Source organism: Phenylobacterium sp., assembly GCF_004799395.1.
Lineage (GTDB): Bacteria > Pseudomonadota > Alphaproteobacteria > Caulobacterales > Caulobacteraceae > Phenylobacterium.
Map to the genome: position 1 here is coordinate 1 of NZ_SSMZ01000316.1, position 43,124 is coordinate 43,124.

Below are 43,124 nucleotides of genomic sequence, written 5' to 3' on the forward strand. Positions count from 1 at the left end.
CGACGACGTCATAGAGCGTCTTCAACGACCAGTCGGACTTGACCGCCAGGTGGGCCTTGCCCGCCGTCTCGCCGCCACCGACGTGGTAGGTGATCGGGAGCGAACCGCGGAAATTCGCCGGAGCCACCGGACCGTCCAGCGACTGCAGCAGCACCTGGGCGTCGCCGTAGGAGATCGGCAGGCAGGGAATCTTCAGGATGACGGGGGCGTCCTTGCGGTCGAGCCGCTTGGCGTCCTTGGTCGCGCCGACGCCCGGCGTCAGTGGGTCTCCGGGGTAGATCGGCATATCTGCCACCGAGCCGCGCTGGAAGCCGTGGGGCGGCCGCGCCGCGCCCTTCGGATAGACGTCGTCGGTGGCGTAGCCGTCGTCCTTCGGATCGGAATAGATCAGCGCGCCGGCTGCGCCGTGCATCTGGGCCAGCAGGGGCTTCAGCCCGCGCCAGCCGCCGCCATAGCGGGTGATGACGATCTTGCCCTTCACCGAGATGCCCATGCGCTCCAGCGCCAGGTAGTCTTCGGGCATGCCGTAGTTGACGTAGACCAGTGGCGCAGTGACGTCGCCGTCGCCCTGGAAGGCGACGTAGGCCGGCAACGCGTCCTTGGTGTAGGTCGGTTGATCGCCGGGGATCGGCGGCTCGGTCAGGGTGGCCTTGAAGCCCGCGCCGGGGCCGGCGACCAGTTCCAGGGCTTCGCTGATCGGCGTCGGATAGAGCACGTCGAAGGTCTCGATCTTGGCGTCCCAGCCCCAGGACTTGAGCTGGGCGGCGATCCATTCGGCGTTGGTCTTGTCGTGGGCTGATCCCACATGGTTGGGCTCGGAGGCGAGTCGCTTAAGCCAGGTCCCCATCTCGGCGGGGTCGATCTGGGCGTCGAACTTGGCCTCAAGCGCCTTGGAGTCCATCGGCGGCGCGGGCGCGGCCCAGGCGGTGGTCACCGCGCCGACGGCGCAGGCGGACAGAAGGGCGGCTAGGCCGTGACGACGTTTCATGAAAATGCACTCCCCGGGAAGGCCGGGAAACTAATGCGGCGATTCAGAAATTCGCAAGCGTTTGCGGCCGGCTCGGAACAAATTTCTGAATCATTGGACGCATGGGGAAGTTTTGGTTTTCTGGCATGCTTCTTGGACCCGAAGTTCGCTCAGCGGCAGACCATCCGACGGCGAACTTCAGGTCCAGCACGCCAGCCGCTTCTCGCCCCCGGCGCCAAGGCTTGGTAAGTCAGCCACGAAGATTGCTGACTCGGCCCGGAGACCCTGCCCGATGACCGCACGCGCCGCCGTAATCCTTGCCGCCGGACAAGGCACACGGATGAAGTCCGCCCTGCCGAAGGTGCTGCACAAGGTAGGCGGCCGCGGCCTCTTGGAGCGGGTGATCGACACCGTCGAAGCGACCGGCTGCGAGAAGATCGTCGTGGTGGTGGGGCCCGGGCCTTCGGCGGTGCGTGACCTGGTGGTTCGCCGGCTGGGCGAGGGCGCGGTGGCGGTTCAGGACCCGCCGCGTGGCACGGGGCACGCTGTGCTGGCCGCGCGCGAGGCCCTCGCCGGCTTCGCTGGCGACGTGCTGGTGACCAACGGCGACTGCCCGCTGCTGACGCCGCCGGACCTCGAGCCGCTGTTCGAACTGCGCGGGCAGGGCGCGGACCTCGCCCTGCTGGGGTTCGAGCCGGCCGACGCGCTGCTCTACGGGCGGATGATGATGAACACCTCGGGCGAGGTCGGCCGCATCGTCGAACCAAAGGACGCGAGTCCCGCCGAGCTGGCGGTCCGGACCTGTTACGCCGGCATGCTCTGCGCGGCCAAGGACAGGCTGTTCGGCTGGCTCGACCGCACCACCAGCGACAACGCCAAGGGCGAGTACTACCTCACCCAGATCGTCGAGCTCGCCGCCGCCGACAAGGCCGCGACCCGCGCCGCCGTCGTCCCGGAGGGCGCGGTCATGGGCTGCGACACGCCCATGCAGCTCGCCCAGGCCGAGCGGATTTTCCAGGACCGCCGCCGCGCCCAGGCGCTTGCGGACGGCGTGGCCATGCTGGCGCCGGAAACCGTACACTTCTCCTACGATACCGAGATCGCCGCCGGCGTGACCGTCGAGCAGTTCGTGGTCTTCGCCCCCGGCGTGACCGTGGAGAGCGGCGCGGTCATCCGGGCCTTCAGCCATCTGGAAGGCGCCTATGTCCACGCGGGCGCCCTGATCGGCCCCTACGCCCGCCTGCGCCCCGGCGCGGACATCGGAGAGGACGCTCACATCGGCAACTTCGTCGAGGTGAAGAAAGTCGCCGTCGGCAAGGGCGCCAAGGCCAACCACCTGACCTACCTGGGCGACGGCACGGTGGGCGCGGGCGCGAACATCGGCGCCGGGACCATCTTCTGCAACTACGATGGCTTCGACAAACACGAGACCCACGTGGGCGAGGGGGCCTTCATCGGCTCCAACACCGCGCTGGTGGCGCCGGTCACCGTGGGCGCGGGCGCCTACACCGGGTCCGGGTCGGTGATCACCAAGGACGTCGCGGCCGACGCATTGGCCGTGGAGCGCTCGCAGCAGGTCGATCGCGAAGGCTGGGCCGCCAAGTTCCGCGCCCGCAAGCTGGCCGCGCGCGCCGCCAAGCAGGCGCAATCCGCCAAGAGGGTTGGGTCTTGAGCTCTGCGGACGACCAGAAGCGCGCGGCGGGCGCGGCCGCGGCCGAACTGGTGGCCGACGGCATGGTCGTGGGTCTTGGCACCGGCTCGACCGCGGTCTGGTTCGTGAAGGCCCTGGCCGCGCGAGGCCTCAACCTGACCTGCGTGGCGACCTCCCAGGCGACTGCCGATCTGGCCTCAAGCCTCGGTCTGAAGATCGCCGAGCTGGGCGAGACCAAGGCCATCGATCTCACCGTCGACGGCGCCGACGAGATCGGCCCGGGCCTGTCGCTGATCAAGGGCGCAGGCGCGGCCCTGCTGCGCGAAAAGCTGGTCTGGGAGGCCTCTGGCCGCTGCGTGGTCATCGCCGACGCCGCCAAGCAAGTGGCGGTGCTGGGCAGCAAGTTTCCCCTGCCGATTGAGGTGGTCGCCTTCGGGCACAAGACCACGGCGCTTCGGATCTGCGACGTGCTGAGCGAATTCGACATCGCCATGATGCCCCGACTGCGGACCAGGGACGGCGCCCCCGTGCGAACCGACGGCGGCAACCTCATCTATGACGCAGCTTGCGGTCGGATCGAGGAGCCGGCGGCCCTGGCGGCGGCGCTGAAGAGCGTCACCGGAGTGGTCGACCACGGCCTGTTCCTCGACCTCGCCGACCTGGCGTTGATCGGCGCGGACGGCGGCGTCATGACACTCGAGCCCTGAGCGATCCGGGCGAAGGAAGGAGGCCCTCGTTGGCCAAGTACGACTACGACCTCTTCGTGATCGGCGCGGGCTCCGGCGGGGTGCGCGCGGCGCGCCTGGCGGCCATGTCCGGCGCCAGGGTGGCGGTCGCCGAGGAGCACCGCGTTGGCGGCACCTGCGTGATCCGTGGCTGCGTGCCTAAGAAATTCATGGTCTACGCCTCGGAATTCTCACATCATTTCAAGACAGCCAAGAGCTACGGCTGGTCGATCGAGGGCGCCAAGTTCGACTGGGCCTACTTCCTGGAAGAGAAGGACAAGGAGATCGCCCGGCTTTCCGGCATCTACGTTCGGAACCTGCAGAACGCCGGCGCTGAACTGGCTCACGGCAAGGCCCGCCTGACCGACGCCCACACGATCGAGATCGACAAGGCCGGAACCAAGACCGCCGACAAGATCCTGATCGCCACCGGCGGGCGGCCCTGGATGCCGAAGAATCTGCCCGGCGCGGAGTTCGCGATTTCGTCCAATGAAGCCTTCCACTTGACCGAACTGCCCAAGCGGATCGTCATCGCCGGCGGCGGCTATATCGCCGTGGAGTTCGCCGGCATCTTCAACGGCCTGGGCGTCGACGTGACCCTGGTCCACCGCGGCCCCAACGTCCTGCGCGGCTTCGACGACGACGTGCGCAGCCACCTCACCGAGGAGATGGAGAAGCGCGGCGTCAAGGTGATGCTGGGCGCCCAGCATGCCGCGATCGATAAGACCGCCGGCGGCCTGACCAGCCGGTTCTCCGACGGCCACGAGGTCGAGAGCGACGTAGTGATGTTCTGCTTGGGCCGCGAACCCTACGTCGAAGGCCTGGGACTGGAGGCCGCCGGCGTGAAGCTGACCGATAAGGGCGCAGTGGCCGTCGACGAGTACTCGAAGACCAATGTCGCGAACATCTGGGCCGTCGGCGATGTCACCGACCGCATCAACCTCACCCCAGTGGCGATCCGTGAGGGCCAGGCCTTCGCCGAGACGGTCTTCTACGACCGGCCCATGGCCTTCGACCATGAGACGGTGGCCTCGGCCGTGTTTTCCCAGCCGCCGATCGGTTCGGTGGGCCTGAGCGAAGCCGATGCGCGCAAACAATGCGGCAAGGTCGACATCTATCTGGCCCGGTTGAAGCCCATGAAATATGCCTTCGGCGGCGACGAGCGTTCGCTGCTGAAGCTGGTGGTGGATTGCGCGACCGAGAAGGTCGTCGGCTGCCATGTGGTCGGGCCCGATGCGCCGGAGATGATCCAGATGGCTGCGATCGCCATCAAGATGGGCGTCACCAAGACCCAGTGGGACGCCACCTGCGCGGTCCACCCGACGCTGGCCGAGGAACTTGTGACCATGCGCGAGAAGTACGTGCCGCTCGGCCTGGGACAGGTGGCTTGAGCTCGCTTCACCAGAGCTCCGGAGGGTCAGTCCCGCGCGACGCGCGGTCCGGCGAAAGCGGCTGGCTGGGGGTCTGGTGCGGCTGGGTCTTTGTCGGTGTGGCGGCGATCACCCCGTTGCTGGCCTGGTTGTGGCCGCGGGAGTTCTGGCTGGCGCCGGCGCTGGCCGGCCTGCTCTGCCTGCCCGCCGCGCGGCTGCGCGACGAGGACCGGCCGGTGGCCGTGATCCTGTTCGCCGGCCTGCTCTGGGCGGCGGTCTCGACGCTGTGGAGCCCGTTCCACGCCACCCGGCTCGACAATTCCACGGTCCTGAAGCTGACGTTCCAGCTGCCGCTCTATGGCAGCGCGATCCTGGCGGCCCGCCGGCTGGACCCGGTGCTGAAGCGTCGCGCGCTGAACGTGCTGGCCTGGGGCTGTGCGCTGTTCGGCCTGATCCTGCTCGCCGAGGGCGCGACCCACGGCGCAGTCTACAAAGCGCTCCGCCAGGTCTACGGGCCGCTGCGCTACGACTTGGCCGAGGCCCGGATCGGCCACTCCACCTACCTGATCGGGGTGATCTGGCCGCTGGCGGCCTATGGCGCGGCGCGGCGTTTTCGGCCTTGGCTGGCGCTGGCCATGTTCGCCGGCACCGGCGCGGCGGCCGTGACCTTCGGCTCGGACGCCCCGGTCCTGGGCCTTATCCTGGCGCCGGTGACGGCGCTGATCGTTTGGCGCCTGCCGAACCTGGGGCCGAAGCTCCTGGCCGCGGTCGCCGTGCTGCTGTTCCTCTCCATGCCGGGCCTGGTCTGGGCGGTTCGCCACTTCGCCGACTATGGCGCGCTCCAGGCCGCGTTGCCCAAGACCGACTCCATGCGCCTTGGCTACTGGAGCCACGCCATCGACTGGATCGGCGCCCAGCCGCTACGCGGCTGGGGCCTCGACGCCAGCCGCATGTTCGGCCCCGGCATCAATCTGCACCCGCACAACAATCCGCTGCAGGTCTGGATTGAGCTGGGCGCGATCGGCGCGGTGCTGGCCGCGGCATTCTGGGGCGTAGCTCTCACCCGCCTGTCGCGGCCCGCGCCCAGCCTTGCGGCGGCGGCGGCGGCGGCCTGCGCAGCGGTCTACCTGCTGTTCGGCGTCAACTTCGGTGTCTGGCAGGAGTGGTGGCTGGGCCTTGGCGCGATGGTCGCCATGCTGGCCGTGATGAACGTGCCGGTGCGCGAGGCGGATAGCTCAGCCCTGTAAGCATCGACCTTCACCCCTATCTTGGAGTAGAACGCCCGGCTTCCCCGCTGGCGTCGGGGCGCGGAGTTGGAGCTATGACGGAACACTGGACACCGGCCTCCTGGAGATCGAAGTCCGCCAAGCACATGCCGCAGGACTATCCGGACCTCGCCGCGCTCGCGAAGGCCGAGCAGGCGCTGCGCGCCATGCCGCCCCTGGTGTTCGCCGGCGAGGCGCGGCGCCTGAAGAGTTTGCTGGCGGACGTGTCCGAGGGGCGCGCGTTCCTGTTGCAGGGCGGCGATTGCGCCGAGAGCTTCAAGGAATTCCACGCCGACAACATCCGCGACACCTTCCGCCTGATCCTGCAGATGGCTGTCGTGCTGACCTTCGCCGGCGGAAAGCCCGTCGTGAAGGTGGGCCGGATGGCCGGCCAGTTCGCCAAGCCGCGCTCGGCGCCGACCGAGACCATCGGCGGGGTCACCCTGCCGTCCTACCGCGGCGACATCATCAACGGCATGGAGTTCACGCCCGAGGCCCGTACCCCCGACCCGCAGCGAATGATCCAGGCCTACAGCCAGTCGGCCGCGACGCTGAACCTGCTGCGCGCCTTCGCGACCGGCGGCTACGCCGACCTGCACAACATCCACCGTTGGACGCTCGGCTTCGTCGCCGACAGCCCGCAGGGCGCGCGCTACCGCGAGTTCGCCGACAAGATCAGCGAGACGCTGACCTTCATGGAGGCGGTTGGCGTGACGCCGGAGAGCCACCCGAGCCTGCACCAGGTGGAGTTCTTCACCAGCCACGAGGCGCTGCTGCTCAACCTTGAAGAGGCGATGACCCGCGTCGATAGCACCACTGGCCAGTGGTACGACACCTCCGCCCACCTGGTCTGGATCGGCGAGCGCACCCGCGACCTGGACGGCGCCCACGTGGAGTTCTTCAAGGGAATCAAGAACCCCATCGGCGTGAAGTGCGGCCCGACGATGGAGGCCGACGACCTCCTGCGCCTGGCCGACGCGCTTTCGCCCGCCAACGAGCCTGGCCGCCTGACGCTCTACGGCCGCTTCGGCGCAGGCACGATCGACAAACGCCTGCCGGCCCTGCTGCGCGCCACCAAGGCCGCCGGCAAGTCCGTGGTCTGGGCCATCGACCCGATGCATGGCAACACGCTGACCGCCAACAATGGCTACAAGACCCGGCCGTTCGAGCGCATCCTGTCGGAGGTGAAGTCCTTCGTGGAGATCTGCAAGGCCGAGGGCGTCCACCCGGGCGGCGTCCACCTGGAGATGACCGGCCAGAACGTCACCGAATGCACCGGCGGCGCCCGCGAGGTCACCGAGGGCGACCTGGCCGACCGCTACCACACCCACTGCGACCCGCGCCTCAACGGCGAACAGGCCCTGGAACTGGCCTTCCTGGTGGCGGAGAAGCTGAAGGACGAGCGGCTGGACACGGCGCGGCGCGCGGCGGCGGGCGGGGCGAACTGACACCGCTCATCCCCAGATAGGCGGGGACCCAGGATTTCACCGTTTTCGAAGGCGGTTTGAGGGGACGAGATGACCGGCTATCCGCGCCGATCCCTGCTGCTGACCCTCGTGGCCGCCGTGGCCACGGGCCCGGCCGCAGCGGCTGAGCCCGCGCCCGTCATCACCCTCTTCGGGGATTCCATCGCCGCGGGCTACGGCCTTGCCCCGTCCGACGGGCTCGCCAGCCAGCTCCAGGCGGCGCTCTCCAGCCTCGGAATCCAGGCGCTCGTGCGCAACGCCGGCCTTCCGGGCGACTCTTCCCCGCACGGCCTGGCGCGCCTGAACGGATCGGTGCGCAAGGACACCACCCTGTGCATCGTCGAGTTCGGCGGCAACGATCGCCGCCTGGGCTATCCCGAAGCCCTGACCCGCGACAGCCTGGAGGTCATCGTCAAACAGCTGAAGGACCGTGGCGTCACCGTCGTCCTGGCGGGGATAGGCGCGGGCGAGCGCGGCGAGCTCTACCGCCAGCTCGCCGAGGCTGAGCACGTCGCGCTCTACCCCGACCTCTTCGCCGGCGTCGGCCCGGACCTGCGCCAGCCGGACGGCGCGCACCCGAACGCCGCCGGCGCGAAGATCATCGCCAGCGGATTGGCGGCTGTGGTCGCAGACGCGTTGCGCGCGCGGCAGGGCGGGTAGGCGGCGACATCCCGGCCCATCCCCCGTGCAGGCGGGCTCCCACGAGATCGCACCGTCGGAAGGGGCGCAGTTCACCGTCTCCTGGTAAATTGACAGCAAGACTTGCAAGTTTTCCTGTTTATATCAGAATGGAGTCCATGAGCGCCTCGCCGGGCACGTCCATATCCGTGGAAGTGGCCGTCACCGAACTCTCCCTGGCGATCGGACAGCTCCTGCGGCGGCTGCGCGCGGAATCGAACCCGGACGAGCTGACCTGGTCGCAGACCGTGGCGTTGTCGCAGCTGGAGAGGGCGGGTTCGATGACGACGGCGGATCTCGCACGCGCGGAATCGGTGAAGCCGCAGTCCATGGGCGCCACGCTGGCTGAACTGGAGCGGGAGGGCCTGGTCGAGCGTCGGCCTCATCCGACGGACGGTCGCCAGGTTCTGTTCGCCCTGACGGACGATGGGCTTGGGGCGCGGCGAAAACGCAGCGCCGCGAAACAGACATGGCTGCTCGCCGCCATGGCCAAGCTCGATCCCGGCGAACAGCAGACGCTCATCTCCGCGGCGGCCCTGATCAAGCGCCTGGGCGAAGGCGACTCCTAGGCGGGCCCCAGGACCGGGGCCGGCTCGACGCACAAGACCGCAACGCGCGGCTTGGCCGCCATCCAGATCACCAAGAGGAAAACGCCGTGACCGTGACCACCCTCGACCCGAAGACCGCGCTCATCGTCGTCGATCTCCAGAAGGGCATTGTTTCGCTCGCCGCAGGACCTTCGATGGACGGTGTGGTGAAGCATGTCGCAGCGCTGGCGGAGGCCTTCCGCGGACATGGCCTGCCGGTCGTGCTGGTCAATGTCGCCGGCCTTGCGCCCGGCCGGACGGAGCAGCCGAGGGTCCATCGGGAATTTCCCGCCGGCTGGACCGATCTGATCCACGAGCTGAACCGGCAGCCGCAGGACCACGTCGTGACGAAACACACGCCGGGCGCCTTCACGAACACGGGTCTTGAAGCCCATCTGAAGGGGTTGGGGGTCACCCAGGTCGTGATCGTCGGCGTCGCCACCAGCAATGGCGTCGAGGTCACCGCACGCCAGGCCTATGAGCTCGGCTTCAATGTCACCCTCGCGACCGACGCCATGACCGACTTGCACGCCGACGCCCACGCCCACAGCATCGCGCGGGTTTTCCCGAGGATCGGCGAGACCGGCGCGACGCAGGAGATCATCGATCTTCTGGAAAGGAGGGCCTGATCATGAATTGGCTTCACGACCTATCCTACCTCTTCGGCGGGGCTTTCCTGGCGAACGCCGTTCCGCATTTCGTCAGCGGCGTGATGGGGCAGCCCTTTCAGAGCCCGTTCGCCAAGCCGCCGGGTGAAGGTCTTTCATCCTCGACGGTGAACGTGCTCTGGGGGTTTGCGAACTTCGTCATCGCCTACCTGCTCATCGCCCGTGTGGGTAATTTCGATCCGTACGCCGCGGATCAGGTCATCGCCCTTGGCGCGGGCGTCCTGCTGATGGGCGTGCTGTCCGCACGTCTGTTTGGGCGGTTCCACGGCGGCAATGACCCGCGGGCCTGACGACCAAGCCAGTTCGACCGGCCATCAAGCCACGTCACATGCGGCGTCGGCTGATCTTACAGGTATCCACCGGTCGTTGTGCCTTCCGCGTCACCCCGCGCGGCGCTGGGCCGAGCGGGATCAACCTCGGCTTGCTATTTTTGACTCAGGCGCCAGTCTCCGCCCCTCTTTGAAAATCAGGTTTCACGCCCATGGACCGTCCCCCGGCCCAGGCGTCCTCCGTGTCGGGAGGGCGCGTCCTTCCTGTCCGGACCGAACTGGCCGAGCTCCTGAAGCTCTCCGGGCCGGTGGTGATCTCGCGCCTGGGCATCATGGCGATGGGGCTCTGCGACGCCATCGTCGTGGGCCGCTATTCGGCGACCCAGCTCGGCTATCACGCCCTGGGCTGGGCGCCGTCCAGCGTGGTCGTGACCATGGCCATCGGCCTGCTCTCCGGCGTGCAGGTGATGACCGCGCGCGCCATCGGCGAGGGGCGGCGGAATGAGACAGGCGCGGTGCTGCGCCGCGGCGTCGCCTACAGCCTGTGGATCGGCCTGATCTCCATGGCGGTCCTGGCGCTGACCGGGCCACTGTTCCTGCACGCGATCGGTCTTGAAAAGAGCCTTGCCGACGGGGCGAGCCGGGTGCTGCTGGTCTTTTGCCTGTCGCTGCCGGGTTACGCCCTGAGCGTCAGCGCCAGCTTCTGGTTGGAGGGCTTGTCGCGGCCCGGCCCGGGGGCCTGGGCCATGTGGATCGCCAACCTGGTCAACCTGGCGCTGGACCTGATCCTGGTGCCGGGCCACTTCGGACTGCCGGCGCAGGGAGCCATGGGCGGCGCCTGGGCGACCACGGGCGCCAGGACCTTCCTGGCGGTCTTCATGCTGGGCTACATCGCGCTGATGCCGGAGGCGCGCGCGCTGGGCGTGTTCGACAAGGCGCCCCGCGACCGCGCCGCCGAGGCCGAGCAGCGGCGGATCGGCTTCGGGGCGGGCGCCTCCAATTTCTTCGAGGTCGCGGCCTTCTCGAGCATGAACATCATCGCCGGCTGGATCGGCGGCCTGGCGGTGGCGGCCTGGGCGATCGCGCTGAACGTGGCGGCGATCGTCTTCATGGTCCCGCTTGGGCTGTCGACCGGCGCCGCGGTGCGGGTCGGACGCGCCTATGGCGCGCGCGAGCCCCGGGGCGTGATCCGCGCGGGCCTGGTGGCTTTCGGCGTGACCGGGGTGTTCGGCGCACTGGTCGGCCTGGTGGTCTGGCCCAACGCCGCCCTGATCTCCAGCGCCTATACGGAGAACCCGGCGACGCTCGCCATGGCGATCCCGGCGCTGGTCCTGTCCTGCTTCATGTATTTCCCGGATTCGCTGCAGGTGGTCGCGGCCCAGGCGCTCAGGGCGCGCGGCGACGTCTGGCTGCCCACCGGCACGCACTTGACCAGCTACATCGTGATCATGGCGCCGCTCGCCTGGTGGTTGGCGATCCCGCGGCACATGGGCCTGATCGGGATCGTCTGGGCCGTGGTGATCGCCAGTGTGATCTCGGCCGTGCTGCTGCTGGGCCGGTTCTGGATGCTGAGCCGGCGGGGTTAGGCGCCGGCGCCGAGGATCCAGCCCTCTTCGCGCTCGGCGTCGAGCACGGCGTCGGCAGGGGTCGCCTTGGGCGGGCCGAACAGATCGCCGAGCTTGCTGGCCGCATCGAGGCGCGCGAAATGCTCGGCGAGCGTTCGGACCTGCATCAGGTCCTTGACCTCGCCCGCCGCGCCCTGCGGCGCGATCAGCGAGGGATAGACCTCGGCGAACACCACATCGACACCGGCCAGGTCGGCCTCGGTCATGGACTTGAATCCGGTCTCGAAGGGCCAGACCCTGGCGGCGTCGCCCCGGGCGTCCTTCAGGCGCCGCACCAGGGGGATGCCCATGATCGCCTGGCCGCCCACAGAGCCGTTGTAGTAGGTCTTCCAGATCGACGCCGCGCCCTTCGCCACGAGTTCGGCATGCCGGAATTCCGGCAGGTCGTCGGGGCCGTGCGGCCGCAGCTTCGTGGCGGTCAGCGTGGTCTGCACATCCTTCGCCGGCGCGCCCCAGAAGGGGAACGCCTCGCCGGTCAGCAACCGGTTCAGCTGCGCCGCCACATTGAAGCGGTTGTTGACGTTGGTGGGCTTGTCGACGACCCGCTTGCCAAGTTCGTCCCAGGCCGCGCGCCAGGGCTCGCCCTTCAGCTTCATCGCGCCCGCGAACCCGCGCGGGAAGCCCAGCGGGAAGTCGAAGCCGACAAGCACCCGCTCGGAGCGCTTCTTCAGATCGGCGAGGACGGCGTTCAGGCGGGTCTCGGCCTCGGCGCGGGTCGCGGCGTTGAACCCCTCGAAGGCCAGGCGGAAGCGCACGTCGGGCTTCAGGACCCCGATCCAGACGGAGTCCGCCCCGGTCGTCGGCTTCGACGCCGCGCTCCAGTCGACGATCACATAGGCGCTGAAAAGGCGCGGCACAGGGGCGGGCTCCGGACTCGGTGGACGAGGGGTTCTAGCCCTTCACCTGTGACGGGCCAATGGCGCTAGGCGAGCTTGACCAGCATCTTGCCGAGGTTCTCGCCGTTGAAGAGGCCGATGAAGGCGTCGGGCGCCTTTTCGATCCCTTCGAAGACCGTCTCTTTCCAGCTCACCTTGCCCTCGGCGACCCATTGCGAGAGGTCGGCGATGTAGGCCGGCATCATCCCGAAGTGGTGGGAGACGATGAAGCCTTCCATGCGGATGTTGCGGCCGATCAACTGGGCCAGGTTCGAGGGGCCGGGCTCGGGCTTAGTGGCGTTGTAGATCGAGATCATCCCGCAGATGGCGAAGCGGGCGAACAGCTTGGCGTTGTTCAGCGCGGCTTCCAGATGGGCGCCGCCGACGTTGTCGAAATAGACGTCGATGCCGCCGGGGGCCGCGGCGGCCAGGGCTGCGTTCAGGTCCGTCTCGGCCTTGTAGTCGATGACGTGGTCGACCCCGATGGATTTCAGATAGGCGACCTTGTCCGCGCCGCCGGCCGAACCGACCACCGTGTGGCCTTTGGCCTTGGCGATCTGGCAGACCATGGCGCCGACCGCGCCCGCCGCGCCGGAGACGAAGACCACGTCGCCGTCCTTGAGCGCCGCGACCTTCAGCAAGCCCGCGTAGGCGGTCAGGCCCGGCATGCCCGCCGCGCCAAGGAAGGCCTGGACGGGCAGCTTCCCCGGGTTGAGCTTTTGGACCGCGCTGGCCGGCGCATTGAAGCCCTCGCGCCAGCCGAAGCCGGATTGCACCAGATCGCCCGCCTTGAAGGCCGGATCGTTGGAGGCCACGACCTGGCCGATCGCGCCGCCGTCCATCGCCTTGCCCAGCTGGAAGGGCGGGGCATAGCTTTTCACGTCGTTCATCCGCCCGCGCATGTAGGGGTCGACCGTCATCCAGAGGTTCTGCACCTGGATCTCGCCCGTCGCGGGCGCCGCCAGCTCGACCGTCGCCAACTCGAAGTTGTCATGGGTGGGCAGGCCCGACGGCCGGCTCTTCAGGCGGATCTCGCGGACTTTGGTCATGGCGTTGGGACTCCCTCGGACCCTGCTGGCCCGTTCAAACAAATGTTTAGCTCGGGCCCTGGGTGGCGTCGAGGGCCGTGACCTGTTAGGCGGCGGGCCCAGTTCGGAGGCTTTCCATGGCTGAGTCCCCCAATGCCTGAATCGTTAAGGGGCGGCGTGATCGGCGCGGGCGTGTTCGGCGGCTACCATGCGAACCAGTACGCCCGGCTGCCCGGCGTGGTGCTCTCTGGGGTCTTTGACGTGCACCCCGACCGCGCCGCGGCTGTCGCCATGCCCCTGGGCGGTCGCGCCTTCGCCGACCTGGCCGAGTTCCTGGACGCGGTGGACGTGGTGACCGTGGCCTCGCCGGCGACCTTCCATGCCGAGCATGCCCTGGCGGCGCTTGCGGCCGGCAAACACGTCTATGTCGAGAAGCCCATCGCCACGAGCGTCGCCGACGGCGAGAGGGTCCGCGCGGCGGCGGCGGCCAAGGGCCTGATCGTCGCCTGCGGCCACCAGGAGCGGGTGCAGTCGCGCGCCATGGGCCTGCTGGACATCCCGGAGCAGCCGCTGCGACTGGAGGCCTTGCGCCACGGTCCGCCGTCGGACCGAAGCCGCGACGTCTCGGCGATCCTCGACCTGATGATCCACGACATCGACCTGGCGCTCGCCATCTCCGCCGCCGATCCGGTGACCGCGGAAGGCGAGGGGCGATTGAGCGGCGACGGCGTCTGGGACATCGCCCGCGCCGAGGTCTCCTTCGACGACGGATTCACGGCCCTGTTCGACGTTTCCCGCCAGGCTGCGGCCCGCAACCGGACGATGAAGATCGTCTATCCCTCCGGCGAGGTGGCGATCGACTTCGTCGCCCGCACGCTCAGCAACACCACGCCCTTCGCGCTGAACGCCGACTACGCCGACACGCCGGCCGGCAAGGATCCGCTGGGGGCCAGCGTCGAGGGCTTCCTGATGGCGGTGCGCGGCGAGGCGCCCCGGCCGATCGTCAACGCGGAGGAGGCGATCCGCGCCCTCGACCTGGCGCTGGCCATCGAGCAGGGGCTCGCGGGCTGAGCCGATCGGCGCTAGCGTCCGGCGTTTTCCGAAACGGAGCCCGCCATGAGCAGCGCCTACGACTACGAGTTCAAGACCATCGACGGCGCGCCCCTGCCGCTGACAACCTTCAAGGACAAGGTGGTGCTGGTGGTGAACACCGCCTCGGCGTGCGGGCTCACGCCGCAATACGACGGGCTGGAGAAGCTCTACTCCGACTACAAGGACAAGGGGCTGGTGGTGCTGGGCGTGCCCTGCAACCAGTTCGCCGGCCAGGAGCCGGGGACCGAGGCCGAGATCAAGGCCTTCTGCGAGACGAAGTTCAACATCGACTTCCCGCTGACCGCGAAGGCCGACGTCAAAGGTGACAGCGCGCACCCGTTCTACAGGTGGGCGCAGGCCGAGCTGGGCGAGCCGGCCGTGCCGGTGTGGAACTTCCACAAGATCCTGATCGGCAAGCACGGCGAGGCGATCCAGGCCTTCGGGCCGCGCACTGAGCCCGAGGCCGCCGAGATCATCGCGGCGATCGACAAGGCGCTTTAAACGGCGGGCGCCGCGCGCGTCCCGCGTTTGCCGCGAACGGCCAGGTCGACGGCAAGCAGGCGGTTCTCGCCCTCCATCCGCAGGTTGACGCCGGGCATCCACATCATGGCGCAATAGTCGCCGAGCGTGTCCTCGACGGCGCGGCTGAAGCCTTGCGCGTCCTGGGCTTTGTTCATCTGCAGCTTGCCCATCCGCAGGACCTCGGGGCTGTTCTGCGCCACCCGTGCGGCCCAGGCGAAGGTCTCGCGCTGCAGCTCCGCCTTGGGCAGGACCCGGTTCACCAGACCGTACTGCGCGGCCTCGGCGGCGGAGATGAAGCGGCTCTCGAAGATCAGTTCCTTGGCGCGGCGGATGCCGATGTCCCAGGGGATCGACATATATTCCACCATCCCAGCCAGGAACTCGGCGTCCTCGGCGGCGAACACCACGTCCATGGCCGCGGCCAGCATCCAGCCCGCGTAGATGCAATAGCCCTCGACCATCGCGACGGTGGGCTTGGGGAAGTTTCGCCACTTCAAGAGCAGGTCCAGATTGTACTTCTTGAACTGATCGTAGGTCTGGATTCCCGGCTTGGCGCCCTGGGCGTTGCGGTAGGCCATGCCCTCCTCGGTGCCGAGGTCGTGGCCGGTGGAGAACACCCCGCCGGATCCGCGCACGATCACCACACGCACGGCCTCGTCGGCTCGGGCCAGGTCGAAGGCCTGGTCGATCTCGTCCAGCATCCGGTAGCTCTGGGCGTTTCGATAGGTCGGCCGGTTGAGGGTGATGACGCCGACGCCCTCATTTGTGGCGTAGACGATGTCGTGGAATGTCACCTGGGCGTTCCCCTTTGCTTGGTTGGGCCGACTATAGGGCGGCATGACCCGTTCCAGCCAGATCGTCGCCGACAGCCTGGAGCTTCTGGCCGAGCGGGCCGGCGACCCCTGCTACGCCGTCTATGCGCACCTGTTCGCCGCCTATCCCGAGATGGAGACGTTGTTCGTCCGCGACACCACAGGCGCTGTGCGGGGCGAGATGCTGGCGGTGGCGTTCCAGTGCCCGCTCGACCTGGAGGGTCCCTATGCCGCCAACCTCATCGCCTGCGAACGCGTGAGCCCAACCAGGCTTCATCTCAAGGTTTGTGCGCTAAAGCACAGGGCGCCCCATGAAATGGACCGTCGAGACCCTGGGAGCCGTGGTCGATGCCGAGATCGCTGCGCGGCCCAAGGACATGCAGGCGTCCTTCCTGCGTCTGGCTGAACGTATCGAAGCCGTGGGCCTGGAGCGGATTGGCGAGCTTCACGTCAAGCATCTTCAAGACAAGCTTTGGGAGATGCGGTTTGGCGGACGCGATGGGATAGCCCGAGCCATCTAGGTTACCGCGGTCGGCCGTCGAGTTGTCGTGGTGCATGCGTTCGTGAAGAAGACCCAGAAAACACCCCGCGCGGCCCCGGCGTTGGCGGAGCGCCGAGCAAAGGAGATCAAGCCATGACCAGCCTCGTGAAGCTTCGGCAGAAACTGCTGACCGACCCCGAGGTCAAAGCCGAGTATGACCGGCTCGGGCCCATCTTCGCTGTTGTCGGCGAGATGATCGAGGCGCGGCAGGCGGCCGGTCTGACACAAACAGAAATCGCGACCCGAATGGGCACCTCTCAATCCGTGGTCGCGCGCCTGGAAAACGCCCGCCACATGCCGACATTCGAGATGATTGCCCGCTATGCAGCCGCGATCGGTCGTCGTCTTGATATCCACCTCGTGCCGAGCAGCGGCGAGCATGGCGCCTCGCAGGCTTGGCAGTAGCTGGATCTGTTTCGCGCCGCCGAGGCCAGCCCAACACCCTCGCATCGCCTGCCCGAGGGTCTGCGAGCCTTATGTTCTTTGTTTGTGCCAGCTTGCGTGTTCTGGCGAACAAACGTTGAGGTGAGTCCAGGCGTCGGCGTGCCGTCCGAAGCGTTCGGCCGCTTCTTCCCGTTGCTCGCAGAGACCTGCCGCGGCCTTCTGGGCGAGGCGTGGACGGCGCAGATCGAGGCGGCCTGGCGCGATGCGTTGGCGCGCGTCGCCCGCCTCACACCGATCTAGTCTGGGACAACGAGAGGCCGCCCCTGCGAAGGGGCGGCCTCCGTATCTGCGTCGCGGCTGGCGTCAGAACTTGTAGTGGACCTCGAAGCCGTAGGTGCGCGGCGGGGTCAGGTCATAGGCCGGAGCCTGGGTGAAGCCGCCGCCGCCCACAGGGGCTGCGATCGGATAGCCGCCGGCGGCGGCGTCGTAGCCCAGGGTGTCGAACAGGTTCCGCACGTAGGCCACGAGCTCGTACTTGTCATGGTTGCCCTGCCAGGTGGCCCGCAGGTCAACCTGGTTCCAGCTCGGCGCCTCGTCGTAGGCGCGCACGAAGACCGAGTCGTAGGACTTGTCCTTCCAGATATAGCTTCCCGAGAGGATCAGTTGGCCGGGGTCGAAGACGAAGGTGTAGTTGGCGTTGAAGGCGACCTTGTTCTTGGGCGCCTGCGGCAGGGGGTCGCCGCTCACCGACTGGGCGCCGGTGGCCCCGACAGGTCGCGCGCCGAGCGCGATGGCTCCCGGGTCCGCCACGTCCACGAGGCAGGTTCCCGTCGCCACGCCGCCTACGAGACTGCACCCTGACTGAATGCGGGTGTCGTCGAAGCCGTAGACCAGGCTCAGGTTGAGATGCTCAACCGGGTTCCAGATGGCGGTGAATTCGATCCCCTTGGAGATCGCCTTCGGGATGTTGATGAACTCGGTCACGGTGATCGCGCCCACCGGCACGCCGATCGGAATCTGGGCGTCCTCGTAGTTGTAGTAGAAGGCGTCGGCGTCGAGGACGAAGTTGCCCATGGTCTTCTTGAAGCCGACCTCGAAGTCGTCGACGTGTTCGGGGGCCGCCTCGACGTTTGCGCCAATGTAGCCGGCGTTGAAACCGAACGCCTTGTAACCGCGGTTGTAGCGGCCATAGACGAGGGTCTGCGCGTCCGGCGTCCAGGAGATCCCGGCGGTGCCGGTGAAGGCGCTGGAATTGTCTTTCAGGCACCGCACGTCGTCGCCGGCGTATTTGCCGGTCAGTTGCAGGGTCGGCAACGAGCAGGTGCCCTTGCTGGGCGTCTGGCTGACCTGGACCGGGGTGATGTCCACCGCCGGCAGCAGCGAGCCCAGGTTCTCTGCGCTGACGGCGGCGGAGAGGTCCTGGAAGGCGATGTAGCGGGCTTCTTCCTGGCCGTGTTTCTCGTCATAGGTGTAGCGCAGGCCCGCGGTCAGCTTCAGCTGGTCGGTGACCTTCCAGTCGACCTGGCCGAAGGCGGCGGTCGAGGAGATGTGGTCCTGATAGTCGAGCAACAGATAGTTGAGGCTCGGATTCGGCGGCGCCGGCAGGCCGGGCGCCGCTGGCGCCGGCGCCGCGATCTGCGGTTGGTTCGGCTCCTGGAAAGTCTCTGGGTTGTTGTCGATTTCGTCGTACCGGTAGAAGCCGCCGATCCATTGGACCGGGCCTTCGGTCGTTGAGGAGAAGTCGAATTCGTGGCTCGACCAGTCGGGGTGCGCCTCATACTGGAAGATCTGCTGCGGGTGGACGGTAAGCGGCGTGCAGATTGGCGGCCCGAGCGTTGCGCAGGTCCCCCCGGGCGCCAGCGGAATCTGGTAGGCGGTGACTGGTGAGTTGTCGTTGTTGAAATAGGCTGTGTGAAGATTGTAGTGATATTGGCTGTATCCGCCGATGTACTTCAGGTCCCATCCGTCGAAGTGGTGGGTCCAGTGCAGGGTGATCGTCGGCGCCGCGTTGACGACGATGTTGGTCGACACGGCGTGGGCGAAGGTGCGGATGTTGTTGATGGCCGGGTTGTCGGTCAGGCCTGTCGGGATGCCCTGGACCGAGCCCGGCACGGCCCCGCCGCCGAACGGGAAGTTCGGGTTGAACACCAGCTGGCCCGGCTGGGTCAGCGAGGTGTCGTAGTGGCCCGTGGTCGGGATGCCGAGCAGGCCGCCCGGACCGCCACGGTCGTTGTCGAACCACACCGCATAGGCGTCGAGCCAGATGTCGTCCTTGTCGGTCTTGTATTCGAGTTGGGCGTCGACATAGGGATCGTGGCGGACATCGCCCTCGGACGGACCTGTCAGGTTCTTGAAATAACCCTCGGTCTGGTCGAGGTCGTAGAAGCTCAGGCGGTAGTTCAGCCCGCTGATGCCCGTGGGCCCGCTGACCGTGCCTTCGAACTTCGTGAAGCCGTAGTTGCCGACGATGGCGCGGACCTCGCCGCCGAAGTCCTCGGTCGGGCGCTTGGAGATGGTGTTGATCAGGCCGCCGACGGCGTTGCGTCCATAGAGAGTGCCCTGTGGGCCCAGCAGCACCTCGACCTGATCGATGACCATGTCGTCACGGCCGACCAGGTAGGTCGAGTTGGAGAAGAAGTCGTCGTAGTAGACCGCGACGGCCGAGTCCGAGAGGTAGATGTTGTTGTTACGGGCCAGGCCCCGCATGACCGGCCGATCCAGCTGGCTGGAATAGGTGAGGCCCGGCGTGAAATTGGTCATGTCCTGGACTGTCGTGATCCCCTCCAGGGCGCGTTCGCGCGCGCTGAAGGCTGTCACGGCGACCGGAACGTCCTGAAGGTTCGCCGAGCGCCGCTCGGCGGTGACCACAAGTTCTTCGATGGTGCTGCTAGGCGCCGCAGCCGCCGCGGTGGTCGGGCGAGTCTGCGCGTGCGCTGTCGTTCCGAGCGCGACGGCCAGCAGGGCGCTAGACGCCAATAGAGAGCGTTTCCAGGGCATTCGTAGTCCTCCCAGCGTTTCTTTTGACGCTATTGGCTGCGCCTGACGGGCACGCTGGAGGCGCAACCTGGAAGCGTCAACAGCCGAGCCGTTAGTTATCGTCGATAACTAACTATAGGTCAGTCAGGATTGCAGATGAGACACAGGGTTCGCGAGGGCGGAATGCGCCGCGCCGGCTCTGGAAGCTGCGTTGTGCAGTGCAAAACCGTGACAACCTGACACGGCGACCACCAGGCATTCATTCTATACGCTGTATCAAGCGCTCGAATATTTGAAATCTGAACAAACCGGAATTTCGAATTTCATCTTTTCTTGTTGGAAAACGCCCGCTTACGGAATACCGCTGTTACGGGGGCACAACGCACCGGCGCGATCAAGGTTCCAAATGCAACCGGCGCGCGCCATCGGCGTTCGCGCGAAAGCCGGCGGGGCCTTTCCTGCGTTGCGCTGCACGCTTAAGGAACGGCCTCGATCAGGAGGTCCATTCGATGCATCGCAAGCCGGACGGAAGCTGGGACAAGACCAGGCTGCCCAGCCGTCACGTGACCGAGGGGCCCAGCCGGGCGCCGCACCGCTCTTACTACTACGCCATGGGTCTCGGCAGCCGTGAGATCGCCCAACCCTTCGTGGGCGTGGCCTCCTGCTGGAACGAGGCCGCGCCCTGCAACACCGCGCTGATGCGCCAGGCGCACGCGGTGTCGGAGGGCGTGAAGGCCGCAGGCGCGACCCCGCGGGAGTTCTGCACCATCACGGTCACCGACGGCATCGCCATGGGTCACGAGGGCATGCGCTCCTCGCTGGTGAGCCGTGACCTGATCGCCGACTCGGTCGAGCTGACCATGCGCGGCCACGCCTATGACGCCCTGGTTGGCATCGCCGGATGCGACAAGTCCCTGCCGGGGATGATGATGGCCATGCTGCGGTTGAACGTGCCGTCAGTGTTCCTCTACGGCGGTTCGATCCTGCCCGGCTCGTGGCAGGGCCGCGACGTGACCGTGGTCGACGTGTTCGAAGGCGTCGGCATGCATTCCGCTGGCCGGATGAGCCTGGAGGACCTCTGCAGCCTGGAGCAGGTCGCCTGCCCGTCGGACGGGGCCTGCGGGGGGCAGTTCACCGCCAACACCATGGCCTGTGTCTCCGAGGCCATCGGTCTTGCCCTGCCGCTCTCGGCTTCGCTGCCGGCGCCCTATCTGAGCCGCGACGCCTATGCGGTGGCCTCGGGCGAGGCGGTGGTCCGGCTGATCGCGACGGGCCTGCGTCCCCGCGACATCGTCACCCGCAAGTCCTTCGAGAACGCCGCGGCCGTGGTCGCGGCGACCGGCGGTTCGACCAACGGCGGTCTGCACCTGCCGGCCATGGCGCACGAGTGCGGCATCGAATTCACCCTGCGCGACTTCGCCGAGATCGCCGCCCGCACGCCGCACATCGCCGACATGAAGCCCGGCGGCCGGTTCGTGGCCAAGGACATGGGCGAGGCGGGCGGCATGCCCATGCTGCTGAAGACCCTGCTCGAGGGTGGCTACATCCACGGCGACTGCATGACCGTGACCGGCAAGACCATCGCGGAGAACCTGACCGAGGTGGCCTGGCGCGACGACCAGGAGGTGATCCGCCCGGTCTCCAACCCGCTGTCGCCGACCGGCGGCGTGGTGGGCCTGTGGGGCTCGCTCGCCCCCGACGGCGCCATCGTCAAGGTGGCCGGCATGACCTCCCATCGCGCGCACCGCGGGCCGGCCCGCTGCTTCGACGGCGAGCAGGCCTGTTTCGACGCCGTGGAGGCCGGCGCCTACGAGGACGGCGACGTCCTGGTGATCCGTTATGAGGGCGCGCGCGGCGGACCCGGGATGCGCGAGATGCTGTCGACCACGGCGGCGCTTTCCGGCCAGGGCCGCGGCGACAAGGTGGCGCTGATCACCGACGGCCGCTTCTCCGGCGGCACGCGGGGCCTCTGCGTCGGCCACATCGGGCCGGAGGCCCAGATGGGCGGACCGATCGCGCTGATCAAGGACGGCGACATCATCGCCATCGACGCTGACGCGGGGACCATCGAACTGGAGGTCGATCCCATCGAGCTGGAGAACCGCCAACGCCATTGGGAGCCGCGCAAGACCAACTATGGCTCGGGCGCGCTCTGGAAGTACGCCCAGATGGTGGGCCCGGCCCACGAAGGCGCGGTGACCCATCCGGGCATGGCCGGCGAGACCCACGTCTACGCGGACATCTGATGAAGACCATCGGGCTGATCGGCGGGATGAGCGCGGAGAGCACCACCGTCTACTACCAGCTGATCAACCGGCTGGTGCGTGAGCGGCTGGGCGGACTGCATTCGGCGCAGATCGCCCTCTGGTCGCTGGACTTCGCCCCCATCGCCGAATTGCAGGGGATGGATGACTGGGCGGCGACGGGGCGCGTGCTGGCGGATGCTGCGCGGCGGCTGGAAGGCGCGGGCGCCGACACGGTGCTGATCTGCGCCAACACCATGCACCTGAACTACGCCGAGGTGGCCGCCGCGACGTCCAAGCCGGTGATCCATATCGCCGACGCGACGGCCGAAGCGCTGAAAGCGAGGGGCGTGACCAAGGCCCTGTTGCTGGCCACCCGCTTCACGATGGAGAAGCCGTTCTACTCCGAGCGGCTGGCGGCGCAGGGCATCGCGACCATCACCCCTCCCAAGGCCGACCGCGATCGTCTGCACGCCATTATCTACGACGAACTGGTGGTGGGCGTGATCACCGAGGCCTCCCGCACCGCGGTGCTGGCGATGATCGACGAGGCCAAGGCCACCGGCTGCGACGGGATCATCTTCGGCTGCACGGAGATCGGCCTGCTGCTCGACGTCGCCGCCATGCCGCTTGCGACCGTCGACACCGCCGTCGCCCATTGTGAAGCCGCCGTGGATTTCGCTCTGGCCTAGCCGCAGGCGCGGCGCGACACTCCTCTGCGACGCGGGGAGGCGAGGCGCATGAGATGGGACGATCGAAGCCGTCGGGGGTTCCTCGGTCTGGCGGGCGCCGGCCTGGCCGCGCCCTGGGCTCGCGCCGCCGCCGGCGCCGCATCAGAGGACGCCGACCTCGTGGTCCTCAACGCCAAGGTGCTGACGGTCGACGCCCAGGCGCCGCGGGCCCAGGCCTTCGCGGTGCGGGGCGGACGCTTCATCGCGGTGGGGCGTAACGAAGACATCAGGCCGCTGATCGGCAAACGCACCCAGACCTTCGACGCCCAGGGCATGACCGTCACCCCGGGCTTCATCGATTGCCACAACCACGCGCCGGGCGAGACGCTGCTCTACGACGTCCTGGTCGGCAATCCGTTCGAGGTCGAGTTCGTCACCATCGACAGCATCGTCGAGAAGCTGCGCGCCCGGGCCCAGACCTTGCCGCCGGACACCTGGGTCAGGGGCGAGTTCTACGACGATATCAAGGTCAAGGACGGCCGCCTGCTCAACGTCCACGACCTGGACCGGGTGTCGACGACGCAGCCCGTCGGCGTGCGCCACCGCGGCGGGCATACGATGTTCTACAATTCCAAGGCCCTCGCCATGGCCGGGGTCACCAAGGCGACCCCGGACCCGCCGGGCGGCACCTACGACAGGGGCCCCGATGGCGAGCTCAACGGCCGCGTCACCGACAACGCCAGCCGCCCCATCGAAGCGATCGGCCTGCGCCAGACCTTCACGCCGCAGGAGGCCGCGCGGCGCGGCCGGGACGGCCAGGCGCACATGTCCAAGCAGTTCGTGCGTTACGGCCTGACCAGCGTCCACCACGAGGGCGGGGATCTCGCCGCCCTGCAGGACATCCGCGCGCGGGGCGATCTCAAGCACCGGGTCAGCTACGAGCCTCAGGCCCTGGTCATGGAGGCGATGATCCGTTCGGGCCTGCAGACCGGCTTCGGCGACGAGTGGATCAAGCTCGGCGCGACGTCGGAGCACCTGGTTGACGGCTCGTTCTCCGAGCGGACCATGGCGATGAGCCACGCCTATCCCGGTGTCTCGCCGCCCTATTTCGGCAACCTCACCGAGACGCCGGAGGTGCTGAACGCCTGGATCGAGCGGGTGCACCGAGCGGGGATCGACGTGAATTGCCACGCGAATGGCGATGTGGCGATCGACCGTGTGCTGACCGCCATCGAGCGCGCCCAGAAACTCTATCCCCGCCCCAACGCGCGGCCGAAGATCACCCACTGCACCCTGCTGAACCCCTCGCTAATCGCGCGGATCAAGGCGGCGAGCGTCGTGCCGGCGGTGTTCTCGACCTACGCCTACTACAACTCCGACAAGTTCCCGTTCTATGGCGAGGCGACCATCCGCAACGCCATGGCGTTCCGCGACCTGCTGGACGCCGGCGTGCCGGTTTGCGCGGGCTCCGATTTCAATCCGGGACCGTTCTCGCCGCTGATGGCCATCCAGGCGATGGTCACGCGCAAGGGCTGGGACGGGAAGGTCTGGGGCGCCAACCAGAGGATCACCGTCGACGAGGCCCTGCGGGTCAACACCCTGAACGGCGCTTTCGCCTCCCACGAGGAGACGACCAAGGGCTCGATCGCCCCCGGCAAACTGGCTGATTACGTGGTGCTGGCAGACGATCCGCATACGGTCGATCCGGACAGGATCAAGGACATCAAGATCGTGCACACGGTCACCGGCGGCGCGACGGTCTATCAAGCCTAGCTACGGTAGGGCGCGGCGGTCCTCGGCCTCGTCGTCTTCGTCCCACGGCGCCTCATCGTCGTCCTCGTCGGCGAGGCGCGAAAACAGCGGAGCAAGCGGCGGGAAGGGCTCCCGTTCGAACTCCGGCTCCGGCTTCGACTCAGGCGGCGGCGCGGGGCTCGCCACCACCGGGGCTGGTGCGGGCGCGGCGGCGCGCTTGGCGGCCATCGGGCGTCTCAACAGCGCCTCGATCCTGGCCAGCCAGCGGTTGGCCTCGGCGATGGCCTCTGCGGGCGCCAGCTCGTCGCGGCGGCCCTCGTCCTCCGGCAGCCACAGGTCGAGGATGAAGTCCGGCTGAGCCAGGTCGTCGAACACCAACCTGAGCGCCACCCGCTCGGCGGCGTCGAAGGCCTCCAGCGCCTTGCGCGCCTCGCCGCGATGGACCCGGCCGGTGACCAGGCCGTCGACGATCACTTCGGCGCCCATCAGCTCGTCGAGCGAATAGACCAGGCCCCAGGCGCCGGCGTCCCAGACCACCGCGCAGCGATTGGTCGTGAAATTGAACCCCATGCCCTTGCCGCGCCCCAGCGCCGGCAGGAAGCCGTGCAGGTCGCCTTTCAGCACGGTCTTCAGGCCCCGCTGAATCCGGCGGCCTTCGTTCATCCGCCAGCGGGCGATCCCGGCCACCAGGGTGACCAGAACGCCAGCGACGCCGAGCAACGCCAGGAGCCGGGTCACCTCGTCCATGGCGGACAGGCTAAGCCCCTTGGCTGAGTCTGCCCAAATCGGCGTTCGCTAAAGGTCCAGTTCGATGACCAGCGGCACGTGGTCGGAGGGCTTGTCCCAGCTCCTCACGTCGCGATGGATAGTCACTCCGCTCAACAGGTCGGCGGCCTGGGGCGAGAGCAGGGCGTGGTCGATGCGGATGCCGTTGTTCCGCTGCCAGGCGCCCGCCTGATAGTCCCAGAACGTGTAGGCGCCGGGGCTCCCATCCGCCTCCAGGAAGGCGTCGGTCAGGCCCAGGTATTTCAACACCCGGAACGCCTCCCGCGTCTGCGGGCGGAACAGGGCGTCGCCCTCCCAATTGGCCGGGAACTCCGCGTCGCGCGCTTCGGGAATGACGTTGTAGTCGCCGGTCAGCACCAGCGGTTCCTCCAGGGCCAGCAGGTCCTTCGCGTGGCGGGTCAGCCGGCCCATCCAGTCCAGCTTGTAAGGATATTTTTCGCTGTCCACCGGATTGCCGTTGGGCAGGTAGATGGAAGCGACGCGCACCGGCCGGGGTCCGGAAATCACCGCCTCGAGATAGCGCGACTGCTCCTCCTCGCCCGGGTCGGGCAGGCCGCGGCGGACGTCTTCCATCGGCGTCTTCGAGAGCAGGGCCACGCCGTTATAGGACTTCTGGCCGTGGACAGCGACGTTATAGCCCAGCCGCTCGAACGCCTCGGCCGGGAACTTCTCGTCGACGCACTTGATCTCCTGCAGGCAGGCGACGTCCGGCTGAGCGGCCTCGAACCACTTCAGCACCGTCTCCAGGCGCGCATTGACCGAATTGACGTTCCAGGTGGCGATGCGCATCCCAAGTCCCAATCAACCGCTCATCCCCGCTGCAGGGGGACGTGAGGCCTTTTCGATTGCTGCGCCACGTCCTGCAAGGGCGCAGGCTATTTCCGTGTCATCGTCAGCGGCAGGGGCGCGCCCTGGCTCCAGGTTCCGGCCAGTGTCTTGCCGTCCGCCGACAGCTTGGCCGTCAACTCGCCGCCGACCGCCAGGAACAGCACGGAGAGCTGACCGCCCTCGGTCTTCACCGCCGTCGCCGGAATGGTCGCGCCCTGGTCGAGGCTGTTGAGCTCGCCCGTTTCCTGCCCGTCCACGGTCTTCAGGTGCAGCTCCAGCCGCAACTTCTGACCCTGGACCTCCAGCGTGCCGGCCCAGTCGCCGTCGTAGGAGGGAGGCTGGGCCGCGGCGGGTCCGACGATCGCCGCCGCCACCAGCAGCGCGAGCCCAATGCGCCTGGCGCGCGAGACAAGATGCATGGCGGCCTCCCTCCCGTTGTTGCGAACCAGAGTTATGCGGCCGGCGAACCGGCGCAAGCCGAACCTTGGTTTGGGGCCTGTCGGCGCCGGGTCAACTGTGGCAGCATCCAACCCCTAGTGGGGAGGCGTTATGGAGTGGCAGCTTGAGCGCGACGCGGGAAGGCTTGTCGGCCGGCCGCGCGGTCGGGTTGACGAGACGACCTGGGAGGCCTTTTCGGCGGCGCTCACCGCGGCGGTGCGTGAGGCCGCGGCGGCCGGCGGCCTGCTGCTGGTGGTCGATTTCTCCGGCCTCGATTACATGTCCTCCCGCGGCCTGCGGGCGCTGACCATGGCCAAGCGCGAGGCCGGTGACGCCGTGAAGATCACGCTCGCCGCGCCCAACGCCAGGATGCGCGAGATCCTGGCCATCAGCCGCTACGACAAGCTGTTCGACGTCATCGACGCCGTAGGGCCGGCCGCCTGATGTTGGTGCGCTTCTGGGGAACACGAGGGTCGCTGCCGGTGGCCCAGAAGGCCGATGCGATCCGGTCGAAGATCGCCCGGGCCCTGGTTGCGGCGGGCGGGCGCAACTTCGCCGACGACGCCGAAGCGGCGGCCTTCGCCGAGGCCAGCCTCGACTTCGCCACCTATGGCGCCTACGGCGGGGCCACCTCCTGCGTGGAGATCGAGGGCGCCGACGACGCATACTTCGTCTGCGACATGGGTTCGGGCCTGCGGGAATTCGGAATTGACGCCTTCCGGCGCTGTGCGGCGGGCCATCCGCGGACCTATCATATCTTCCTGTCCCACCTGCACTGGGACCACATCATGGGCTTCCCGTTCTTCGGGCCGGCTTTCGATCCCGGAGCGACGATCGTCATCCACTCCGGCCACCCGGACGCCGAGCAGGCGCTGCGCCGTCAGCAGGAGGAGATCTCCTTCCCGGTTCCCTTCGACTGGCTGCGGGCCAAGATCAGCTTCGAGGTTCATGGGATGGCCGAGCCCTTCGAGGTCGCCGGCGTCACGGTGACCCTGATCCGCCAACACCACAGCCACGACAGTTACGGCTATCATTTGGCCCGCGATGGCCGCTCGGTGATCTATTCCACCGACAGCGAGCACAAGGTGGACAACATGGACGCCGAGGCGGCCTTCGAGGCCTTCTTCGCCGCCGCCGACCTGGTGATCTGCGACACCATGTATTCGCTCGGCGACAGCGTCAGCCTGAAGCAGGACTGGGGCCATTCCTCCAATGTGGTGGCCGTGGACCTGTGCCACGCCGCCGGCGCCAAGCGGCTGGCGCTGTTCCACCACGAGCCGACCTACACCGATGCCGATATCCAGCGAATGCACGCCGAGACGGTGCGCTACGAGGAACTGGTGCGCGAGGAACGGCCACCGTTGCAGGTGCTCTGCGCCTACGATGGCCTCGAGGTCACGATCTGAACGAGCTCGACCCCGGCGCCCGCCTGCGGGTGCGTCTGGGCGGGATCGCCGCGGCGATCCTGGCCGCCTTGGCCCTGCTGGCGGCCGGCCCGGCTATCCGCCAGCCGCTGTTCGACCTCTTCCAGCGCGTGGCTCCGCCGACGACGGCCCCGTCGACGGCGCAGGTGGTGCTGATCGATGCGCCCAGCCTGGCGGCGGTCGGGGGCTGGCCCTGGTCGCGCTACGCCATGGCCCGGCTCACCGAGGCGATCGCCGGGCGCGGGGCCAAGGCGATCGGGTTCGACTTCCTGTTCCCGGAACAGGATCGCCTGACCCCCGGCCTGTTCGCCGACCTCTATCCGGAGCTGCCGAAGGCGACGGCCGCGCAGGTGCGCGCCCTGCCGTCGATGGACGCGGTCTTCGCCCGGGTGATCGGCCGCAGCCCCGTGGTGCTGGCCCGTGCGGGGGTCACCAAGGACAGCTTCGACGCCATCGGCGCGGCCGCGCCCCTGCCGCCGGAGGCGCAGTTCACGGGCGCTGCGCCCAAGAGCCTGCCGGCCTATCCGGAGACGGTCGCCAGCCTGCCGATCCTTGACGGGGCGGCCCTGGGCCACGGCCTGGTCAACGGGCCGAAGGACCCGGACGGCGTCATGCGCCGCGTGCCCCTGGTCGCCCGGTCCGCCGGCGCGCTGACGCCGGGATTCGCGTTGGAATTGGTGCGGGTCGCCGAGGGCCGGGATCAGATCCGGCTGGTGGGTGACGCGACGCATCTGAAGGCGGTGCAGCTCGGCCGCCATCGCCTGCCGGTGGATTTACAAGGCCGCATGGCGTTGCGCTTCCGGGGCCTGAGCGGGCCGTCGACGACCTCGGCGGTCGACCTGCTGCGCAGCGGCGTTCCGGCGCACGCCTTCGACGGCAAGATCGTGATCGTTGGCCTGACCGCCGCAGGGACCTCCGACGTGGTCACGACGCCGCGTGATCCCGAGACCTTCGGCGTCCTGGTGCAAGCCGAGGCGGTGAACGGCATTGCTGGCGGCGGAGCCCTGGAGCGGCCAGACTGGGCGACGCCGCTGGAGTGGGGCCTGGGGCTGCTGGCGGCGTTCGCGGCCTTCCTGTCAACGCCGCGTCTGAGCCTCACAGCCCTCGCAGGTGGGGTCCTCGGCCTGGCGGCTATCGCCCTGGGCTTGAGCTACGCGGCCTTCCTGCGCGGCCTGCTGGTCGATCCCGCGCCGGTGCTGGCGCCAGGAACCGCGACCGCCGCGGCGATGATCGGCCTGCTGTTCGTTGAGGGGCGGCGTGTGCAGACCCGCCTGCGGGCGGCGCTGGACGAGGCGCGGCTGTCGGCGGCGAAGACGGCCGGCGAGCTGGCGGCGGCGAGCGAGATCCAGACGGGCATGCTGCTGCCGCGCGCGGCGCTGCGCCGGGTCTCGGACGCGGTGGAGATCGACGCGGTCCTGCAACCCGCCAAGAGCGTCGGAGGCGACCTCTACGACGCCTTCACGCTCGACGGCGGGCGGCTCTGTTTCCTGGTCGGCGACGTCACCGGCAAGGGCGTGCCGGCGTCGCTGTTCATGGCGCTCTCCAAGGCCCTGTCGCGCAGCCTCCTGATGCGGCCGCAGATCGCGCTCGAGGCGGCCATCGACGGGATCAACGCGGAGCTGTCGCGCGACAATGGGCAGATGATGGCCGTCTCCCTGCTGGTCGGCGTCCTGGACCTGACCGACGGGACGCTCGACCTCTGCAGCGCGGGCCACGAGAACCCGTTCGTGGTCGCCGCGGACGGAACGGTGCGCGAGCTGGTGCTGGAGGGCGGCCCAGCCCTCTGCGTTGCAGAGGGCTTCCCCTATCCGGTGGAACGTTTTCGGCTGGAGCCCGGCGAGACCCTGATCGCCTTCACCGACGGGGTGACCGAGGCGCAGGATCCGACCGGCGACCTTTTCGGCCGTGAACGCACGCTCGCGGTCATTGGCGGCGTCCAGACCCTCTTGAGCGATCTTATCGATCGGCTGGTTGCGGCGGTGCGCGCCTTCGAGGCGGGCGCGGAGGCGAGCGACGACCTGACTGTTCTGGCGGTGCGCCGGCCCGCCAGCGGCTAGCGCCGGCCGCCGCGGTCGCGCAGCTGGATGAGGTCGTCCGGCGACAGCTTCTCGCCGCCCTGGTTGGCGATGCGGATGAAGCCGGCGTTGACGCCATGGTCGCGCAGACGCTGCAGCTGGTCGACGCTGAGCCCGTCATAGCCCATGGCGTGCAGCTCCCCGACGAAGCTGCCACTCACCCCGTGGTCGCGCAGGCGCACCAGATCGTCCGCCGTCAAACCGGAATAGCCGGCCTGCCTAAGCTCGCCGATGTAGGTCGTGCTGACCCCGTGGTCGCGCAGACGCTGAAGGTCGTTGGCGGGGAGGCCCGAGTAGCCTGCTTCCCGCAGCGCGGTGACGTAATGGGCCGTGACGCCGTGATCGCGCATCCTCACCAGGGTCGCCACGTCGCCGAAGCGATAGCCGGCGGCGTTCATGGCCAGCAGATGCTTCATCCCCGCGCCGTGGATGCCCGCGCGGACCAGATCCGTCGTGTCCGGGGTGGCGTAGGCCTCGCGCTTCAGCTCGTCGACATAGGCGAAGCCGATGTCGTTCATGGTCAGCTCGAACTGCTGATAGGGCTCCAGACCGCCGCTGACACCGCGCCTGGCCAGCGCCGCCGGGAAGGCCGCGTTGGCCGTGTAGATACAGGTCCCGAGCCCGCGCCCTTGGCCGACCACGCCCTTGCAGCGGAACTCGCCGGCGTCGTGGCGGATAGCGAATGTGACTGGCTGGCCGGCGCTGGCGAGCTGGGCTTCGGTCAGGCCGGGCAGGGCGGACGCTGGCAGGGTCTCGCCCCTTTGCGAGGAATGGTGCTCGCTGCGATAGCCGAGCTCGAAATCGTACTGGCCGGGCGCATCCTTGGAGTCCGTTGGACGGATCGACCACTCAAGCGAAGCGGGGATCACCTGGTCTGCGTCGTCCCAGGCGGTCCAGCTGGGCAGGGCGGGCGGCGCCGGGGGCGCGGGCGGGGCTGGCGGTGCGCCCGCCAGGGCCAGGACGGCGGCGGCGGCCAGGGTCGCGGCGTTGAACATCTTGCAGGTCCTCCAGCCCGGCCACGGGCTCGCGCGGCCTCGTTCCTGATGCTGGATGGGAGCCGCGCCCAGCGGCGCGGTCACGTTAATTCGCGGACAGGATCGCGACCGGCCGGCGGGCTAACGGACGATGATCTCCACGCGTCGGTTGCGCGGCTCGGCGGTGTTGGGCGGCGTGGACACCAGGAGCTCGCGCTCACCGCGGCCGACGGCGCGGCTGATCGTCGGGCTGAGCCCCTGGGCGATCAGGGCTTCGCGGACGTCACGGGCCCGGCGCAGGGACAGCATGTCATTGTCGCCGTCCTTGCCGACCGTGTCGGTATGGCCGGTGATCTGCACTTCCGCGCCGGGACGCTTGGCGATCTCGGCGAACACCTTCTGCAGTTCAGGCTCCGAGTCCGGCGTGAGCTTGGTGGTGCCCTCAAGGAAGTAGAGCGTGAAATGGGCGGCCGGCAGCGGCAGGCCGTCGGTCAGGGCTGCGTAGAGCTTCGGATCGGCAGGCTTGGCGGCGAACTTGGGGCCCAAAGCCGTCTGGGTGTTCGCCGCCGTCAGCGAACCCTGCTCGGCGCCGGACTTGGGGTCGAACACCGCGACCGCGCCGACGGCCATGCCGGCTTCGCCGGGCAGCAGGGTCACCGACCCCGGGGGCGTGCTGGCGCAGGCGGCCAGGAGCGGGAGGAGGGCGAGTGCGAGGAGCGCCCTCACGGAACGTCCACCACGAAGCGGGTGCCGCGCGCAGCCAGCAGCGAGGTGGGGGTCTTCACCTTCATCGCGTCCTTGTTTTCCTTGGCGATCTGGCCGGAGACGATGGCCAGGGAGCCGCGGTCCACCTGGGTGAGCGAGCTTCCCTTGTGGGTGGTGTCGTCAAATTCGAACTGGGCCAGCGAGACGTGGGCGTTGGGCCCGACCGCGAAGCGGCTGTTGTCGATGAAGGTGATGCCGATGCGTCCGTCCGGGCCGGTGGTCAATACGTCCTTGACGCTGAGCGTGGCGCCCGGCGTGGCCGGCGTTGTGCTCGTTCCACGGACAATGCTCGCCTGGCCGACCACTGTCTTGACCCGTCCGATGTCGGCGCAGAGCGCCTGCGTCGACAGAGCGCCTGCGATCAGCAATCCTGCCGCGACCGATTTCAGCATCTTCCAGCCCCCGCAGTCCTCAAGGCTAAACGTCATAGCAAAGAGCCGCGCCGAGTCCGACTCCGATCGAACAGTGGTCGCCCGCTTGGCGCCTGGCGCGGGCGCCGTCGCGCGCGCCCTGGACGCGACCCGCCGTTTCGCCCGCGCGCACCGCCTGCCGCAAACGACCGCCGACCGCCTGGCGGTGATCGTCGAGGAATGGGTGGCCAACATCGTCGAGCACGGCAGGCCCCGCGCCGGCAGCCTGATCGGATTTCGCATGGAGCGCGCTCGCGGCGCGGTGCGGATGACGTTCACCGACGCGGGGATCGCCTTCGACCCACGCAGCGCGCAGGACAAGGGGCCGAACCTGGAGCGGGGCGGCGGGGCCGGCATCGCGCTGATCCGCTCGTGGTCGGAGATCGAAGGCTATTCGCGCCGGAGCGGGCGCAACCGGCTGGCGCTCAGATCGAAAAGCTGACGCCGCAGCCGCAGCTGGACTTGGCGTTGGGATTGCGGACCTTAAACTCGGCGCCGGCCAGCTCGTCCACGAAGTCGATCTCCGAGCCTTTCAGCAGCGCCAGCGACATCTCGTCGACCACCGCGGCGGCCCCGTCGCGCTCAATGCGCAGGTCGTCGGGCTCGGCGGCCTCGACCAGGCCAAACTGGTACTGGAACCCCGAGCAGCCGCCACCCTCCACCGCCACGCGCAGCATCAGCGTCTTGCCCTCCGCCTTGCCGATGGCGTGGATGCGTTGGGCGGCCGAGGGGCTGAGAGTGAGTTCGGTGCTGGTCATGTCAGTTAGACGAATGAAACGCCTGGACTATATGAGGATGCGAGCGGCTTCGACCAAGGGGCTGTCATATAGATGGATTTGATGGCCGCAACGATCCCTTCCAAGGCTCCCTATGCGGAGGACCCCTCGAAATCCCGCGGCCGCAAGGTCGCCGAGGCCGAGAGCGCCACGCGCACGCCGTTCGCCCGCGACCGCGACCGGATCATACACTGCACGGCTTTCCGAAGGCTGAAGGAGAAGACCCAGGTCTTTGTGGCTCACGAGGGCGACCATTTCCGCACCCGCCTGACCCACAGCCTGGAGGTGGCGCAGATCGCCCGCTCGCTGGCCACGGCTCTGGGGCTGGACGCCGATCTGGCCGAGACCATCGCCCTGGCCCATGATCTCGGCCATCCGCCCTTCGGCCACGCCGGGGAGGACGAACTGCAGATCCAGATGGCCGGCTTCGGCGGCTTCGACCACAATGTGCAGACCTTCCGGGTCGTCACCAAGCTGGAGCGCCGCTATCCGCGCTTCGAGGGGCTGAACCTCACCTGGGAGACCCTGGAAGGCATCATCAAGCACAACGGCCCGGTGGTGGATAAGCTGGAGAAGCCCTCCTGGAGCGCCATCGCCGAGTTCGACGCGGAATATGACCTGAAGCTCGGCGGCTGGGCCTCGGCGGAGGCGCAGGTCGCCGCGCTCGCCGACGATATCGCCTACAACAACCACGATGTGGACGACGGGGTGCAGGCGGGGCTCTTCAACCTCGACGAACTGCGCTCGATCCCGCTGATCGGCCCGCACGTGGCCAGCGCGGTGACCGACTATCCCACGGTCGATCCCGGCATCCTAAGGCTGGAGGCCGTACGGCGGATGATCGGGGCCATGGTCGACGACGTGCTGGCCGAGACGCGTCGCCGAGCGGACAAGGATCGGGTGAGCTCGCCCGAAGATGTCCGGAACCTGGATCACGCCCTGGTGGCCTTCTCCCGTGACATGGTCGAGGACCTGGGCGCGCTGAGGGCCTTCCTGATGGAGCGGATGTATCGCCACTGGAAGGTCAACCGCACCCGCAGCCAGGCGCGGCGCATGCTGGCCGAGATGTTCCAGCTGTTCCTGGGCGAGCCGGACGTCCTGCCGGCCGAATGGTGCTCTCGGACGCAGGGCCGCAACGAGGCCGGGGTGGCGCGCGTGGTCTGCGACTACATCGCCGGAATGACCGACCGCTTCGCCATCGAAGAGCACCGCAAGCTCTTCCACCTGGATTCGCTGCACTAGCGCTGGATCAGAGGTAGGACGGCAGCGAGCCGTAGAACTGCTCCACCCCGACGGTGAGCGCGCTGACCATCTCGCGCTCGGCGGGCGTGACGTAGGGGTTCCAGATATCGAAGATCAGCACCGCACGGGCTTCGCCCGAGTTGTTCCAGGCCTCGTGCTCGATGGTGTCGTCGAAGACGAAGGCCTTGCCCGGCTCCCATTGACGCGTCTCCGCGCCCACGCGGAAGCCGCAGCCTGGCGGTACGATCAGCGGCAGATGGCAGATCAGGCGGGCGTTGTTGACCCCGGTGTGTGGCGGGATGCGGGTGCGCGGCTCCAGGATCGAGAACACCGCCGTGGGCGCGGACCCCGGCAGCTCGCATTTCGGCCAGGCCTCCAGCGCCGCCATGGCCTTGGGGAAGCGGGCCATGTTCTCGACCATCGCGTGGCCCGCCTTCCACAGGTAGAAGACGCCCCAGCTGCGCGAATTGTTCAGCGCGCGCCATTTCTCGTCCGGCGTCGCCTGCAGGGCGATGTAGGGCTCCAGCACCTGGGCGCCATCGGCGAGCACGCCGACCAGCTCCTCGCGGATGTCGTCGGCCGCCGCCTCGATCGCCTCAAGCCAGGGAAAGTCCTCGCGCGGATAGAACTCGATGGCCGGCAGCTCGGGCACATAGAGGAAGGTCGGCTGCGGGCGGTAGACGCGGCGTTTCTGCAGATAGGTCGCCAGCGATTTGTCGAAGCGGCCCAGCGGCTCACTGGCGTGCCGGGCGCGGACCTCCTGCAGATGGGCGTCGAGGAAATTCTCCAGAGCGCGGCCGTTGGCGTCGACCACCGACTGGGCGTGGGCGAAGATCGGGCGCATGTCCGCGGGGACCTGAACCCCCGTCGGAACCAGCATCAGCACTTTGCGGTAAGTCGCCGCCGCGGCGCGACTGTCCTTAAGGTGCTCGTGCAGGGCCGCGGCCTGCAACAGGGCGCGCATGTTGGTGGGCTCAGCCGCAAGCACCCGGTTCAGCGCCGCCAGTTCCTCGTCGCGCCGGTTCAGGTCGCGCAACGCCGTGGCGAAGTTCAGCAGGAACGTCGGATTGCCCGGGTCTTCCGCCAGAGCCTGTTCCAGCATCGCCAGTCCGCCGGCCGCGTCGCCCGCCAGCAGCTTGCGTTTGCCGATTTCGTTGAGCACCAGGGGATGGCTGGGCGCCTCGTTCTCCGCCTGGCGGACCAGCCGCTCGGCGTCGTAGGTCTGGCCGGTCGCCAGCGCGCGGGACGCAGCGTCGATCAGCTGGCGGACGCGTCCGTCGACGACTTCGCTCATCCGCTACTGGTCCTCACGCCGCAATCTGCGCCCGACGGGGCTTCGCACGTTGCTCACGCGTTCCTTATGGCGCGGGCGTCAGGCCTCTGCCAAGCGGCGACGCGCGCCCAACTTCTGGCGCGGTCTGCGCACAGAAATCGGCGGGTAGGGCGGTTGGACGGGCGCGGGCTCGGCTAGACTACCGCCTCTAGCGCGCGATTCGGCGGTCCGGACGCGCCCGCCTCGGGAGTCATCGATGTCCGATCATGAGCGCGGCGCCTATACGCCGCCCACCGACGCGCCGCTCAGCTTCGACGCCCGCCAGCCGGTGCGCGGCTCGCGGCCGCTGCCCTTCACCCTGATCATCTCGATCCTGGTGCTGGCCGGTCTGGCGGCGGCGATGTTCATCTTCTACCGCTCGGGCGTGCGCCACGCCGGCGAGCCGCCGCAGGCCGTCGGCGTGCCGGTGGGCGGCATGAAGGCCGCGCCGCCTGCCGAGGCCCAGCCGCAGGATCCTGCCGCGGGACTGCAGATCTACAAGACCGAAGGCGGCAAGGCCTCCGGCGACGGCGCGATCTCGCCGCAGTTCACCGCGCCGCCGGAACAGCCGCAGACCCGCCCGCAGGCGGCCGCGCCCACCGTCGTCGTGACCCCGGCCGCGCCTGCCGCTCCGGCCCCGGCGCTGCGGCCCTCGATCCCGGCTCAACCGCCGGCGGCTTCAGTTCCGGCCGCGCCGCCGAAGCCCGAGGCTCCGTCCAAGCCGCCGCCGCCCGCGACGAAGGCCGAGGCGCCCGCACCGAAGTCCGCGCCACCGGTGGCCAAGGCCGCTGCGCCCGTTTCCGCGAAGCCTGCGCCCGCCAAACCGGAAGCCAAGGCCGCTGCGCCCGCGCCCGCCGCCAAGCCGGCCGCCGGCGTCGCCGCCGTGCAGATCGGCGCCTTCTCCTCGCAGGCTCTGGCCGACAAGGGCTGGAGCGACGCGGCCTCCGTCTCGCCCGGCGCCGCGGCCGGCAAGGGCAAATTCGTCGAGAAGGTCGACAAGGACGGCAAGACGCTGTTCCGCACCCAGGTCACCGGGTTCGCCAGCCGAGCCGACGCCGTGGCGTTCTGCGACAAGCTGAAGGCCGCGGGCAAGGCCTGCTTCGTCAAGTGAGCGTCACAGCAGCCATCCTGGGCTGCTCGGGCCCCGTGCTGACGCCGGAGGAACGCACGTTCTTCCGGCGGGTGAAGCCCTGGGGTTTCATCCTCTTCAAGCGAAACGTCGAGACGCCGGACCAGGTGCGGACCCTGGTGGCCGCGCTCCGCGAAACCGTCGGCCGCGCCGACGCCCCGGTGCTTATCGACCAGGAAGGCGGGCGCGTGCAGCGTCTGGGCCCGCCCAACTGGGGCCGCTATCCGCCGGGCCGCGCCTTCGGCGACCTCGGCGGCAACGACCCGCTGGTGCGGCGCGAGATCACGCGCCTGGGCGCGCGGCTGATGGCCCATGACCTGGTCGCGCTGGGCATCAACGTCGATTGCGTGCCGGTGCTGGACGTGCCGGACCCCTCGGGCCACGAGATCATCGGCGACCGCGCCTACGGCAGGACCGCCGACGAGGTGGCCCTCTTGGGCCGCGCCGCCGCCGAGGGCCTGATCGCCGGCGGGGTGCTGCCGGTGATCAAGCACATCCCCGGCCACGGCCGCGCCATGGCCGACAGCCACCTGGAGCTGCCGGTGGTGGACGCGGGCTTCGAAGACCTGGACGCCTGCGACTTCGCGCCGTTCCGCGTTTTGTCGGACATGCCGATGGCGATGACGGCGCACGTGATCTATTCCGCCATCGACCGTAAGCGCCCAGCCACAACGTCGAAGAAGGTCATGCGCCGGGTGGTGCGCGGCGCGATCGGCTTCGATGGCCTGGTGATGAGCGACGACCTTTCCATGAAGGCGCTGAGCGGCGATTTCGCTGAGCGGGCCCGCGACAGCCGCGCGGCGGGCTGCGACGTGGTCCTGCATTGCAACAGCGCCATGGCCGAGATGAAGGCAGTGGTGAAGGGCGCCGGCGAGCTGAAGGGCCGCGCCTCGATCCGCGCCAAGGCCGCGCTGGCGCGCCTGGCCAAGACACCGGAGCCGTTTGACGCCGCCGAGGCCCGCGCCCGCTTCGATGCGGCGTTCGACGGGGCCTACGCGGCATGAGCAACACCTTCCAGCCCAGCTTCGACTTCGCCGCCGCGGCCAATGCCGCCGAGGATGGCGAGGCCCTGATCGTCGACATCGACGGCTACGAGGGTCCGCTGCACGTCCTCCTGGCGCTCGCCCGCAGCCAGAAGGTCGACCTCTTACAGCTCTCGATCCTGAAGCTGGCCGAGCAGTACCTGGCTTTCGTCCAGCAGGCGCGGCGCGCGCAGTTCTCGCTGGCCGCCGACTATCTGGTGATGGCCTCCTGGCTGGCCTATCTGAAGTCGCGCCTGCTGTTGCCGAAGCCCGAGCAACCCAAGGGCGACGAGGCGCCAGCCGAGGAGATCGCCGCCCGGCTCGCCTTCCGCCTGGCCAAGCTCGACACCATGCGAAATGCCGCAGAGGGCCTGCGCACCCGCCCGCAACTCGGCCGCGACGTATTTGGCCGCGGCGACCCGCAGGCGATCAAGGTCGTCCCGTCCGGCCGCATCGAAGGCGACCTCTACAGCCTGATGAGCGCCTACATCGCCCAGCGCGCCAAAGAGGCCAGCCGCACCTACACCCCGGCGACGCCCAAGGCCTACCCGCTGGAGGAGGCGCGCGAACGCCTGCGCCGCCTGCTGCCCGATCTCGACCGGTGGACGCCGCTCGCCGGCGTCGCGCCCATGGGGCCGCCGGGGCCGGGTAGCGATGGCCAACCGGGCCGCGCGTCCTTTGTGGCCTCAACCCTCTCGGCCAGCCTGGAGCTGGTGAAGGAAGGGACGCTGGAGGCTCGCCAGCTTGAGGCCTTCGCCGACATCTATCTGCGGACCCGAAAGGCCAAGGTCGCATGAGTGACCTCGCCGACACCGGACGCGAGGTCGAGGCGCTGCTGTTCGCCGCCGCCGGGCCCTTGAGCGACGCCGACCTCGCCAAGCGCCTGCCGGAAGGCGCGGACGTGGCCGGCGCCATCGTGGCCCTGCAGGCGCGCTATGAGGGCCGCGGCGTCGAACTGGTCTGCGTGGCCGGGCGCTGGCGGTTCCAGACGGCGCAGGACCTCGCCTGGCTGATGACCGATGAGCGCGACGAGCCCAGGCGCCTCTCGAAGGCCGCCCAGGAGACCCTGGCCATCATCGCCTACCACCAGCCGGTGACCCGCGCCGAGATCGAAGCCGTGCGCGGCGTGCAGGCCAGCAAAGGCACCCTGGACGTCCTCCTGGAGCTCGGCCTGGTGCGCATGCGCGGCCGTCGGCGCACGCCGGGCCGGCCGATCACCTACGGCACCACCGACGCCTTTCTGGAGCACTACGGCCTGGCCAGCGTCGGAGATCTCCCCGGCGCGGCCGAGATGCGGGCGGCTGGACTGCTCTCCCTCGACCTGCCCGCCGACTTCGCCGTGCCCGATCCCAATGCGCTGGGCGCCGACGAGGACCCGTTGGAGCCTGGCGACGCGCCGGAGTTCCACATGGATTTTCTCGGCGAGGAAACGGCCTGATTGTCGCGTGGCGCGTTATCGCGAGACGGACTATATAGCCGCGTAGACGATGTCGCCGAGGCGCGACGGGTTTGGAGTTTTCGACGCCATGGGCACGTTTTCGATCTGGCATGTTCTGCTCTTCGCCATCATCGCGCTTCTGCTGCTTGGCGGCCGCGGCAAGATCTCCGGCATCATGGGCGACACCGCCAAGGGCATCAAAGCCTTCCGGGAAGGTTTGAAGGGCGAGGAAGAAGCCAAGGAGGAAGAACCTCCGCCGGCCAAGCCGCTGCCCAAGACCGCGACGAAGACCGCCTCGAGTTCGCGCGCCAAGACCAAGGCTTGAGCCGCTCCGCCACGCCTCTGTTCAGCCCCTGTTTCCACTGCGCCTGAAACCGCGCTAAGGCACGGCCATGTTTCCCGAAGGACGCGCAGTCGAATTCCTGGTCGCCGCGGTGGTGGCGCTGATCGTGGTCGGTCCGAAGGACCTGCCGATCCTGCTGCGCAAGCTCGGCCAGTTCATGGCCAAGGTCCGCTCGATGGCCGCCGAGTTCCGCGCCAGCTTCGACGAGATGGCCCGCCAGTCGGAGCTCGACGAGCTGCGCAAGGAGGTCGAGGCCATGCGCCAGGGCCAGTTGCTCGATATGACGACCCATGCGCCGGAGGTGAGCCAAACCTTCGACGAGATCAGCCAGGGCCTGTCAGATGTCGGCGTGCAGCTGAACTCGCCGGTGGCCTATCCCTACACGCCGGCCCAGACCGAGCACGTCGAGATGACCGAGCTCGCCAAGCCGAAGCGTGTGCGGACGCCGGCGAAGAACGCCGCCGCGAAGACGGCGCCGGCGGCCAAGTCAGCCAAGGCCAAGACGAGCGCCCCGAAGACCACCGCGCCGAGCAAGGCCTCAGCGGCCAAGGCGCCAGCGGCAAAGGCCACGCCGCTGAAGGCTGCCGCGAAAGCCAAGCCGTCCGGCGCGAAGGCCGCCGCGCCCGCCAGGCCGCGGGCCCCTAAGGCGGCCGCCCAATGAGCACGGCCGACGACGAGATCGAGGCCTCCCGCGCGCCTCTGCTGGATCATCTGATCGAACTGCGCTCGCGGCTGATCACCTGCGTGATCGCGCTGGTGATCGCGTTCATCTTCTGCTTCGCTTTTTCGACGCCGATCCTCACCCTGCTGATCCATCCCTACACGGTGGCCCAGAGCCTGGTGGCCATCGGGGCGAAGTCGGGCGTCAACAATTCGAGCTTCACCGGCGCGGTGCAGGGCGCCAAGGACATGTTCCTGGTGCTGACCGGCCAGGAGGCTCTGCCACCCTCCCAGCAGGCCACCAACCTCATCTACACCGCGCCGCTGGAGATCTTCTGGACCAAGGTGAAGCTCGCCGGTATCGGCGGGGTGGCGCTGAGCTTCCCGGTGCTGGCCCAGCAGATCTACGCCTTCGTGGCGCCTGGCCTCTACAAGAAGGAGCGCCGCGCCTTCCTGCCGTTCCTGGTGGCCTCGCCGCTGCTGTTCCTGCTGGGCGCGGCTATGGTCTATTACATGATCCTGCCGATCCTGATGCGGTTCGCGCTTTCCCAGCAGATCGTCGGCGCCGGGCCGGTGTCGGTCCAGTTGATGTCGAAGATCTCCGAGTATTTCGACCTGGTGACGGCGTTGCTGCTGGCCTTCGGCATCTGTTTCCAGCTTCCGGTGATCCTGACGCTGCTGGGCATGGCGGGGATCGTCAATTCCAAGATGCTGATGGCCGGCTGGCGCTATGCGGTTGTGGCCGTGGTGGGCGTGGCCGCCGTCGTCACGCCGCCCGACCCGATCAGCCAGATCCTGCTCTCGATCCCCATTGTCGGGCTCTACTTCGTCTCGGTGGGCTGCGTCAGGCTCATCGAGTTCCGGCGCAAGAAGGACGACGGCGCGGCGGCGTGAGCCTTGGCCTGGGCGCCAACGCGCTCTAGAGAAGCCGCTTCCGCCGAAACCTAGCGTCTGATCCAGCCACCGTTATGCACGACATCCGAGCCCTTCGCGAAAACCCTGAGGCCTATGTCAAAGGCTGGGATTCCAAAGGCCTGTCCGGTTCGGCGCTGGTCGCACAGATCCTTGAGCTCGATGTGAAGCTGCGAGAGGCGCAGACCGCTTGGCAGACGGCTCAGGCTGATCGGAATGCGGCCTCCAAGAGCATTGGCCACGCAAAGGCCGCCAAGGATGAAGCGGAAGCCTCGCGGCTGATGAAGTTGGTTGAGGACCTCAAGACCAAGCTCGAAGCCGAAAGCCAGATAGAGCGCGCCACGGGTCAGGATTTGAACGACCTGCTCGCGAGCCTCCCGAACATCCCGGCCCTGGACGTGCCGCACGGCGCGGACGAGCACGCCAACGTGGAGGTCCGCCGCTGGGGGACGCCGTTCGCGATCGCCAGGCCGAAGGATCACACCGACCTGGGCGAGGGCCTGGGCCTGATGGATTTCGAGGCGGCCGCGCGGATGAGCGGCGCGCGCTTCGTGGTGCTGAAGGGCGAGCTGGCCCGGCTGGAGCGGGCGCTCGGCCAGTTCATGCTCGATGTCCAGACCCGCGAGCACGGCTATACCGAGGTCTCACCGCCGCTGATGGTGCGTACGGAGGCCATGTTCGGCACCGGGCAGATGCCTAAGTTCGGCGACGACCAGTTCATGGCCGTTCCCGGCCTGAACACCGCCGAAGGCTTCCGCGCCGCCGACGGACCGATCGAGGCGCTGCCTGAAATCCGCTGGCTCATCCCCACCGCCGAGGTGTCGCTGACCAACCTCGTGCGCGAGCAGATCACCGCAGAGGAGGGGCTGCCGATGCGGCTCACCGCGCTGACGCCCAGCTTCCGCGCCGAGGCCGGCGCCTCGGGCCGCGACACCCGCGGGATGATCCGCCAGCACCAGTTCTACAAGGTCGAGCTGGTCTCGATCACCACGCCGGGCCAGTCCGAGGCCGAGCACGAGCGGATGGTCGGCTGCGCCGAGGCGATCCTGAAGCGGCTTGAGCTGCCGTTCAGGACCATGCTGCTCTGCGCCGGCGACATGGGCTTCGGCGCGAAGAAGACCTACGACCTTGAGGTCTGGCTGCCGTCCGAAGGTCGATACCGGGAGATCAGCTCCTGCTCCAACTGCGGGGATTTCCAGGCCCGGCGGATGGACGCGCGCACCAAGGCGGCCGGCGAGAAGGGCGCGCGCTTCGTGCATACGCTGAACGGCTCCGGGCTGGCGGTGGGCCGCACCCTGGTGGCGGTGATGGAGAACTATCAGGACGAGGACGGCCGCATCGCCATCCCGCAGGCGCTGCATCCCTACCTTCCGGGGCTCACGCACATCGGATGAGGATCCTGCTGACCAACGACGACGGGATCCATGCCGAGGGCCTGGCCGCGCTGGAGCGGATCGCGGCCAAGCTCAGCGACGACGTCTGGATCTGCGCGCCGGAGGCCGAACGGTCGGGGGCGAGCCGGGCGCTGACGCTGACCGATCCGATCCGGGTGCGCGAATATGGCCCGCAGCGGTTCTCCACCAGCGGCACGCCCACCGACTGCGTGATGCTGGGGATCAGCGAGATCGTGACGGGTAAGAAGCCCGACCTGGTGCTCTCCGGCGTCAACCGCGGGGTGAACCTGGCCGAGGATGTGACCATGTCCGGCACGGTGGCCGGGGCCATCGAGGCCATGGCCATGGGCGTGCCCGGGATCGCGCTCTCGCAGGGCGGGTTCTACGAGGGCAATGCGGGCTACGCCTGCGCCGAAGCGTTCGCGCCGGGTATCGTGCGCCGCCTGCTGGACGTGGGCTGGCCCGCCGACGTGATCATGAACCTCAACTTCCCGAATGCGCCGCTGAAGCCGCCGCCGCAGGTCGAGGTGACCCGCCAGGGCTTCCGCGACGCCCACGTGCGGATGGCCGAGAAGCGAACCGATCTGCGTGGGCGCGAGTACTTCTGGGTCGGATACAGGCAGGAGCGGTCGAAACCGGACGCCGGCACCGACCTGCGCGCCTTCTATGACGGCAAAATCTCCGTGACCCCGCTGCATATCGATCTCACCCACGCCGAGTCAGTGCACAAGCTACGTGGCGTTCTGGGTGGGCCTGCGCCCCATGCTTGAGGCCGCCAGGGCTTGAGAATGGCGAAGAAAGACGACGACACGGCTGAGACGCGGCTGGCCCGCCTGATCCTCGCCCTGCGATCGCAGGGCGTGAGCGAGCCCGCCGTGCTGGGCGCGATCGAGACCACGCCGCGCGAGGCCTTCACGCCGGACCTCTTCAAGGAACGCGCCTTCGAGGATAGCGCGCTCCCCATCGCCTGCGGCCAGACCATCAGCCAGCCCTATATCGTCGGCCTGATGAGCCAGGCGCTGAAGGTCG

At 68.5% G+C, this 43,124-nt stretch carries 44 protein-coding genes and 2 pseudogenes; 33 read left to right on the forward strand and 13 right to left on the reverse strand.

Going from position 1 to position 43,124, the window contains the following annotated elements; translation table 11 throughout:
• The coding region (locus tag E8A12_RS20180; protein ID WP_293372178.1) for a PA domain-containing protein at positions 1 to 988 on the reverse strand (988 nt) is incomplete at its 3' end.
• Between the two features lie 271 nt (positions 989 to 1,259).
• Between E8A12_RS20180 and glmU the strand changes: the two genes are divergently transcribed.
• From glmU to E8A12_RS20230, 10 genes are all read left to right on the forward strand, one after another.
• Positions 1,260 to 2,639 (forward strand): bifunctional UDP-N-acetylglucosamine diphosphorylase/glucosamine-1-phosphate N-acetyltransferase GlmU, encoded by a 1,380-nt coding sequence (glmU, locus tag E8A12_RS20185; RefSeq protein ID WP_293372180.1) that lies wholly within the window; start codon positions 1,260 to 1,262, stop codon positions 2,637 to 2,639.
• Positions 2,636 to 3,325: a ribose-5-phosphate isomerase RpiA gene (rpiA, locus tag E8A12_RS20190; protein ID WP_293372182.1), complete on the forward strand. Its 690-nt coding sequence runs from the start codon at positions 2,636 to 2,638 to the stop codon at positions 3,323 to 3,325. Before glmU ends, rpiA begins: the two co-directional genes overlap by 4 nt.
• Positions 3,326 to 3,354: 29 nt before the next feature.
• On the forward strand, positions 3,355 to 4,734 hold the full coding sequence (gene gor, locus E8A12_RS20195) for a glutathione-disulfide reductase (RefSeq protein WP_293372184.1): 1,380 nt from the start codon (positions 3,355 to 3,357) through the stop codon (positions 4,732 to 4,734).
• Positions 4,731 to 5,960, forward strand: a complete 1,230-nt coding sequence (locus E8A12_RS20200) for an O-antigen ligase family protein (RefSeq protein WP_293372186.1) — start codon at positions 4,731 to 4,733, stop codon at positions 5,958 to 5,960. The genes gor and E8A12_RS20200 overlap by 4 nt, the downstream gene beginning before the upstream one ends.
• A gap of 74 nt (positions 5,961 to 6,034) precedes the next feature.
• Positions 6,035 to 7,426 carry a class II 3-deoxy-7-phosphoheptulonate synthase gene (locus E8A12_RS20205; RefSeq protein WP_293372188.1) on the forward strand — a complete coding sequence of 464 codons (1,392 nt, stop codon included), beginning with the start codon at positions 6,035 to 6,037 and terminating at the stop codon, positions 7,424 to 7,426.
• 69 nt (positions 7,427 to 7,495) lie between these two features.
• The gene (locus tag E8A12_RS20210) at positions 7,496 to 8,104 is read left to right on the forward strand and encodes a GDSL-type esterase/lipase family protein (RefSeq protein ID WP_293372216.1); all 609 of its coding nucleotides are present in this window, start codon (positions 7,496 to 7,498) and stop codon (positions 8,102 to 8,104) included.
• Between the two features lie 137 nt (positions 8,105 to 8,241).
• Positions 8,242 to 8,691, forward strand: a complete 450-nt coding sequence (locus tag E8A12_RS20215; RefSeq protein WP_293372218.1) for a MarR family transcriptional regulator — start codon at positions 8,242 to 8,244, stop codon at positions 8,689 to 8,691.
• 86 nt (positions 8,692 to 8,777) lie between these two features.
• A complete protein-coding gene (locus E8A12_RS20220) occupies positions 8,778 to 9,338 on the forward strand; it encodes an isochorismatase family protein (protein WP_293372220.1) in 561 nt (186 codons plus the stop codon).
• A 2-nt stretch (positions 9,339 to 9,340) separates the two neighbouring features.
• Complete coding sequence (locus E8A12_RS20225; protein ID WP_293372222.1) at positions 9,341 to 9,667, forward strand: hypothetical protein; 327 nt, start codon at positions 9,341 to 9,343, stop codon at positions 9,665 to 9,667.
• Between the two features lie 191 nt (positions 9,668 to 9,858).
• Complete coding sequence (locus E8A12_RS20230; protein ID WP_293372224.1) at positions 9,859 to 11,232, forward strand: MATE family efflux transporter; 1,374 nt, start codon at positions 9,859 to 9,861, stop codon at positions 11,230 to 11,232.
• Here the strand turns inward: E8A12_RS20230 and E8A12_RS20235 are convergent.
• Positions 11,229 to 12,128 (reverse strand): cobalamin biosynthesis protein CbiG, encoded by a 900-nt coding sequence (locus E8A12_RS20235; protein ID WP_293372226.1) that lies wholly within the window; start codon positions 12,126 to 12,128, stop codon positions 11,229 to 11,231. The genes E8A12_RS20230 and E8A12_RS20235 overlap by 4 nt on opposite strands.
• 65 nt (positions 12,129 to 12,193) lie before the next feature.
• Positions 12,194 to 13,195: an NADP-dependent oxidoreductase gene (locus E8A12_RS20240; RefSeq protein WP_293372228.1), complete on the reverse strand. Its 1,002-nt coding sequence runs from the start codon at positions 13,193 to 13,195 to the stop codon at positions 12,194 to 12,196.
• Positions 13,196 to 13,327: 132 nt separating this feature from the next.
• Here E8A12_RS20240 and E8A12_RS20245 point away from each other — a divergent pair, with 132 nt between their 5' ends.
• Both E8A12_RS20245 and E8A12_RS20250 read left to right on the forward strand, forming a co-directional pair.
• Positions 13,328 to 14,245 (forward strand): Gfo/Idh/MocA family oxidoreductase, encoded by a 918-nt coding sequence (locus E8A12_RS20245; RefSeq protein ID WP_293372230.1) that lies wholly within the window; start codon positions 13,328 to 13,330, stop codon positions 14,243 to 14,245.
• 45 nt (positions 14,246 to 14,290) lie between these two features.
• Positions 14,291 to 14,767 carry a glutathione peroxidase gene (locus tag E8A12_RS20250; protein ID WP_293372232.1) on the forward strand — a complete coding sequence of 159 codons (477 nt, stop codon included), beginning with the start codon at positions 14,291 to 14,293 and terminating at the stop codon, positions 14,765 to 14,767.
• On the opposite strand, the gene E8A12_RS20255 is transcribed toward E8A12_RS20250, so the two are convergent.
• A complete protein-coding gene (locus E8A12_RS20255) occupies positions 14,764 to 15,582 on the reverse strand; it encodes an enoyl-CoA hydratase-related protein (protein WP_293372234.1) in 819 nt (272 codons plus the stop codon). The two genes, E8A12_RS20250 and E8A12_RS20255, sit on opposite strands and share 4 nt — an antisense overlap.
• 329 nt (positions 15,583 to 15,911) lie before the next feature.
• Here E8A12_RS20255 and E8A12_RS20260 point away from each other — a divergent pair.
• The 3 genes and pseudogenes from E8A12_RS20260 (at position 15,912) to E8A12_RS20270 (ending at position 16,825) form a co-directional block, all read left to right on the forward strand.
• Positions 15,912 to 16,238: pseudogene (locus E8A12_RS20260) on the forward strand (type II toxin-antitoxin system RelE/ParE family toxin).
• Positions 16,235 to 16,546 (forward strand): helix-turn-helix transcriptional regulator, encoded by a 312-nt coding sequence (locus E8A12_RS20265; RefSeq protein ID WP_293372236.1) that lies wholly within the window; start codon positions 16,235 to 16,237, stop codon positions 16,544 to 16,546. Before E8A12_RS20260 ends, E8A12_RS20265 begins: the two are co-directional and overlap by 4 nt.
• Before the next feature lie 138 nt (positions 16,547 to 16,684).
• Positions 16,685 to 16,825, forward strand: coding sequence for a hypothetical protein (locus E8A12_RS20270; protein ID WP_293372238.1), 141 nt, complete (start codon positions 16,685 to 16,687; stop codon positions 16,823 to 16,825).
• 63 nt (positions 16,826 to 16,888) lie between these two features.
• Here E8A12_RS20270 and E8A12_RS20275 read toward each other — a convergent pair whose 3' ends face one another.
• Positions 16,889 to 19,522 (reverse strand): TonB-dependent receptor, encoded by a 2,634-nt coding sequence (locus E8A12_RS20275; RefSeq protein WP_293372239.1) that lies wholly within the window; start codon positions 19,520 to 19,522, stop codon positions 16,889 to 16,891.
• 488 nt (positions 19,523 to 20,010) lie between these two features.
• Between E8A12_RS20275 and ilvD the strand changes: the two genes are divergently transcribed.
• Genes ilvD through E8A12_RS20290 form a run of 3 tightly spaced genes read left to right on the forward strand, consistent with a single transcriptional unit; the run spans position 20,011 to position 24,188 of the window.
• A complete protein-coding gene (ilvD, locus tag E8A12_RS20280; RefSeq protein WP_293372241.1) occupies positions 20,011 to 21,747 on the forward strand; it encodes a dihydroxy-acid dehydratase in 1,737 nt (578 codons plus the stop codon).
• Complete coding sequence (locus tag E8A12_RS20285; RefSeq protein WP_293372243.1) at positions 21,747 to 22,436, forward strand: aspartate/glutamate racemase family protein; 690 nt, start codon at positions 21,747 to 21,749, stop codon at positions 22,434 to 22,436. The genes ilvD and E8A12_RS20285 overlap by 1 nt, the downstream gene beginning before the upstream one ends.
• Before the next feature lie 48 nt (positions 22,437 to 22,484).
• Positions 22,485 to 24,188 (forward strand): amidohydrolase, encoded by a 1,704-nt coding sequence (locus E8A12_RS20290; protein ID WP_293372245.1) that lies wholly within the window; start codon positions 22,485 to 22,487, stop codon positions 24,186 to 24,188.
• Here the strand turns inward: E8A12_RS20290 and E8A12_RS20295 are convergent, their stop codons facing one another.
• From E8A12_RS20295 to E8A12_RS20305, 3 genes are all read right to left on the reverse strand, one after another.
• Entirely contained in the window at positions 24,189 to 24,914 is a 726-nt protein-coding gene (locus E8A12_RS20295; protein WP_293372247.1) for a hypothetical protein, read from the reverse strand.
• Positions 24,915 to 24,962: 48 nt separating this feature from the next.
• Positions 24,963 to 25,742 (reverse strand): exodeoxyribonuclease III, encoded by a 780-nt coding sequence (gene xth / locus E8A12_RS20300; protein ID WP_293372249.1) that lies wholly within the window; start codon positions 25,740 to 25,742, stop codon positions 24,963 to 24,965.
• An 86-nt stretch (positions 25,743 to 25,828) separates the two neighbouring features.
• Positions 25,829 to 26,200 (reverse strand): hypothetical protein, encoded by a 372-nt coding sequence (locus E8A12_RS20305; RefSeq protein ID WP_293372251.1) that lies wholly within the window; start codon positions 26,198 to 26,200, stop codon positions 25,829 to 25,831.
• 130 nt (positions 26,201 to 26,330) lie between these two features.
• Between E8A12_RS20305 and E8A12_RS20310 the strand changes: the two genes are divergently transcribed.
• The 3 genes from E8A12_RS20310 to E8A12_RS20320 are packed head-to-tail and all read left to right on the forward strand — an operon-like array spanning position 26,331 to position 29,700.
• Positions 26,331 to 26,663 (forward strand): STAS domain-containing protein, encoded by a 333-nt coding sequence (locus E8A12_RS20310; protein WP_293372253.1) that lies wholly within the window; start codon positions 26,331 to 26,333, stop codon positions 26,661 to 26,663.
• Entirely contained in the window at positions 26,663 to 27,625 is a 963-nt protein-coding gene (locus tag E8A12_RS20315) for an MBL fold metallo-hydrolase (RefSeq protein WP_293372255.1), read from the forward strand. Before E8A12_RS20310 ends, E8A12_RS20315 begins: the two co-directional genes overlap by 1 nt.
• Before the next feature lie 29 nt (positions 27,626 to 27,654).
• Positions 27,655 to 29,700: a CHASE2 domain-containing protein gene (locus E8A12_RS20320; RefSeq protein WP_293372257.1), complete on the forward strand. Its 2,046-nt coding sequence runs from the start codon at positions 27,655 to 27,657 to the stop codon at positions 29,698 to 29,700.
• Here E8A12_RS20320 and E8A12_RS20325 read toward each other — a convergent pair.
• From E8A12_RS20325 to E8A12_RS20335, 3 genes are all read right to left on the reverse strand, one after another.
• Entirely contained in the window at positions 29,697 to 30,713 is a 1,017-nt protein-coding gene (locus E8A12_RS20325) for a hypothetical protein (protein ID WP_293372259.1), read from the reverse strand. The genes E8A12_RS20320 and E8A12_RS20325 overlap by 4 nt on opposite strands.
• A 120-nt stretch (positions 30,714 to 30,833) precedes the next feature.
• Positions 30,834 to 31,418 (reverse strand): OmpA family protein, encoded by a 585-nt coding sequence (locus E8A12_RS20330; RefSeq protein ID WP_293372261.1) that lies wholly within the window; start codon positions 31,416 to 31,418, stop codon positions 30,834 to 30,836.
• A complete protein-coding gene (locus E8A12_RS20335) occupies positions 31,415 to 31,849 on the reverse strand; it encodes a FecR family protein (RefSeq protein ID WP_293372263.1) in 435 nt (144 codons plus the stop codon). Before E8A12_RS20335 ends, E8A12_RS20330 begins: the two co-directional genes overlap by 4 nt.
• Before the next feature lie 73 nt (positions 31,850 to 31,922).
• On the opposite strand from E8A12_RS20335, the gene E8A12_RS20340 reads away from it, so the two are divergent.
• On the forward strand, positions 31,923 to 32,309 hold the full coding sequence (locus E8A12_RS20340) for an ATP-binding protein (RefSeq protein ID WP_293372265.1): 387 nt from the start codon (positions 31,923 to 31,925) through the stop codon (positions 32,307 to 32,309).
• Here the strand turns inward: E8A12_RS20340 and erpA are convergent.
• Positions 32,293 to 32,625 (reverse strand): iron-sulfur cluster insertion protein ErpA, encoded by a 333-nt coding sequence (gene erpA, locus E8A12_RS20345; RefSeq protein ID WP_293372267.1) that lies wholly within the window; start codon positions 32,623 to 32,625, stop codon positions 32,293 to 32,295. The two genes, E8A12_RS20340 and erpA, sit on opposite strands and share 17 nt — an antisense overlap.
• Positions 32,626 to 32,706: 81 nt before the next feature.
• On the opposite strand from erpA, the gene E8A12_RS20350 reads away from it, so the two are divergent.
• On the forward strand, positions 32,707 to 33,885 hold the full coding sequence (locus tag E8A12_RS20350) for a deoxyguanosinetriphosphate triphosphohydrolase (RefSeq protein WP_293372269.1): 1,179 nt from the start codon (positions 32,707 to 32,709) through the stop codon (positions 33,883 to 33,885).
• Between the two features lie 7 nt (positions 33,886 to 33,892).
• Here the strand turns inward: E8A12_RS20350 and E8A12_RS20355 are convergent, their stop codons facing one another.
• Positions 33,893 to 35,179: an aspartyl/asparaginyl beta-hydroxylase domain-containing protein gene (locus E8A12_RS20355; protein ID WP_293372271.1), complete on the reverse strand. Its 1,287-nt coding sequence runs from the start codon at positions 35,177 to 35,179 to the stop codon at positions 33,893 to 33,895.
• Between the two features lie 235 nt (positions 35,180 to 35,414).
• Here E8A12_RS20355 and E8A12_RS20360 point away from each other — a divergent pair, with 235 nt between their 5' ends.
• From E8A12_RS20360 to E8A12_RS20405, 10 genes and pseudogenes are all read left to right on the forward strand, one after another.
• A complete protein-coding gene (locus tag E8A12_RS20360) occupies positions 35,415 to 36,308 on the forward strand; it encodes an SPOR domain-containing protein (RefSeq protein WP_293372273.1) in 894 nt (297 codons plus the stop codon).
• Positions 36,305 to 37,330: a beta-N-acetylhexosaminidase gene (nagZ, locus tag E8A12_RS20365; RefSeq protein ID WP_293372275.1), complete on the forward strand. Its 1,026-nt coding sequence runs from the start codon at positions 36,305 to 36,307 to the stop codon at positions 37,328 to 37,330. Before E8A12_RS20360 ends, nagZ begins: the two co-directional genes overlap by 4 nt.
• Positions 37,327 to 38,145, forward strand: coding sequence for a ScpA family protein (locus tag E8A12_RS20370; protein ID WP_293372277.1), 819 nt, complete (start codon positions 37,327 to 37,329; stop codon positions 38,143 to 38,145). Before nagZ ends, E8A12_RS20370 begins: the two co-directional genes overlap by 4 nt.
• Complete coding sequence (scpB, locus tag E8A12_RS20375; RefSeq protein ID WP_293372279.1) at positions 38,142 to 38,786, forward strand: SMC-Scp complex subunit ScpB; 645 nt, start codon at positions 38,142 to 38,144, stop codon at positions 38,784 to 38,786. Before E8A12_RS20370 ends, scpB begins: the two co-directional genes overlap by 4 nt.
• An 88-nt stretch (positions 38,787 to 38,874) precedes the next feature.
• Positions 38,875 to 39,111: a twin-arginine translocase TatA/TatE family subunit gene (locus E8A12_RS20380; RefSeq protein WP_293372281.1), complete on the forward strand. Its 237-nt coding sequence runs from the start codon at positions 38,875 to 38,877 to the stop codon at positions 39,109 to 39,111.
• A gap of 67 nt (positions 39,112 to 39,178) precedes the next feature.
• Positions 39,179 to 39,790, forward strand: a complete 612-nt coding sequence (gene tatB, locus E8A12_RS20385; protein ID WP_293372283.1) for a Sec-independent protein translocase protein TatB — start codon at positions 39,179 to 39,181, stop codon at positions 39,788 to 39,790.
• Complete coding sequence (gene tatC / locus E8A12_RS20390) at positions 39,787 to 40,683, forward strand: twin-arginine translocase subunit TatC (RefSeq protein ID WP_293372285.1); 897 nt, start codon at positions 39,787 to 39,789, stop codon at positions 40,681 to 40,683. Before tatB ends, tatC begins: the two co-directional genes overlap by 4 nt.
• Positions 40,684 to 40,757: 74 nt before the next feature.
• Positions 40,758 to 42,095, forward strand: a complete 1,338-nt coding sequence (gene serS / locus E8A12_RS20395; RefSeq protein WP_293372287.1) for a serine--tRNA ligase — start codon at positions 40,758 to 40,760, stop codon at positions 42,093 to 42,095.
• Positions 42,092 to 42,865, forward strand: a complete 774-nt coding sequence (gene surE / locus E8A12_RS20400; protein WP_293372289.1) for a 5'/3'-nucleotidase SurE — start codon at positions 42,092 to 42,094, stop codon at positions 42,863 to 42,865. Before serS ends, surE begins: the two co-directional genes overlap by 4 nt.
• Before the next feature lie 18 nt (positions 42,866 to 42,883).
• Positions 42,884 to 43,124, forward strand: a pseudogene (locus tag E8A12_RS20405) (protein-L-isoaspartate O-methyltransferase); the annotation flags it as partial.

Coding starts and splice junctions, on each gene's coding strand:
- glmU (WP_293372180.1), top strand. CDS start 1,260: ATGACCGCACGCGCCGCCGTAATCCTTGCCGCCGGACAAGGCACACGG.
- E8A12_RS20205 (WP_293372188.1), top strand. CDS start 6,035: ATGACGGAACACTGGACACCGGCCTCCTGGAGATCGAAGTCCGCCAAG.
- E8A12_RS20210 (WP_293372216.1), top strand. CDS start 7,496: ATGACCGGCTATCCGCGCCGATCCCTGCTGCTGACCCTCGTGGCCGCC.
- E8A12_RS20215 (WP_293372218.1), top strand. CDS start 8,242: ATGAGCGCCTCGCCGGGCACGTCCATATCCGTGGAAGTGGCCGTCACC.
- E8A12_RS20225 (WP_293372222.1), top strand. CDS start 9,341: ATGAATTGGCTTCACGACCTATCCTACCTCTTCGGCGGGGCTTTCCTG.
- E8A12_RS20230 (WP_293372224.1), top strand. CDS start 9,859: ATGGACCGTCCCCCGGCCCAGGCGTCCTCCGTGTCGGGAGGGCGCGTC.
- E8A12_RS20240 (WP_293372228.1), bottom strand. CDS start 13,195: ATGACCAAAGTCCGCGAGATCCGCCTGAAGAGCCGGCCGTCGGGCCTG.
- E8A12_RS20245 (WP_293372230.1), top strand. CDS start 13,328: ATGCCTGAATCGTTAAGGGGCGGCGTGATCGGCGCGGGCGTGTTCGGC.
- E8A12_RS20250 (WP_293372232.1), top strand. CDS start 14,291: ATGAGCAGCGCCTACGACTACGAGTTCAAGACCATCGACGGCGCGCCC.
- E8A12_RS20265 (WP_293372236.1), top strand. CDS start 16,235: ATGACCAGCCTCGTGAAGCTTCGGCAGAAACTGCTGACCGACCCCGAG.
- E8A12_RS20275 (WP_293372239.1), bottom strand. CDS start 19,522: ATGCCCTGGAAACGCTCTCTATTGGCGTCTAGCGCCCTGCTGGCCGTC.
- ilvD (WP_293372241.1), top strand. CDS start 20,011: ATGCATCGCAAGCCGGACGGAAGCTGGGACAAGACCAGGCTGCCCAGC.
- E8A12_RS20285 (WP_293372243.1), top strand. CDS start 21,747: ATGAAGACCATCGGGCTGATCGGCGGGATGAGCGCGGAGAGCACCACC.
- E8A12_RS20290 (WP_293372245.1), top strand. CDS start 22,485: ATGAGATGGGACGATCGAAGCCGTCGGGGGTTCCTCGGTCTGGCGGGC.
- E8A12_RS20295 (WP_293372247.1), bottom strand. CDS start 24,914: ATGGACGAGGTGACCCGGCTCCTGGCGTTGCTCGGCGTCGCTGGCGTT.
- xth (WP_293372249.1), bottom strand. CDS start 25,742: ATGCGCATCGCCACCTGGAACGTCAATTCGGTCAATGCGCGCCTGGAG.
- E8A12_RS20305 (WP_293372251.1), bottom strand. CDS start 26,200: ATGCATCTTGTCTCGCGCGCCAGGCGCATTGGGCTCGCGCTGCTGGTG.
- E8A12_RS20310 (WP_293372253.1), top strand. CDS start 26,331: ATGGAGTGGCAGCTTGAGCGCGACGCGGGAAGGCTTGTCGGCCGGCCG.
- E8A12_RS20315 (WP_293372255.1), top strand. CDS start 26,663: ATGTTGGTGCGCTTCTGGGGAACACGAGGGTCGCTGCCGGTGGCCCAG.
- E8A12_RS20325 (WP_293372259.1), bottom strand. CDS start 30,713: ATGTTCAACGCCGCGACCCTGGCCGCCGCCGCCGTCCTGGCCCTGGCG.
- E8A12_RS20335 (WP_293372263.1), bottom strand. CDS start 31,849: ATGCTGAAATCGGTCGCGGCAGGATTGCTGATCGCAGGCGCTCTGTCG.
- erpA (WP_293372267.1), bottom strand. CDS start 32,625: ATGACCAGCACCGAACTCACTCTCAGCCCCTCGGCCGCCCAACGCATC.
- E8A12_RS20350 (WP_293372269.1), top strand. CDS start 32,707: ATGGCCGCAACGATCCCTTCCAAGGCTCCCTATGCGGAGGACCCCTCG.
- E8A12_RS20355 (WP_293372271.1), bottom strand. CDS start 35,179: ATGAGCGAAGTCGTCGACGGACGCGTCCGCCAGCTGATCGACGCTGCG.
- E8A12_RS20360 (WP_293372273.1), top strand. CDS start 35,415: ATGTCCGATCATGAGCGCGGCGCCTATACGCCGCCCACCGACGCGCCG.
- E8A12_RS20370 (WP_293372277.1), top strand. CDS start 37,327: ATGAGCAACACCTTCCAGCCCAGCTTCGACTTCGCCGCCGCGGCCAAT.
- scpB (WP_293372279.1), top strand. CDS start 38,142: ATGAGTGACCTCGCCGACACCGGACGCGAGGTCGAGGCGCTGCTGTTC.
- E8A12_RS20380 (WP_293372281.1), top strand. CDS start 38,875: ATGGGCACGTTTTCGATCTGGCATGTTCTGCTCTTCGCCATCATCGCG.
- tatB (WP_293372283.1), top strand. CDS start 39,179: ATGTTTCCCGAAGGACGCGCAGTCGAATTCCTGGTCGCCGCGGTGGTG.
- tatC (WP_293372285.1), top strand. CDS start 39,787: ATGAGCACGGCCGACGACGAGATCGAGGCCTCCCGCGCGCCTCTGCTG.
- serS (WP_293372287.1), top strand. CDS start 40,758: ATGCACGACATCCGAGCCCTTCGCGAAAACCCTGAGGCCTATGTCAAA.
- surE (WP_293372289.1), top strand. CDS start 42,092: ATGAGGATCCTGCTGACCAACGACGACGGGATCCATGCCGAGGGCCTG.